This is a genomic window from Affinundibacterium danionis, from assembly GCF_042432465.1.
Taxonomy (GTDB): domain Bacteria; phylum Pseudomonadota; class Gammaproteobacteria; order Burkholderiales; family Burkholderiaceae_D; genus Undibacterium; species Undibacterium danionis.
This window is the reverse complement of sequence record NZ_JBHLXJ010000002.1, coordinates 461374-519044: the sequence shown is the minus strand read 5'-3', so window position 1 is coordinate 519044 and position 57671 is coordinate 461374. Positions and strand designations below refer to the sequence as shown.

The following is a 57671-nucleotide window of genomic DNA, read 5'->3' as shown; positions in this document are numbered from 1 at the left end:
GACTAAACTGGAGGACATGTTTTTTAAAGCAGTCATCAATTGGGCAACTTCATCTTCACCCTTGATCACTATCGTTTGCGTCAAATCACCTGCAGCAACGCGTTCGGCGATATCAACCGCCGAAGTGAGCGAAGTGGCAATATTACGTGCCAAGCGGATTCCCATAAAGGCAACGGATACAAAAGCTATAGCACCTATAGTTAGGGACAACCAAATCGAGGCGGATTGGGTCTCTTTTGCCTCCTCTGCGCTCCTTTTTCCGATTTGTACGTTGTATTCAAGATGGTCATCAATTAGCTTTGCGACTTTGCTAGTTTCCGCTTGTTTGGAGAATAAATAGTCTCTCGCCTCATCTAAGCCAGATGCGCTATCGATCTCAATGGCCTTATTTCGAATTTGACGATAGGCTTCGAATGCTTTCCTATCTTCTTGCAGTAGAGAACGATCTTTGTCATCCGTAATGTCCTCTTTTTCGTATTTTTCAAAGGCTTTGATAACTGTCGCTTCTACTTCATCAATTTTCTTTTTTAGTTCGGCCTTTTTGTTTGGGTCGTTCGCTGCAAGAAACTGCCAACTGAGAAGGCGGATTTGAGCAGTACCGGACTTAATCACACCCAGATCAAGCATGCTGGGAACGGTATTCTCGTTTGTATAATTCGTAATTTCAAAGACTTTATGAATTTGAGAGATGCTGACACCAATCAACGACATGATAGCGATCAGCACTACAGCCAGCAAAAGATAGAGACGCTTGACGATGGTCATACTCACTCCCATTAGTTATTTTCATTGACTTGCAATACACGCAAGATGTAAGACATATTTATTTGTTCTTTGACATAGTATTGAGCCAGTTAAGATCTCTTGGCATGCGCATCTAAATTTAGCAAAAAATTACTTCAGGGAAAAGAAAAAAGGGAGACATTTAACCTTATTTAATTATGTGTAACATTTTTATCCACACATTGACATATCTTGACCGACCGCAAGTGATCCGGTAATTTCACCACATTGAAACAGATATAGCTATGAAAGAAAACTCGTAAATGAAAGACTACTTTTTGTATGGCAGCTTGATTTTGAATGTAATCTTGGCTTACATCGTTTGGGTAGATCGTTTTAAATTTCGTGGTGTGATTGCTGAATACGATAAGCGGCTACTTGAGGAAGAAAACGACTCGCGAGATCGGATAAATAAGGCTGCCTATAATCCACGCGAGTTTCGCGAATAAATAAAAATTCGACTTAGTGGCAACAAGATCACAAGTGAAATAGGCATGATCAAAAAATGATTCAATATTTCATATTACAAAAATCGCCCTTGGCTCACTTAGACGGTTCTAAATTTCCCGTTTCATTCAAATCATTCACTTCAAATGCATCTTGGCCCATTCGATAATTTGCTGCACTGGCATCGCACCACTTTGTCGAGCGACTTCACGTCCAGTAATTAACTTGAGGCCCACTCAAGATCTTCTAATACGCGATTTCTTGCTGCGCCTTCAAGATGACGATCGATCTTGGCACGCATTGAAGGGCATTGCTCGAAAATGTAGGATGCGTCAGCTATCGTTAAACCGGCAATCACTTGCAACAATGCCTCAACCGCTGCATCTTGCGTATTAGAAACCCTCGCCCCCGCAGCCACCGGTGCGATTTCTATGTTGTGAGAAACTTCTAGTCCTCTACGAACATCTTTATTACCTACTGCGTCTAATGCTCGATAAAACGCATCAACATGTCGAGAGTTAAATTTATTAAATCCTTCTGTGTCTGGCTCATAATAGTCAGCAATTGCACGCCGAAAACTACGACCATCAGCCATAGCATCTCGCCCTAAATGCTGATCCATGTCGTGCTGCACTTCATGGCGCAATAGACTCCACCCTTTATCCCGTGTCTGAGTCGCACCGTTTACGATAGCAACTGCACCCGCCTCATTCCAACCATTAACCACAGCACCATTTTTGTATAAATGCACGTTAGCCTGATTCATGTAATCATTTTGTGGGTAGAGGGCGGCAGCGTCACCTATGTAGCCCGGAGATCCTCTACGTCCACGCGGAAAGAATGCTTTGTCTGCATTGATATCCATGCCGAGTAGAATCACCCGTTGGTGTCGCAGCATAGATTCTCGTCACGCCACCATTTAATATCCAGTCGGCCGAATTCTTTAATCTACGGTCAACATTTTGCGCCTCTGCCGCTTGGATATGTCCCAAAATCGATTGTGTGTTGGCGGTATGCTGCGCCTGGGCTTGCGCAAATCCTTGTCCTTGAACGAATGGTACTTCAATTAATATTGCATTCACCAAGTCGTTCAACACCAAGCGACGCTCGTCTGTACTGCTTAGTCCTTTGGCTGGAACAGGCGCTGTAAATTCGCCATATTTGCCCTTCCACACTTCGAGATACTTTTGCATTTCTCGAATTCTATAAAGCTGTAATGAGTAATCAGTCGTTGGCGCTATGTAGTACTGCTCTACAGCCGACACAATAGTTTCGTAAGTGGCAGTATCACTAATGAATCGAGATGAACGTTTTCTGGTCAATAGCTACCCTCTGCCCCCTTCTTTAGTTTCATTATTTGAGTAAAATGATTATTTGCAACCAAAGACAATCACGCCTAAATTTCGACAGGAAATTAAGCACCTATCCTCAATCAATTGGAGTTCACCATGACATCTTCTTTAAACCAACGCAGCGATTGGATTTCGTTTGAACATGCCGCGCCAGGTGTGGTCGCTGCATTGGCTATGCTGGGTAAAGCGATAGACGATTCAGGCTTAGACAAACAGCTGACAGAGCTGTTGAAGTTGCGCGCTTCTCAGATCAATGGGTGTGCATTTTGTCTGCAGTACCATTTAAATCTCGCGCGTAAGCTAGGAATGGAACAGGCCAAAATTGATCTCGTTGCGACTTGGCGAGATGCAGGAATTTTTTCTCGACGAGAGCGCGCAGCATTGGCGTGGACTGAGGCGCTTACTTTGATGGCGGCTCAACATATTTCTGATGCTCAATATGCAGAACTGGAAGCTGAGTTCAGTAAATCGGAAATCGTTTTTTTAACCGCTACCGTCGGTGCTATCAATGCGTGGAATCGCATCGCGGGTGCTTTGCAATTCCCGCCACCGATTCCATCGAAATAATTCTATTTATTTCCTCATCTGATGAATCACATAAAACACATTGAGCCATTGTATTTTTAAATCGCACTTACTTTCCTGCGTCTGTAACTCGTTGATGGTTATAACGTAAGGAGTCGGGGCGCGCACGCGAGCCCCCCGATTTTTAGTGTTATCTATTCCGGCATTGACCTCAGCTAAAGCTTGGTTAAGCGAACTAGATTTCTATCATTTATCCAATCGTTCGATACCTAGCATTTTCAGCATATATTTTTCGTAGATAGGTTCGGAATTTCCTGTTTTCATTTTACGAATAAAGTATTTTTCAAATGCGATCTTTGCATAGTGAACCCATTTGCCTTTTTTAAACCAATTGACATTGCGTGGTGGAATTTGCGGTAATGCGACAAATGCGGCACCAGTGTCACCCATGTCGGCCAGGCAAATGGCGTTCCAACTGCCCTTTGCGGTTGCTGGCCGCCCTGCTAAATCCGCTTCAATATTGTGCACAATCGCGGTCACCATGGTTTCTATCATGTATCCTGTTTTTGGTGCGCCCGTTGCGACTGGCGTCACTTCTACAGGTGGAATCGCGATACACACGCCAGCAGAATAAATGTTCGCAAATTTTTTACTCCTTTGGTATTCGTCAACCATCACGAATCCGCGGGGATTGCATAGACCTTCAACGGCAGCGATGGGGTCAACACCTCGGAACGAAGGCAACATCATGCTGTATTTGAAGGGAAGCTCATGTTCTTTTTTTACATTGCCGAATTCATCCATTTCGCTGACATACATTTTGCCGTCTTCAACGCGTGTGGTCTTGGCGTTGCAAATCCATTTGATATCGTTATTACGAAACTCACTTTCCAGCATTGATTTAGAGTCACCCACACCACCCAACCCCAAATGGCCGATATAGGGTTCACTAGTCACATAAGTCATAGGAACTTTGTTGCGAATCTTGCGACGCTTCAGATCGGTATTAAGAATAAAAGCAAATTCATAAGCGGGACCAAAACAAGAAGCTGCTGGCATGGCGCCGACTATCGCTGGACCAGGATCATCGAGAAATTTTTGATAAGCGGCATAAGCATTTTCGGCGTGATCAATCGAACAAATCGATTGCGTAAATCCAGCGGGACCTGCGCCAGGTATTTCATCAAACGCCAACTTTGGTCCGGTTGTAATGACTAAGAAATCATAGTGTTGAACACTACCGTCGGCCAAGGTCAATGCGTTTTCTTCAGGCTGAAGTTGAGTCACGGCTTGGGCGATGAATTGTATGCCCTTTTTTTCTAAGTACGGTCGAATCTCAAACGTGATCGCTTCGCGCTGACGCCATCCAACGGCAACCCAAGGATTCGACGGCACAAATTGAAAATAATCGACTGCATTGATCACCGTGATTTGATGTGAACGATCTAGTTTCTCACGTAGTTCATAAGCGGCTGGCATTCCACCAGTTCCTGCACCCAAAATAATAATATGTGCCATGTCTCCTCCTATTATTGAAAATCAAAATACTTCACAGCCGCCACAACCACAGTCGAATTAAAGGATTAAATTCCTAATGGATCAAAGTGTGATTAATCACCTGCCTTAAATCCCAACTTGCGCATTATCGTTTCCATCAAACACCATTTAGTCAATCCGCTTTGCAAAATATTGACGCCGACAAAAGCGGTAAAAGCTAAGAACCACTGGTTAATAAATATAGGACTACCCGGCGCGCCCAATGCCAAGCTCAATAAAATAAATACACCCGCAATAACGCGTACCATCTGCCATGAAGTCATCATTTTCTCCTTAAAAAAATCAATCAAACATAAAAAAACTGCTCTTACTGCACTTGCATATGTACGCACTCATCTACTGACTCATTTAGTTGTACATCTAAACAATCAAACTTCATCAAGCCTCATATTTCTCTCGATAGGCGATGTAGTACAGCAAGGGAATTACCACTAAGGTCAATAAAGTCGACACAAAAATTCCGAAAATTAAAGAAATCGCGAGACCGTTAAAAATTGGGTCATCTAGAATAAAGAAAGCGCCCATCATCGCCGCTAATCCCGTCAATGCAATCGGTTGTGCGCGAGTAATCGCAGAGCTAACTACAGCGTCTTTGAAAGCCAAGCCGGTAGCGATTTGCACATGAATAAAGTCGACTAATAGAATGGAATTGCGGACGATAATTCCCGCCAATGCAATCATGCCTATCATGCTGGTCGCCGTGTATTGCGCACCTAATAAGGCGTGTCCTGGCATCACGCCGATAATGGTGAGAGGAATCGGCGCCATGATGATCAAAGGCGTCAGATAAGATCCAAACTGCGCAACCACCAGCAAATAAATTAATACCAATCCAACCGCATAGGCCGCGCCCATATCGCGGAAAGTCTCATAAGTGACTTGCCATTCGCCATCCCATTTCAAACTAAATCCTCTATAAGGATCTTGCGGTGCGCTGATAAAATATTCGTTCAATTTACCCGAACCTGGCGTGATGATTTTCGCGATCTCGCTACGCATAGCAAACATGCCATACAGTGGACTATCGACTTTACCTGCCATATCGGCGACTACGTAATTCACCGCTAATCCATCTTTATGATAGAGCGGCTGTTCGCGCAAAGTATCGGTCACCGTGACTAACTCACGAATGGGTACTAACTTTCCTTGTGAGTTTCTGACGCCTAGCGCAAGCAAAGTATCTAGATCGCCTTGTTCATTGACTGGCAAGCGTAAATTTGTCGCAACTGGATATTTACTCTCATCGCGCAAATAGCTAGCCGTATCACCTGACAAACCTGCGCGCAAAGTGGTAACGATGCTGGATTGAGAAATTCCCAATTGTGCGGCTTTACGACGATCAACCAGCAATAATTTGCGCGGCGCAAAGACGATACTGCTGTCATCCACATCAACCACACCTTCCGCTTTTTCAAATACGGCGCGGACTTGTTTGGCGACTTGGCGACGTTCCATATCGCCTGGGCCATAAATTTCCGCAACGATAGGTGCTAACACAGGCGGACCGGGTGGCACCTCCACTATTTTGACATTGGCTTCTGGATCAATTTTTTTCGCCAATGCCTGAAGCTGTGGACGAACTCGCGTAGCAATCGTGTGGCTCTTATCGCTGCGATGATGTTTGTCCACCAAATTGACTTGAATATCACCGACCTCGCCTCCTGCACGTAAATAGTATTGACGTACTAGGCCATTAAAATTAATCGGTGCCGCTGTGCCTGCATAAGCTTGATAGTCGCTGACTTCAGGTATGGTTTGCAGATAGGTGCCTAACTCATGCAAAACTGCCGCCGTTTTTTCTACTGGTGTGCCAGCTGGCATATCGACAATCACTTGAAATTCCGACTTATTATCAAATGGCAGCATCTTCAATTGCACTAAGCCCAACATAGGCAAAGCAACGGACAGAGCGATCAAGGTCGCCACACCCAGACCGAGTTTTTTTCGATTTTTGCCACCGTTTTGAGCATCGAGAAATGGTTTGAAAATACGATTAAAGTGCGGGGCAAGTTTATCTGCCAAGCCATCGCCAGCATGATGCCCCTCTTTCATCCACAACCTCGCCAACCAGGGCGTCACCACGAAAGCAATCGCTAAAGAGAGCAACATGCCCATACTCGCATTAATGGGAATTGGACTCATATACGGCCCCATTAATCCGCTAACAAAAGCCATAGGCAACAGTGCGGCGATGACTGTCAGCGTCGCCAAAATGGTGGGGCCTCCGACTTCATCTACCGCACCGGGAATCAAATCGACCAAACGTTTTTCAGGAAACAGGGCCTGATGGCGATGAATATTTTCCACCACAACAATCGCATCATCCACCAAGATACCAATGGAAAATATCAGAGCAAACAGAGACACACGGTTGAGCGTGAAGCCCCAAGCCCAAGAAGCGAATAGCGTCACCGTCAAGGTTAAAATCACAGCGGTACCAACGATGGCCGCTTCACGTCGTCCAAGTGTGATAAACACCAAGGCCACCACCGACAGCGTTGCAAACAAAAGTTTTTGAATGAGTTTTTTTGCCTTGTCGTCGGCGGTCTGTCCATAGTTGCGCGAGACGCTCACTTCGACATCTTGTGGAATCACGACGTTTTTCAATAAATCGGCTCTTGCGATCACAGCATCCGCGACTTCAACGGCATTCTGTCCAGGTTTTTTAGTGACGGCGATAGTCACCGCTGGAAACTCTGCGGCGGCCTTACCTGCAAGTCCATGCCACACATATTGAGTCGCCTGCAATGGACCGTCTTCAACGGTAGCAACATCATGTAAAAAAATCGGGCGTTTATTTCTCACCGCGACAACCAGTTCACCAACGCTACGCGCATTGTTTAAATACGGCCCTGCCTCGATTGCTAGATTACGATTTCCTCCACTCAGTTCACCAACTGGCATACTTAAATTGGCCGATTGCAAACTGGCTTGCAAATCCATGATCGTCAACTCATTCGCGGCCAACTTGATAGGGTCTAAAGCGATATTGATCGCGCGTCCAGGGCCACCTATCGTGGCGATTTCCCGCACTCCTTTAACACGCTTAAGGTCCGCTTCCACGCTATGCGCAACTGTTTCTAGTGCTGAGGCACCATTGTCTGGATTTTTGCTCCACAGAGTTAAAGAAACAATAGGTACATCATCGATGCCCTTAGGTTTAATCAATGGTTCTAAGGTGCCGAGATTAGGGGGTAACCAATCCTTGTGACTTTGTACCGTATCATGCAAGCGCACCAAGGCCTCAGTGCGCGACACGCCGACTTCAAATTGCACCGTGATGATGGCTAAACCTGGTCGTGCGACCGACATCACATGTTCTACATTCGCCATCAAGCCGAGCACTTGTTCAGCAGGAATTAACACCGATTGTTCGACTTCCTTCACTGAGGCGCCGGGAAATGGAATAAGAACGTTCGCCATCGTCACATTAATTTGTGGCTCTTCCTCACGCGGGGTCACCAGTACGGCGAATAATCCCAACAAAAAAGCGACTAGTGCAATGAGTGGCGTTAATTGCGCGGACTGAAAAAATCCCGCAATCCGCCCAGAGATTCCCATGGTTTGTGATTTTCTAGACATAGCAGCCTCTTCGCCTTGTTATTTCGCGGTGGACAAACTTGCCGCCAGTGGATCGATCGCAACCAATTCTCCTGTCGCCACACCACTCAAAATCTCTTGTTCGGTGTCGCTAACGCGTCCTGGTTTAACTTGACGTAAAACGGCTTTGCCTTGAGCATTCACAACATAAACGGCGTACATTTCTGCGCGGCGAAACAGCGCAGAACGCGGCACGTAGAGACGTTTTTCTGCATTGTTCGTCTTATTGATATTGGTGCCATCCAATGGCAAAGCAATACGGGCAAACATGCCAGGTTGCAAGCCTTTGACCTTGGTCGGCAGCTCTAAACGCAACTGCACAGTGTGCGTATTAGCATCAGACAACGGCAATACGGTGACGCTCTTCGGCGTAATAAAGCGCTGCCCAGCCGGCATGGAAGGGATCTCGATGGAAAGATCATTGCTTAATTTTAGATTCGCGACTTTGGTTTGAGGAACCGTAAAAATCGCGCGCAATGAACTTGGATCGTACATAGTCATGATAGAACGACCAGGCATCGCCATCTCCCCCACTGCCGATGGCATCTCTGCCACCACGCCATTATAGGGAGCCGAAATCGTATAAAAACCCGATTGCGTTTGGATCGCATTCGCTTGGGCGATCTGGGAATTGGCTTGTGCTGCTGCCGATTTAAATTGTGCTTGTGCACGATCTAAAGTCGCTTGGCTGATGTAGTTTTTTTCGAATAGTAATTTTTGACGTTCGTAATCTTTTTCCGCTACCGCCAAGTTAGCGCGTGCGGCATCAACTTGTGCTTTGCTGGCCGTGAATTCTTGCTGCGCTGCGCGCGCGTCGAGGCGCACCAGAAGCTGTCCCTGTTTAACAATATCACCCGCCTGAACTGGCAACTGTGTAATCTCTCCCGCCACCTGAGGCGCAATTGCAGTGCTTCGAATCGCTTCGATCACGCCATCCGCACTGATCGTTACATCGCCCTCGGACGCTCGCACTTTCACCGTAGCTAGCGGCGTTGAGCTCTGCGCAGAAGAAGAAAAGGATGCACCTAAGAGGCCATAGGCGGCTAATACAATCATTTGCTTGAGAAAATATTTCGAGTTCATGAAGTATCCAATACGCTAAAAATTGATGATGACGATTAATTTGCATTTGCTTGAATTGAATAATATACTTATTTGCGTAAATGCGCAAATAAGTATTTAAAATTTTTTGAGGGAGCAAATTAGTGAAGATAAAAAAACAAGCTCATCTCCTTGGAGGAGTTTTACCCGAGCAAGCCTTAGTCCAAGTAGCACAGTATTTTGCTGTGTTAGCCGAGCCTAGACGTTTAATGATTTTGAATAAATTAAGTAAAGTCGCGCAAATAAACCAAATAACAAACCAAATAACAAACCAAATAACAAACCAAATAACAAACCAAATAACAAACCTAAGAACTAGCCAAGAACTGGAGAAGCCAGTAGAAGAAAAAAGTGTAGGCGAACTTGCTGCCTATTGTGGGTGTTCACAAGCCAATATCTCACGCCATCTCAGCGCATTAGCGAAACATGGGATAGTCATTCGCGAAAGCAGAGGCACGACTGCTTACTATCGAATCGCAGACGCCTCAATCTATAGTCTATGCAATATAGTTTGCGAGAAAATTTCTAAGCGTCTGCAAAATCAAGCAGATGTTATGGCGTGGCGTGAGGAAACGCCCCAAAAAAACGCCCCATCAAGAGACGGGACTGGAACTTAAAATCTATAACACTTACAGCTAAATTTGCGTTAGCTGCATTAGCGCATAGGAGTATGCTTAGCTCTCAATCACATCAAGCGCGCTGAGATTATGTTGAGACTATTTACTAAGCGCTTTGCTTCGCACTAAGTGCAATTTTTTGTAGCTATCGATCAAACGTTGGTGTCTATCTAAACCTTCGAGTTTCATACTGGTCGGTGTTAAACCGTAGAATCGCACACTGCCATCGACCGAACCGATTGCCGCATCTAAACGCTCATTTCCAAACATGCGTCGGAAATTACGCTCATAGTCGCCGAGTTCTAACTCATCATCCAGCGTTACTTCCAATACCACATTGAGTGCCTGATAAAACAAGCCGCGCTCTACACTATTGTCATTGTATTGCAAGAAGGCTTGCGTCAAGTCTTGTGCATCTTCGATCTGCTCTAAGGCGAGATGAATTAATAGTTTTAATTCCAGTACGGTGAGCTGGCCCCAAACAGTGTTTTCATCAAATTCAATACCAATTAAAGTGGCTATGTCGCTATAGTCATCTAGCTCATTATTTTCTAAACGATCAAGCAATGCTTCTAAAGCGGCATCATCAAGTTGATGTAAATTCAAAATATCGCTACGGAACAATAATGCTTTGTTGGTGTTATCCCAAATCAAATCCTCGACTGGGTACACTTCAGAATAGCCGGGTACGAGAATACGGCAAGCGGTCGCGCCAAGTTGATCGTACACGGCTTGATAGCTTTCTTTCCCCATCTCGGCCAGTATGCCGAACAGCCGTGCCGCTTCTTGCGCATTCGCGTCTTTACCATCGCTAGTAAAATCCCATTCCACAAATTCATAGTCAGCTTTGGCACTGAAAAAGCGCCAAGACACTACACCACTAGAATCAATAAAATGCTCGACAAAATTATTCGGTTCGGTCACTGCATTACTGACAAAGGTCGGTTGCGGCAAATCATTCAAACCTTCAAAACTGCGTCCCTGTAACAACTCCGTTAAGCTACGCTCCAGCGCCACTTCAAAGCTAGGATGCGCACCGAAAGAGGCAAACACACCGCCAGTGCGCGGATTCATCAAGGTCACACACATCACGGGATATTGACCACCGAGCGACGCATCTTTCACTAATACGGGAAAACCTTGCTCTTCTAAACCTTGTATGCCTGCCACGATACTGGGGTATTTGGCTAATACCGCTTGCGGCACTTCAGGCAAACAAATTTCGCCTTCTAAAATTTCGCGTTTAACAGCGCGCTCGAAAATCTCAGATAGGCATTGCACTTGCGCTTCTGCTAGCGTATTGCCCGCGCTCATACCATTGCTGGCAAATAAGTTTTCGACTAGGTTGGATGGAAAGTAAACAGTTTCTCCGTCCGACTGGCGTACAAAAGGCAGTGCGCAGATACCACGTTCGGTGTTGCCGGAATTGGTATCGATAAGATGAGAGGCTCGCAATTCTTTATCTGGATTGTAAATTTCCAAGCTGTATTTATCTAAAATCTCTTTCGGTAGTGCGTCTTTTTTACCCGGCTTGAACCAACGCTCATTCGGATAATGGACAAACTCGGCTTGGGCTATATCTTCGCCCCAAAACGAACCCGCATAAAAATGATTGCAACTAAGCCTTTCTATGTATTCACCTAAGGCAGATGCCAAAGCACTTTCTTTCGTCGCCCCTTTACCATTGGTAAAACACATAGGCGAATGCGCATCACGAATGTGCAAAGACCAAACATTGGGGATGATATTACGCCATGAGGCAATCTCAATTTTGATACCAAGACTTGCCAATAAACCCGACATATTGGCGATAGTTTTTTCTAAAGGTAAGTCTTTACCTAGGATATACGTCGCGGCGTTCTCATCTGGAGTCAAAGTTAGCAGAGCTTGCGCATCGGCGTCTAGGCTCTCCACTTCTTCGATCACGAACTCAGGGCCCTCTTGCACAACTTTTTTAACGGTACAACGCTCAATCGAGCGCAAAATACCTTCGCGGTCTTTGGCGGAAATATCCGCAGGTAATTCAACTTGAATTTTAAAAATCTGTGCGTAACGATTTTCAGGATCAACGATATTATTTTGTGAGAGACGAATATTCTCGGTCGGAATATTGCGGGTATTGCAGTACAACTTCACAAAATAAGCGGCGCACAGTGCCGACGAAGCTAAAAAATAATCAAAAGGTCCCGGTGCTGAACCATCACCTTTGTAACGAATAGGCTGATCCGCGATCACCGTAAAATCATCAAACTTGGCTTCGAGGCGAAGTTTATCGAGAAAATTGACCTTAATTTCCATGAAAGAATTCCAAATAGCGTTAAAAATAAATTGGACGCTATTATCCGTTCTTTTTGACTACACCGCTTAGGATGTTGAGCCGCAGTTGCCTCTTAGTTGATTTTTACAAAAAAGCGTCGCGGATATTTTCGCGCTAGCCATCTAGAATATTTCTGAAAATTTGATGCTTATTTAGGGATTATTGTGACCATCGTCACAGAATTTAAGTGCATTGCAACTTAACATTCATTCACCGAGTTTTTTACTCAATCTATTTAATAATGCTTCAAAAAGGAAATTCACATGTTGGCCGCAATCAAAGATTACAAAGAATGGCGTAGTTATAAAGTTCCAGTTAGACAAGCTATTCGCCTGACTCTACAAAGTAAATTAGCGATACGCGCGAAATGAGCTTAGTTCGTGACAACTAATGACTGAAGAACAAACTCAGTCATTAGTCGGAGTTAGTTGAGCTTAGTTGGATTCAGTTGGAGTTAATTGAACTCAATAAGATTTACGAAAAAAAATCTCATCAATTTCAATTATTTTAATTCGAAATACCCAATAATTTTTGCAATGCTGCGGTATCAACTGCACTTGCCGCAAAATCGTCAAACGCACGATCAGCTGTTGGAATAATATGGCGTTTGATAAACTCGGCACCTTCGCGAGCGCCAGTCTCACTATCTTTTAGACAGCACTCCCACTCCAGCACTGCCCAGCCACTGTAATCGTATTGCGCGAATTTACTAAAAATCGCCGTGAAATCAACCTGTCCATCGCCCACACTACGAAAACGCCCTGCTCTTTCTAACCATGGCGCATAACCGCCATAAACGCCACATCTCCCAGTAGGATTAAACTCAGCATCCTTGACATGGAACATACCAATACGCTCGTGATAGATGTCGATAAAGTCGAGATAATTCAGCTGTTGTAAAACAAAATGACTAGGGTCATACAATATGTGGCAACGCTCATGCTGACCGACCGAATCTAAAAACCTCTCAAAACTCAATCCATCATGTAAATCTTCGCCAGGATGAATTTCGTAACATAAATCGACTCCATTTTCTTGATAGACATCGAGTATAGGTTTCCACCGTTTCGCCAACTCAGCAAAAGCTTGTTCAACTAAGCCATTCGGACGCTGTGGCCATGGATACATGTATGGCCACGCCAATGCACCAGAAAATGTAACACTCGCATTCAAGTTTAAGCGACGTGAGGCTTGCGCAGCGAGCTTGAGCTGTTCAGTTGCCCATAGCGTTCTCGCCGCTGGATTACCATGGAGATATTCAGGTGCAAAGCCGTCGAACAGGCTATCGTAAGCAGGATGCACCGCCAAGCATTGACCTTGCAAATGGGTTGAGAGCTCACTAATAACGAGTCCATGTTCAGCCAATTTGCCGCTCACCTCGTCACAATAGGTTTGACTAAAGGCAGCTTTTTCCAAATCAAAAATATGGCTGACATTACTAGGCATTTGTACGCCAACAAAACCTTTGTCGGCGGCCCATTGCGCTAAGCCTTCTAGTGTATTAAATGGCGCTTCTCCTCGAATAAACTGCGCGAGGAACACCGCAGGACCTTTGATGGTTTTCATAGATATAATCCCATTTGTATGTGTTTTTAGTTTTAGTTTTAGTTTTTAGTCGTCTTTGATGCGGCATTGATGCAGCATTAATTAAGCTCAAAGGTTTAAGGCAGATTAGCTTTTAATTCTGTCCACACCGTATCTTTTGTAGACGATGCAATGCACGCCTCAATAAAACAAAGATCTGAATAAGCAGGCATAGCGCTATGCGCAGTCGCACTATTACCCTCAGCATACGCGCCGAATGGCATTGCAAGGATGTGCGCGAACTCTTTATACAATACGGAAAATGCCTCTAAATACCCTTCAGGATGTCCGGCCGGAATCAAACTCACATCGCGACTAGCTTGACTAATTTGATGACGTGCTCTGCTCAATATTTGAGTCGCCCCATCTAACGTAGAAAAACTCAACTGATTGGGATGCTCCTGACACCAGTCCAATGCCCCCTTATCGCCGAAAATTTGTAGACGCAAATGATTCTCTTTGCCGACCGCTACTTGGCTACTTAATAAAGTACCGCGCGCGCCATTGGCATAGCGCATCAGCACCTGTGCATGATCATCCAACACTCGCCCTGGCACAAAGGAGTGTAAGTCTGCTGCAATTTTGGTGGGCGTCATACCAGAAACAAAATGCGCTAAATTGAAGGCATGCACACCAATATCGCCGAGGCAGCCTGCCGCTCCTGCTTGCTTAGGATCGGTACGCCAACTTGCTTGCTTTTGCCCTGATTGTTCCAATGCGGTCGCCAGCCAATCCTGACTGTACTCCACTTGAATGATACGGATCTCACCGAGATCGCCACGTCGCACACGCTCACGCGCTTCCCGTATCATCGGATAACCAGTGTAGTTATAAGTGACGAACAAATGCTTGTCCATGCGCTGACTAAGTGCAATCAACTCAGCTGTTTCAGCGCCGGTCATGGTCAATGGTTTATCGCAAATAACGTGGATGCCATACTCCAAAAAACATTTTGCGATTGGGAAGTGCAAATGATTTGGCGTCACAATGACTACCGCCCTTATGCCATCCTGACGCGCCGCTTCGATTCTCGCCATGGTCTGATAATCAGGATAGCCGCGCTCAGCAGGAACCCCAAGCTCTTGCGCGCTAGCGGCGGCGCGCTGGGGATCGGAAGAGAAACAAGCAGCTTCCAGCGAATAGCGGTCACTAATCCGCATCGCAATTCTGTGTACATTGCCTATAAAAGCACCTTGTCCACCACCGACCATACCGATACGAATTCTTTGTTTGGTGTTGTTCATACTATTCGCCGAAGATCGCCCTGAATTTACACATCAATCTATACATCAATCTATAAATCAATTTATACATCGCACAATAAAATAGCGCGCTTCAAAGAGCTTGCTTTTTCTTCCGGCGTGGTGCCTGAAGGCGAAAATTCCTGTGCGACATAACCTTGAAAACCGGTGGCATGAATCGCCTTCATAATGGCGCGATAATTGAGCTCTTGTCCTTCGGTAATTTCACCTCGACCTGGCACTCCACCTGTGTGGTAATGGCCGATGTAAGGTGCACATTTACGCAAGCGACGGATAATGTCTCCCTCATTAATTTGCACATGATAGATATCAAATAACATCTTCATATTCGGCGAATCAATCTGTTTGCATAACTCAAATGCCCAGTCACTACTGTCTGCCATATAGTCGATGTGATCGACACGGCTATTGAGTATTTCCATATGCAAAGTGACGCCGTACTTTTCTGCATGAGACATGATTTTTTTGAGTCCATCAACACAGTTTTTCAGACCCACTTCGTTATCCATGCCGCGTCGATTGCCAGTGAAACAAATCAGATTTTTATAACCTGCTTTAGAGACTAGCTCTATATGTTCGAGGTAGTTTTTGATCAGCGTCGGATGATATTGCGTATCATTCCAGCCATTCTTCAAATTAATCTCTGCACCATTGCACATGGACGAATCAATGCCGTGCGCTTTTAAGATGGGCCATTCTTTCGGGCCAATTAAGTCCACCGCAGAAAAACCTATCGTCTTAGCTAAACCACAAACCTCGGGTAAGCTCAAATGCGAAAACGTCCAACGACAAACCGAATGATGGATATTGCCTTTTAAAGGGCCAGATGCTTGCGCCATCGCCAGATTAAAGGCGCTTGGTGTCAACATCGCGATAGCGCCTAATGACAATTGTTTTAACATGCTGCGGCGATCTAATTGCGTCATGGTTTTCCTTTTTTTATTTAAAGCAAATATGGCATTGTCGTATCGCCTTCCCCTTCAAGGAGAAGGTCGAAATGGGGATGGGCTAATTATGCAATCAACCCCAAGCACGTTGTCCTTTGATATAAGGCACATTGCCATCGTAACGACCTGGCACTGCCACATATCTTAAAGTCTTTGTCGTTCCCGTTTCTGAGGTAAAGAACCCAAGCAAAGTTAACTGCTTCACCATAGTGTAAAAATGCTTAGGTAGATTCTCGAATTCTTTTTGCAAAGCAAAGTTATTGTCTTTGTTCTCGGTTTCTAAAGCGTGGCGTCGCTCCTTATCGCGTTCAGATTGGCCTGCATTAAAAGTCTTCGCTTCTTTTTCCATACCAACTAACATTTCATGCCTTTGCTTGGCATTCATGCTAAAGAAACTTTTTTGATACTGCACCAAACATAAGCTGGGAAATTTATTCAATCCATCAATAAATGCCTCTTGTTGCGCCACGGTGTAACAATCACGCACCATGATTTCCATAAAGCGACCCACTTTGGCGGCCTTAGCACCAGGTGTGTCGGTCTTAGGGATAATGGTTTCGGCTATTTCATCTAGCAAATTGATATCTCGTGCAGTAAAACGGATATTGCTGCGATTTGCGGTTGTTGAGGTAGATAGGCTCGCTTCAGCGTTTAGGGCGAATGCTTCGCCACCCATTACGGCCACACCTGTCATGGCCGCAACCATTTGTAAGAGTTCTCTTCGATTCATTTTTTTTATCCTCTTAGATGTCTTATAGATTGCCGCGTTTTAATTCATTCACAGCAAAGTCAGCGGCGCGCGCTGTCAATGCCATATAGGTCAGAGAAGGATTGACGCAAGAACTTGAAGTCATGCAGGCGCCGTCGGTGACAAACACATTTGGCGCATCCCACACTTGATTATTGCCATTTAAAACTGAGGACTTAGGATCGCGCCCCATCCGTGCTGTACCCATTTCATGTATACCTGATCCAACGGCATAGCCATTGTCGTAGGTGTACACATTCTTCAAACCGGCTGCAGTTAGCATTTCTTTGGCATCGTTCACCATATCAATGCGCATGCGTTTTTCATTTTCTTTCAACTCAACATCCATCGCCAAAACGGGTAAGCCCCACTTATCTTTCTTGGTGCGGTCTAGACTGATTTTATTAGAATGATCTGGCAGCATTTCGCCGAAAGCAGTCATGTTGAAGCCCCAGTTTTCAGACGGTACGCTCATCGCTTCTTTGAGCTCTTTGCCTATCGTAAATTCGGCAATTTCAACACCACGCCCGCGCCCTGCCCCGCCCTGATAACCAAAGCCACGCAGATAATCACGTTTGTCGTCATACACATTGCGGAAACGCGGGACATAAATGCCCGTCGGACGTCGTCCAAAATCATACTTATCACTAAATCCTTCGACCGTACCGCCCGCCCCCAATTTGAAATGGTGATCCATCACATTGTGACCAAGCTCACCACTGCTGCTGCCTAAACCACCTTCCCACACATCAGTCGCCGAATTCATCAACACCCACGTAGAGTTAAATGAAGAGGCGCAAACAAAGACAATTTTTGATTTAAATTCATAGGTCTGATTAGTCTCTGCATCTAAGACTTCAACCCCGCGCGCTCGCTTGGTGTTTTTATCGTAAAGAATCTGGGTGACGATAGAAAATGGACGCAGTGTCAAGCGCTTGGTCGCCATTGCAGCAGGTAAAGTCGACGATTGCGTACTGAAATAACCGCCAAATGGACAACCGCGCCAACACTTATTGCGATACTGACAGTTGACCCTGTCTTGTAACGGTTCAGTAAGATTAGCGGAACGACCGATGATCAAATGACGTTGGCCTTTATAGATTTCTTCCAAACGTTTCTTGACATGTTTTTCAGCGCAATTTAATTCCATCGCGGGCATGAAATGGCCATCAGGCAAAACATCCAAACCATCTTTGCTACCTTGTATGCCTGCGAATTTTTCGACATAGCTATACCAAGGGGCGATGTCGTCATAACGTATCGGCCAATCTACAGCGATGCCTTCTTTAGCATTCGCTTCAAAATCCCAGCGATTAAATCTATAACTTTGACGGCCCCACATCAGCGAACGACCACCTACATGATAACCACGGAACCAGTCGAATCGTTTCACCTCGGTATACGGACTTTCACTATCTTTTGCCCACAAATCAAGTACAGTTTCGTTGAGCGGATAGTCACGTTTCAAAACAGGATAGTCTTCTATCATTTGCTGTGTGCGACCACCGCGATGAGGGAATTCCCAATTCTCTTTCATGGCGTTGACATAGCCTTTGACGTGCTCAATGTTGCGCCCTCGCTCTAACAACAGCACCTTCAAACCTTTTTCGGTCAATTCTTTGGCTGCCCAACCACCGCTTATGCCTGAGCCAATTACGATCGCATCATAAAAATTGTCGTCCATATTTTTCTTCTTAAGAGTTGTTTTTAAGTTTTTTGGTAGTGCCGTACATTCAGCACATCTCGCATATCAATTCAATGACAGCGAACGAATTTTGATGTTTCTAAAACTGACCGCATCACCGTGGTCTTGTAATCCGATTCGACCTTTTTTCGTTTCGCCAAAACCCGGCATGCTGCCGAATTTACTTTGCTTAACCAAGGCCTTCCAATCATCCGTCCATAAACGGGTATTCACGATATGCCGACCATTCAGATAAAAATTCAATTCGCCGTGATCGCTCACAATATCGACCAAGTTCCATTGCCCAGGTGCCAGTGCGGCGGCCTGAGTAGCTGCAATCAAATCATACAAATCGCCAGCGCGATGTTTGAAAATTTTTCCATCGGCGTGTCCATCGTTATCTAAAACTTGCATTTCCAAGCCGGTGTTCCATGCATAAGGATATTGTTTCGCATCTTCATTGACGTATAAGAAAATGCCGCTATTGCCGTTCTTTTGTAGTTTCCATTCCAATTGCAAATGGAAATTATCAAATTGCTCGTCAGTGACTATGTCGCCCCCACCCGAAGTTTGCCAGCCGTCTTTTTTACTGACGTCTAATTGCAATTCACCCTGATAAATTTTCCATGCGCTGCCGATGCTGGACTTGCCATAGGCGTGCCAACCTTGAGTGCTTTTACCGTCAAACAAAAGCTTCCAACCATTCGCTTGTTCGCTAGGTGTTAAGGCATTGAGCGGCCGGCTCGTGCCCGCTTTTCTCACTGCAATGACCGCCTGCAGTCCACGCAAAGATTGCTCTACACTTTGCATAGGACTGAGCCCATTCGGATATTCTTCCTGCTCGACCACGATCCATTCGGTGCCGCCCACTTGTACATTCGCCTGATACAAAGCATCCCAATCAATATTGTCTTGGCCTATGATGGTCGTATAAGATTTGCCGCTTTCTTGGCTCAGTGGTTTTAAGGGTAATTTACTCTTGTAATGCGTGGTTAGCGTTCGACCTGGATAGCGCTTCACGAACAACACGGGATCTTTGCCCGCATAGCTAGTCCAGCCCACGTCTTGCTGCAAGATGACATCATGCGGCGTATTTTGCGCGATCGCATCCCAATAAGTTTTTCCCTCATAGGCATTCATTTCTACACTGTGATTATGAAATCCAATTTGCATACCAAATGGTTTTAACTGCTTAGACAGCGCACTTAAATCTTGTGCCAACAATTTGACGCCAACGGGATCGCCAGCACGCGAGTCACTTGGCACGATCAACTTATTACATCCAATATCTTGATAAAACTTGACGACTTTAGCGAAGTTATCTGGATTCAACTGCGCAATCGCAACATGCGCACCCGATACTTTCAACCCCGTTTTATCTAAGAATCGTTTTAGCCCCGGCGCATCGTCTTTGTAAAGGCCAAAATTACCAGCGAACTCTACACCTTGAAATCCCATCGCTGCAATTTTTTTCAAGGTGCCTTCAAAGTCTTTACTAACATCATCTTTGACCGACCATAATTGCACGCTCAATTGGGGGACCTGATTTGACTGAATTCCAGATTGAGTTGCGGATTGACTGACTTGCTTGGCTTGAGCAAGACTTGGGCCTAATAGGCTAAAACTCAACAACATACCAGCTCCCAAGTAGCTAATTTTACGAAACGTTTTTTTCAATTTTTGTCTCCGACTGATGGTCTATTTTCGGGTTTATTTTTGTGTCTATTTTTTTGGTTTAGATGCTTAATGCTCTGTTAATGGCCTGCATTAACCCGCTTTGGCTTGTTCGGCCACTAAAGAGAATTGCCGTGGCGTCATCCCAATTACCGAGCGAAACTCTTTAGTAAAATAACTCTGATCGCAAAAGCCCGTTTCAGAAAATGCCTTCTTAATGCCATAGCCTGTCGCTAACAACTTGCAGGCTTGATGTATGCGTAAATGCTTGAGGTATTGCATTGGGGTTTGCGAAAAATGTTTTTTGAATTTACGTTCAAAGGTGCTTAAAGACATGCAAGCCAGTTCTGCCAAGTCGGCGATATTGACGTCATTCATATACTCGCGTTGCATGTATTCGATACTCGATTTAAACACTTGAAATGGTTCAATGATATTTTGTGAACGCTCGGCATCCCGACTAAACCCCTCGACACCAACGATGGCACCTTTACGATTTCTGATCGGCGTTTTGGTGGTAAATAGCCAAAATAGTTTTCCATTGACACCCACTACCACTTCAAACTTATCTTTCACCACCAGCTCTCCAGCCATCACCGCCAAGTCATCGTCACGAATACGACTCGCAACATCGTGACTCAGAAAATCAAAGTCGGTCTTGCCAATGACATCTTCTGCGCTTTCTAAATTAAATTTTTCTTGCAAGAGTTTATTGGCGCAAACGAATTGCCCATCGCAATTTTTTGCAAAATAAAAAGTATCAGAAAGTAGATCGAAGATCGCATACGGTGACGATATGCCGTGCTTCGTATAAAAATTCTTTACATCAATTGCGGTCATTGGATATCAGGTTCCGAGGTGAATCAGCGGTTAACTGCTTAGTGCGGATTGAGCAGCCATTTTTTTATTTTGACTACGATCATGTAACCAAATCGCCGCGAAGATCGGTAATAAAATCAGTGGCACCAATGCGATAGCTTGAAAAGATTCCCGAGAAGCGATTTGTATTACTTGCGTAGATTGCTCTGCTGACAAAGTCGCCAATTTATCAGCGCCACCTGCCGCAAGATTTTTAGCATCATCAAAAATTTTGCCAAGCGCTGGCAATAAAAACTGTATCGCCATGCCACCTGTAAAACCCATTAAGCCCATCGCTAGCGCACCACCACGTACGAACCGTTCCGAGACTACCGCCAACATAGTTGGCCACATAAAGCACACACCAGCACCCCAAATCGTCGCTGCGAGAACTGCCGTAACCGGACTATTAGCACGACTAAGCGCAAACAAACCTATCGCCGCCAATAAACTACTCACCCACAACAAACCTATGCTCGACAAGCGATGGGCAATCGGCCCTGCAAAATGACGCATGACAAACATGAGTGTGCTGACATAAATCAGAATAAAGATACCGCTCATTCCGACTGTGTGACTTAGCGTCAGATCGACCCACTGACCTGGAGCCAGCTCGCTAGAGGTAGTTAGCCACATGCAGCACAAGAAGATAAGGAATTGTGGTCGACGATATAGTTCGCGACACATATCGGCATAGGAGACGCCTTGCGCGACCCGTTCTGTGACGGGAAAAACCTGACCACGCACCAACATAATGATGGCAAAGGCTGGCAAGCACAGAACGACTAAATTAGTTTGCCATGGCAAACCAAAAGTCTTAACAGCGATACTGAATAAGCCACCGAACACGATACCTGCTGGCCACCATGCGTGCAAAATATTTAGCCTTTTGATTTTATTCTCGGGATCGATACTGACCACTAGCGGATTGACGGCACCTTCGACACCGCCCCACCCCAATCCTGTCAACATTAAACCAATTAAGACTATGGTGTAGCTACTCGCATCAACCGGACGGATAGACGCCCACAATACCAATAAACTCCCGAGCAAATTACTTAATGCAGAGAAGATTAAGATACGTTTTGATCCTAAGATATCAACCAAGGAACTACCGATAAGTAGTGTGAAAGCAAAACCGAGAAAGGTCATGCCTAATGCCTGCCCTACCATGGTTGCTGATTGTGCGGCATCAATCACATTAAAAATCTTCACGCGCAAATCATCGGCAATGGCAGCGCGCACCGCGAAGCCTAAACCTATCGTGAAAATCGCTAGGTTCGAAGTGAACAATAAGCGCGCACTAAAACTATTCTTTGTCTCCATCTGCTTTCCTTTTTTAATTTACTGGAAATGCTTTATCGATTTTTTATCTTTCGTACCGAGCTAGTTAGAATTAAAGAGTCTCAACAAATTTATGGAATGAGACTACATAAATCAGCGTCAGTTCCTTTGTCGCCGATTTTGCAACAGCTTACTTTTAGCACGATGTCGCAAACATAGTAGCAAGCAAAATAAGGAATCACTATGGATAAATCCGCAAAAAATATAACAAATTCGGCAAAGAGGTATTTTTCATCAAACCAACCAACTGGCAACTAGTAATATTTACTCCAAGCTTACCTCAAGCTTTTTCAGCGACTGCAGCCTCACTATTCGTTGCCACACTAAACAATGAATACGATAACTAAACACGCGTATTTATTGTGCGATGCGATATTTTTATTTGAAAACTCTCAGTACCAGCCCAAATAAATAGGGTGCATCGCGCACCCTATCGTCCACTATTACACCCTAGCCATGAGATTAAATTAGCTTATTAGCGTGCTGATTTTTTAATCACATTTTCACTTCCATCACTCGACCATTTTTACGGCTACTCTCTGCCATAAATCCCATGATGTGACTTTCAATAGATTCATCGATAGTTGAGGTTAAGAGCGCTGAATTTTGTTGAGCAACTGCTTGTACAAAGTCCTTAACTAACAACCAATCTCCACCGCCGTGACCACTATTTTTGTAGCCAGCGACATCCTCAGCATCAGGCACAAATTTAGTCTCTTTCTTAGTTCTAAAATCATGCACCACTAGCTCATTCATATCACCAACCATATCTCCCATCGAGCCCATGACTCGAGTACGTCTGCCGTGATAAGCGGTAAATGCCTCCATAGAAAAACTGGCTGTGACGTTATCGCTGAATTGTATGCTCGACACATAGTGATCAGGTTGGTCGTTATCCATGCGGTAGACACAACGACCATAATCGCTAGTTTTGAGCTTCTCACGTGCCGCGAGCTTCCGATCTAGCACGTTATCGGGAATATCTAAAACGTGGGATCTACCGACGACATCCACATATTCTTTAATGGCCGAATATGGACATGTGCGCTCTACCGGACAGCCATCCGTACAACGTGCGGTACTCCCTTGCGGTGCATTTTCGCGGCGGAACCATTTCAAGTTCCCCATGGCGACAATTTTTTCCGCTTTCTTATTAATAACCCACTTCATGATGTCAAGATCATGACAGGACTTCGCAAGAATAATGGGCGTGGTCTGTTTGGAGTTGTGCCAATTCCCGCGCACGTAGGAATGTGCCATGTGAGTATGTTCGATGGGTTCAAGATGTTGCATGCTAATCACTTCACCGATAGCACCTTTGGCAATTAGCTCTTTCATTTTGACAAAATACGGCGCGTATCTCAGCACATGACAGACTGCGACTATGCGTCCCGTTTTCTTTGCCAAAGCAAGAATGTTTCTGCACTCTCTCTCGGTCGGTGCAATCGGCTTTTCCAATAACACGTCATATCCGAGACGTAAGGCTTGCATACAAGGTTCGTAGTGAAGATTGTCCGGCATAGAGATGATTACCGCATCTGCCATCTTCGGCTTCTTGAATACATCTTCCCAAGTATTGAAGCGATTTTCTGCCTGAATATTGTGCTTCTTGGCATATCTTTCATTGCGAAATGGCACGGGCTCCGCCACTCCGATCACCTTCAGTTGTTCCGGAAATTGTGATGCGTAATCACCATACACATTACCCCGACTGCCAGCACCGCAGGTAATCACCGTCACCGGTTTTGATAAAGCTTGGTGAGTGGAATTTTCTCCGATCCGATAACTATAGGCGTTTTCTCCCACGCGCGCTAACACATCCGTTGTGACGATGCCTGCACCTAAACTTAAGCTGAGGGTTTTAAGTAAATTTCTGCGATCCATAAGGTTCACCTTTTATTTTGAAATCGTTATTAATTCATTTCTTATGTCGGTTTTATTAGTCAGCACAACTACAAATGTCAGCGACTCAAATGACTAGTCGCTGACTGACGTTAAGCTAATTTAATCTAAAATATATTACGAAAATATTTACTTTAACAAGTGCATAGTAACACTTAGTTTTTTCCTGTTTTTGGTTGAAAATCCGCAAAATTTAAAAGATTTTCGGCGATTAATTGCCAAGGCTGGATAACAGGCATTCCCATCGACGTAGTAATACCGCTATCGTGACAAATGAACTGAAATATAAGCTGTCATTGTCACAGTGCGTCGTGACTCTTCTGTTTTGGAATAGCGCAAATTATTGCTGTATATAAACTACAAAAATTACTATTATTTTGCTATTGAGCACCATTTTTATTACTAAATTACACATTCCTCTGGCGAAACTTTTATAAAGCACTACACTTCATAAACAGTTTCTAAATATGAAAGCTATCGTTTGAGTTCACAATTGTTCACTTGCGATCCATATTTAACTGGTCAGACAATAAGAGTTGAATATATTTCTCAAATATATCTATAAAATATCCTGTAAAATTCATTTACACTAAGAAAATCATGATGAAAATTAAAGATCTCCCTATAGGCCTGCGCCTCGGTTTTGGATTTGGTATCGTCCTGCTCTTAGCTACTCTCTCATCTGCGGTTGGCTTGTGGCGCTTAAACGAAGTGGCAAGCGCTACGCATACAATGATGGAAGAACCGCTCAAAAAAGAACGTATGACTGAAGAGTGGTATCGCATAACGGTGGCGGGCTTAAAACGCACCTTAGCAATTGTTAAAAGTAGTGATGAATCTCTGGCTGATTTTTTTGCGCAAGATGCGAAAGAATCCACTGAGCGTAATAATGAAATCCAAAAATATATGGAAGAACATTACGATACAGCTGAAGAAAAAAAATTGTTGGACAATATCATCTCAGTTCGCAAAGACTATATCGCGACGAGAAACCTAATTAATCAGGCAAAAAAAGAGGGAAATGCCGAGGCTGTTAGTAAAAATTTTGAGAAATTTATGCAGCTATCGGCCGCCTATCAAAAAAGCGAATTGGATTTTCTCGCTTTTCAACAGAAAGAAGTAAATGACTTGAGTCAAGATGTCGATACCATTGCAGCAAATAGCCGTAATTTAATCATCGCGCTGATTACCGGATTTTTGATATTTGGCACTCTGTGTGCGTGGATTATGACGGTCAGTATTACTAAGCCCTTAGGTTTAGCTGTTGACTTCGCTAAACAAGTGGCGTCTGGCGACCTCACTAGCGATATCCAAGTCGATTCTAAGGACGAAACCGGCCAATTGATGGCAGCACTGCAAGAGATGAATCACGAGTTGCAAGTTATCGTAAATAGTGTGCGCGAGAGCACCAATCTGATAGTCACAGCATCGACTGAAATTGCGGCTGGCAATCTCGACTTATCCGCTCGTACCGAAACACAAGCGGGCTCGCTGGAAGAAACCGCCTCGTCCATGGAAGAGCTAACCAGCACGATGCAACACAATACACAGAATGCACGCCAAGCCAATGATATGGTGCATGCGGCGTCGGCCGCTGCGATCAAGGGTGGTAAGGTCGTTTCAGAAGTGGTCGACACCATGGGTTCTATCAGCGCCTCATCCACAAAAATTGTCGATATTATTGCGGTCATCGATGGGATCGCGTTCCAAACCAATATTTTGGCCTTGAATGCCGCAGTTGAAGCGGCCAGAGCGGGTGAACAAGGTCGTGGCTTTGCCGTAGTCGCTTCTGAAGTTCGTAGCTTGGCACAACGCTCAGCCAGTGCGGCTAAGGAAATTAAGTCTTTGATTGATGACTCTGTTAGCAAAGTAAAACAAGGAACCGCACTCGTTGATCAGGCGGGCTTGACCATGACCGAGATTGTCGACCGCGTGAAACACGTAACAGAAATCATGAGTGAAATTAACGATGCCAGCAATGAACAATCGGCAGGCATTGCGCAAATTAATCAAGCGGTAATACAGATGGATAATGTCACGCAACAAAACGCTGCATTGGTTGAAGAAGCGGCCGCCAGTGCACAAAGTTTAAATGATCAAGCTGAAAATTTGTCCAAGCTAGTCAGCGTATTCAAATTAAATTCGCACATCTCATCAAACTACTCAAGCGTTGGCCAACAAAAGCTAAATCAAGGCACTTTGCGGCTAACCAGTTACTAATATTACTCATACTACCAAGCTATTTCTGAGAGAAAAATGAACGAATTGAGTCGCCCCAAATCTTTACCAATGATTTCAGAATCAATACGTCGATCATATTTTTGCTTCGATTCAAGTCGAATAGAAATTTCATGCGCGTAGTATTTTATTTGTTTTGCCTCACGATGATCCTCGGCTATGCCTCGCCTAGTGATGCGGTCATCGTGTTGAGAACTGCTGCGCAAGAATCATCTGAACCCAAGTACATCACCCAATCGAAAACCAGCGAAAATTCAATTGGAGGTATTTGCGTCGATATCTTTAAAAGGATAGAAAAACTCGACCCAGAATTACAAATCATAGGACATCAAAATTGGATGCCACGAGCGCGCATCGATGCGCAGGCGAAAGCAGGCAATATTGATCTTATCTGCGGTCTGCAAAAAATTCCACGCAACACCGCCTTGTATGAACTACTCAACCCGACGCTGTTTTCCGTTGAGTATTTGTTAGCGGTACGTGCCGATGATAATGTCACTGTCGATAATTGGGATGATATTCGGCGACTGGGTGATGATGGCATTATTCTGGCAATCCGAGGTTTTGGTATTGTTGACATAGTACGCGATGTCGGTGGTTTAACAGTGGATGCAGGAGCTACCTCTTCCATCTCAAATTTAAAAAAATTATTAATGGGGAGAGGCCGTTTTTATTGTCATCGCTCACCTGGAATCAAACACGCAATTCGTCAGGCCGGATTACAAGACCAAATTCGATTAATAAACAAACCAATCCACACAGAAAAATTTTTTATGGGTATCAGAAAAGATTTACCCGCGGATCAAGTGAAGAGAGTTAATACAGTCTTGAGTCAAATGGAACAAAATGGTGATTTAAAACGAATTTTTGAAAAATACAAAGAATAAAGTAAGTGCCTGACTAAGTCCCCCTCCCACTCACCACGCCCTGCTCTAATCATTATTCCTGTCTCAACGTATGAACACGGTCGATGCCAATTCCGCTTAGAATAGTTGTTTATATTATTGATGCACAGGAATTACTCCATGACCGTCAGTTCCACATTCTCCTACGCCGATATCGTCCTCGCTCACCAGAGGATTTTGCCCTATATTCAAGCAACACCGGTGTTGACCTCAAACACTGCGAATCAATTGAGTCAGGCAGAATTATTTTTTAAATGCGAAAGCTTCCAAACCAGTGGCGCCTTCAAATTTCGTGGTGCCTGTAATGCATTACTTCAATTTACGCTGGAACAAAAAGCCCGAGGTGTCGTGACTTTTTCATCCGGCAATCACGCCCAAGCAATCGCCAAAGCAGCACAGCAATTTGGAATGCGCGCCGTGATAGTGATGCCGAAAGATGCACCTGCGATTAAAGTTGCTGCAACCCGCGGCTATGGCGGCGAAATCATTTTTTATGATCGTTATACAGAAGACCGTGAAGCGATCGGTCGTCAGTTAGCGCAAGAGCAAGGTTTAACGTTGATTCCACCGTATGACCATCCTCATGTCATGGCGGGACAAGGCACCAGCGCTAAAGAGCTAATAGAGAGCGTTAGCAGCAGCGCTGCGGCGCTCGATTATTTATTGGTACCTTTGGGTGGCGGTGGTTTACTTTCCGGTTGCGCAACTGCCGCCAAAGCATTAAATCCACTTTGCAAAGTCATCGGAGTCGAGCCTGAAGCGGGTAATGATGGTCAACGCAGTTTACGCAGTGGCTCTATCGTGCATATCGACACTCCCAACACCATCGCCGACGGCGCGCAAACACAACATTTGGGAACGCATACCTTTCCCGTCATTCAACAGCATGTTGACGATATCGCGACAGTCAGTGACGCGCAGTTAATCGATACCATGAAATTCTTTGCGAGTCGCATGAAACTCATGGTCGAGCCAACCGGATGTTTAGCGGCGGCATTAGCATTGAGTGGCGCGCTGGATATTAAAGGAAAACGAGTCGGTGTCATCATTTCTGGTGGCAATATTGATTTGAGTCGATTCGCAAAATTAATTCAAGATACAGAAATAAATTAAAGTAATCTATTTAATGCAAGGCAAAAGTAATGAAAATTTCCGTGATTTTTTAATTTGTTTTACTATGCTTAGTGAATTCGAGATGCGTTCAAGATGCGTTCAAGATGCATTCAAGACTCTAGTAGTTGAAATAGCCCCCGTTCACCTCATTCAATAAGGACATCGCCATGTTGAAACTCAATGTAAACACCAAAGAAAGCACGCTCGATCTAGCGCCGGATACGCCAGTGCTATGGGCCTTACGCGATGGTTTAGGTTTAAGCGGCACCAAGTATGGCTGTGGCGTCGCACAGTGTGGTGCATGTACGGTGCATGTCGACGGTCAGGCAATCCGCTCTTGTATCACGCCGGCATCCACGGTCGTTGGTCGTAAAATCACCACCATAGAAGCCATCGCTAACGATAAAGTGGGTAAGGCTGTCCAAGCAGCATGGATCGCCCACGATGTAGCGCAATGCGGTTACTGTCAAAGTGGTCAGATTATGAGTGCAACCGCCTTATTAAAAACGAATAAAAAACCCAGCGATGCCGATATTGATGCCGCGATGTCCGGCAATATCTGCCGGTGTGGTACCTACCAACGGATACGTGGTGCGATCAAAGCGGCAGCCGCCGCCTTGGCATAATCAATAAGTCGTTCAGCCCTCTACTCTATCGATAAGGATACTGCCATGCATTTCTATTCAAAAAATAATATGTCGAGCGATCTGAGCGAGCTCCCAAAAGGGATCGCTGCCATGATACAAAAGAATCATAGCCACACTGAGGCTACTTCGTTCTCACGTCGTAATTTCTTAAAAATGAGTGCCGCCAGCGGCTTTGCTTTGGGTATGTTTCCAGCGGTCGCGCAAACCGACAAGCCAGCCGCAGGATTGAAAGCATTTCAACAACCAGCCGCCTTCGTACAAATTAGCAAAGATGGCAAAGTTATCGTAACCATTAACCGCTTAGAATTTGGTCAAGGGGTACACACTGCCCTGCCTATGATCTTGGCGGAAGAATTAGACGCCGACTGGAGCAAAGTTGCTGCGGTTCATGGCAACGCCGATCCCGCTTATGCCGATCCCGCCTTTGGCATGCATATCACAGGCGGTTCAGGTTCTATCAAACATTCATACACACAATATCGTGAGTTAGGTGCGCGTGCGCGTGCGATGTTAATAGCCGCTGCAGCAGCACAATGGAATGTGGCACCTGACACCTTACGCACTGATCGCAACATGGTCATTCGCGCTGACGGCAAAACACTCAGTTATGGCGAGTTGGCGGAAGCTGCAATGAAATTGGCCGTTCCAGATAATGTTCGTTTGAAAGATCCCAAGTCTTTCAAAATTATTGGCAAACAAGTTGGGCGTCTGGATGCCTCCGATAAATCCAGTGGTAAACAAAACTTTGGTATTGACGTGCGACTGCCAGGCATGTTGACCGCCGTGATTGCGCATCCACCTGTATTTGGTGCCAAGCTAAAGTCTTTCGACGATAGCGCGACGAAACAAATCAAAGGTGTGCGTGCTGTACTTAAAATCGCAGTAGATCGTGGCGGTGAAGGTGTTGCCGTCATTGGCGATGGTTTCTGGCAAGCGAAGCAAGGACGCGACGCGCTGAAACTCGATTGGGACGCCAGCGGTGTTGAGAAAGTAGATAGCGCTGCGCAATTAAAGCAATATCAAGAGCTGGCTAAAACGCCGGGTAAGTTTCATTTTAAAGCCGACGTCAGCAAACTCAGTTCTGCACCAAAGAAAATTTCCGCAGAATTCACTTTCCCTTACTTAGCGCACGCCGCGATGGAGCCATTAAATTGCACAGTGCAGTTGAGTGCAGATGGCAGTAAAGCTGAACTCTGGGTAGGAACTCAAATGCCTGGCGTAGAAAGTATGGCGGCAGCCCAAGCCTTGGGCGTGCCACCAAAAAATCTCAATCTGCACGTACAAATGGCTGGTGGTGGTTTTGGTCGTCGTGCCGTGCCGAATTGTGATTACGTCGTGGAATCTTGTAATGTCGCCAAAGCGGCACGTAGCGCAGGCATACAAGCGCCGATACGCACTATCTGGAGCCGCGAAGATGACATCAAAGGCGGTTACTATCGCCCTATGCATGTACACCGCGCAGACATTGGCTACGATGAACAAGGACAGGTACAAGCTTGGGACCATGTGATCGTCGGTCAATCCATCGTCGCAGGCACGCCGTTCGAGGGCTTCTTGATAAAAGATGGAATCGACGGTACCGCAGTCGAAGGCATGCGTGATCCTTACCAAATACCGATGCGCTTGTCGGTCCACCACCCCAAAGTCAATGTGCCAGTTCTATGGTGGCGCAGCGTTGGTTCCACACACACCGCTTATGTGATGGAAACCTTGATCGACGAAATCGCCCGTAACGCAAAACAAGACCCAGTTGCCTATCGTCTCAAACAATTTGGCGACAAACATCCACGTCATACGGCTGCTTTAAAACTAGCTGTAGAAAAATCAGGATACAACAAACGTCGTTTGCCTAAAGGTCATGCATGGGGTGTGGCCGTGCATGAGTCGTTTGAAACCGTGGTAGCTTATGTTGTGACGGCTTCTGTAGCGGATGGTCAAGCTAAATTACATACTGCTACCGCGGGTGTGCATTGTAATTTAGCCGTCAATCCTAAAACCATAGAAGCCCAAGTACAAGGCGGTGCTTTGATGGGATTGGGTATGTGTTTACAAAATGCTGCCATTACTTTTAAAGATGGATACGTTGAACAAAGTAATTTTGGCGACTACGCCGTTGCTCGCATCATCGATATGCCACAAATGACCGTGCATATCGTTCCAAGCGCCGATCCTCCAACCGGTATGGGCGAGCCAGGCTTACCACCTTTGGCACCCGCATTTGCCAATGCAATTGCCCAATTGACCGGAAGCGCACCGCGTAGTTTGCCGTTCAATATCAAGGGATAAATAGACAGTTTTCCGTTTATTTTAATGTGTGCTAAGCCTTCCCCCTTCAAGGGGAAGCTTAAGATGGAGATGGGTTTCTGTCATTTGCTTACTAGAATTTTTCGCGAAACCCATCTCTACTCTTTACTTTCTACTCTTTACTTTCTACGCCCCACTCTTACAAGCCTGATTGGCAATAAACCGCTATACGAGTTTATTCACATTCTCGCCGCGTTCTTGGGTAATATTACCCAAATACCGCTGCGCGTCTTCCCAGCTCACTTCATTCATTTTGGTTCTGTCTCGCTGTGCGGCTTGCGCCATTTTCGCTTGCTGTATTCGCACACTTTCTTGCTCTTGCAAACGCCGCTGCTTTTCCACTAAAGCGCGCAATGCGAGCGAGGCTTGTTTCCGTCTTTGTTGCTCAAATTCTTTACGTTGTTGTCTTTGCTCAGCGCGTTGTTGTGCAGCAGGGTCTAGCGTTGGTGGTGCTAATGTTTTAGCTATTGCCTTAGTCTGTTTAGTTGGTTCCATGGACTCAGTTGCGCTGACCGTTTCAGCCATCGCTTGTAGCAAAGCCAAAGCGCTAATCGGTCTTTGTTCTGCAGAAAGCGCAAAACCACTTTGTAAGACCTGCCATTGCGCGGCACTCAATGCACTCGGTTGTTTCACCGTGTGCTGATGATGTCGATAATCTCCGAATGGCAAAGTACCTTCCAGTAATTGATAGATCATGACAGACATTGCGTACACGTCTAAAGCAGGCGTGTACTGCGCTTGTTGACGACCAGCTTCTGGCGCACGATAACCTGCGGTACCAGCATGTGGCGACCGTGTACTGGCAAATCCTGTGGTGCTAAGTCCTGCATTAGTGTGACTGCGCAGGCGAGCTGAAATACCAAAATCGAGTAGTTTGACTTCGCCATGTTGAGTCAATAGTAGATTGCTCGGCTTCAGATCGCGATGCACGAGTTTGTATTTATCCCAAGCGTATTGCAAAGCACGCGCGACGGGTAATAGGATTTTTAAAACCTGCGTCCACTCGCAGCGCTGATGTTTGCTGAGATAACTGTCGAGATCTTGACCGTCCAGATATTCCATCATAATGAAATAACTATTGGTCGCGGGATCGCGTCCCCAGTCATAGACTCTGACAATATTTTCATGCGCCAGTCTTCGCACTAAGGACGCTTCTTCGATTAATAGACGAGTGTGTAATGGACTCTGGGTGAATTGCGATGGCAAGATTTTTAAAGCAAGTTTTTCACTATGACCTAATGCGGCTTGTGTCGCCAGATCCGTGACTTGCCAAACTTGTCCCATCCCGCCCTCACCTAGCAAGCGCTCTAACTTAAAACGTTTTGCTTGTGCACCAATCTCCTGACCTGCGATAAAACCCAGATCGGTCCCTTCCGCAGATTCGTGATGTCCGTTGTATATGCTGAGTTTACCGTCTGGTCCAAACGCACTATCGAGGATGGCATTTTTTCTTTGAGTGAACTCCTGGTCAGTCAACAATCCCTCATTGAGCAGATCACGCAATTCTCTGATTCTTTGCAAGGGCTTTTGCATGACCTCATTCCACTTTTTTATATCAAACAAACTTATCTGAAGACAGATTTTAAAATCTTATTTACGACCATTAGCAGGTGTATGGATTCGATGTTGCGCAAAATTTTGCGCCATGCTCAAATCTATTTCATGTCGTCGTTTTAGATCAGCGTTCCTTTCCTCGCGCTCCTCACGTAAACGTTCTTGTAGCATTTTCATGGCTTGTTCCAAACTCATTCCCTGCTGAATCTGCGACATAGCACTCATCGCCTGCGCCGCATGCGCAGATTGTCCCGCTTGCGTTGCCAGAATTTGTTCTGGACTCATGCTAGCTTGGGTTTGTAATTTCATGAGGTCGGCCAGCGCTGTCGCGTTCGGCGCCTCGGCGGTGGCAATCTTGCCAGTTTCGCTGAAATTGGCGATGGCATTCAAGCGCTCTATCTCTATCTTAGCCATCATTGCTCGTTGTTGCGCTTCTGCTTCCTTACTTTGCTGTTCTCGCTGCCAACGATTATTTTCTTCTTCCTGACTAATCTGCATGCGGCTCTTTTCTAACTCGACTACATGCATTGTTTTTTGATGCTCACGTTGCTGTTCTTCTTGCAGCTCTTGTTGGATTAGTTGTTGATGTACTTTTAGTGTGCGCAATAATTTTTCTTGCTGCGCGGCGGATCGAGCCAACTCGGCATCTTGTTGTAGACTGTTTATACTTGTTTGCACCTGTTCGACCTGCAGCGCATTTTCCACGTCTTTGATGCGCTGTTCTCTTTGCAAATCACGCTGACGCTGTTGATGTAATTCTTCTTCCCACGCCTGCATACGCTTAAATTCGCGGGCACGAACTTCGGTCTCTATACTAATATCAATCAGACGTTTTTTCTGACGCTCATCTTCTAGCTCTTGCTCGTGTTGCGCTAATTGCGCTTGTTTTTCTTGTAGCAATTGCGTCTGATGAATTTTTTGATCTCGCTCATTGATTAAATGACTTTGCGCAATCTCATGTTCGAGCTGGGTTCTTTTAATCTGGTGTTCGATTTGTTGCTGCAATACTTGCGCAGCTTGTTTGGAGTGGAGCTGACTCAGTTCAGACTCTGAACGCATCTTAATACGCGCTAATGTGCGTATATGCAACCATTGATCTGCTTCACTTTGACGTGTCTCTGATTTTTCTTTCAGTTTGTGTTCTAGCTCGCGTATGGTGTCGGCTGTCTCTTGATTGAAAGCTTGCTTACGCGTGTGAGCTGCGGCGATTTGTCCATAGAGTTCGACTTCGCGCAAACGTATCGTCTGCAAGCGCTCCGCTTCATCTTGTCTTAACTTAGCACGTGATAATCGCTTATTGGCCTTATCATGCTCACCTTTGAGATACAACCAGCCCAAATCTTTGCCAAATTGTTGGCGCATTTCTTCGTGGCGATAACGCAAACGCACTTGCTCTTCTTGCTTCGCAATTTTTTGCCATTCGCGTTCGCTGTACAGATTATCAACATCTTTCGCGCGATCTGAGTGTCGGCGTTGCGCCTCGATTTGCAAATCAGCGCTAAATGCCTGCTCGCTATATTTCTCTCTATCCTCGGCTAATTTATGATGGCGCAATTCTTGTACCACAGCCTGCGTCGCCACAAATCCGTACGCTTGCAGTTGTTGATTAATTTCATGTCGTAAGTGGGCATCTAACTGGGCAGTCAACTCCGTTTGGTCTTGTAGTTTTCTCAAAGATTGTGTACTGAGCCAACTTTGCAAAATCTGTTTAACTGACGCTTCGAATATTTTCTGTAACTGCGACGTGTTAATACTGCCCGGTGAGGTCATGAAATGCTGCGCAAAAATCGCCACTTCGTCGATCTTGACACGTATCAAACAACTCGCGTTGATCGGTAGAAATTCTACGGTATGTAGGTTTTCAAAATCAAAATGTAAGGCGAATGGTAGAGAGCGAGTGATTAGTATTTCTAATGCTTGGTCAGCCATGAAATGTTTAGTTTTTGCCTTCAAACTAGCACAAGAATAGTCGCCTGCAAACAGCTCAACGATGCGCTGATTTTGCAGAATAAAAGCCCGAGCACGAGCAGGAATTTGTAGATTGTCTTTGGCAATTTTATCGACAGATTGCACCGCAAAAAAAATCGCGACCTCGTCATCAGCCGGCAGCCAACGTTGCTGGCGCAATACGGACTCATGAGCGGGGCTACTCAACATCAAACCACATTGGGCGCAATAGTCGGAGTCTTGCCGATTTTCATGCTCGCAACGAACACACCGTATCTTAGGATAAGAAAAAAGCTTACGCATACCAAACTCCAACCCAAGCACTGCCTTGGCGAGAAACTAAAAACGCAATATCAATAAAACTAAGGACACGGTGTACACCTACACCGTTGCCATAATTTAAAATTGCACCGAGCGAAATTGCAATGAGATTGCACTGAGGAAAAGAATAGCACCCAGTTTTTTATTGAGTAGGATGAAAAGAAGGGAAAAAGTAGCTCAAATCCAGCTTATAAAATCCTGCTTGTCTTGTGCTTATCTCCAGCTGATCAATTGCGGACTTATGATCCCAAATCGGGGTAAGACTGGTGGCTATAGCGATAGGCTCGCAGACTCTCATGACAAGAGGATAAGTCAATATCTAAATCGAGCTGGCGATCTTGCTGAGTTTGGCTATCACGATGCCAGAATTGTCCACGATGATGAAAGAAAACCAGCGCATTCAGATCGACATGGTGGTTCGTATCCGGCAGTATTTCTGGAGAAATTAAATAAAGTAATTCAACAACTTTTGCGCCGTCTATGTATTCCAACATGACGGCATGGGGAAGAATCTGTGCCACGCGCAATTGCACTATGCCTTTGATACTGGCACATAATTCTATGTGCATACCAACCAGCAATCGCTGAGCCTGATGCTTGCCCACTATTTGGCCATCCACCACTACGCCATACCGCGAAGTATCGATGAGTTCTAGCGCACCCGTCTCAGTACGCCGCAAACAGGCATGGCGCGCGCTAATCCGCTTGGTCAGTGCAACATCTTGATGTTGTAGAAGAATATTCGCCACCGAGGCCTGTGCATCCCTACGTCCCAATACCCACTGTTCCAAAGCGAACAAGCGAATCGTGGGCGAGTTATTGGCAGACAAGCTCGCCACATGATGTTTGACCTGTCGCGGCAGTGCCGACGCCAAGCTTTGTCCCGTCAGACTCTGATAACTTGGCACCGCCACTTCTAACAATTCTTCATCCCAAGCAATACTACTCAGGCCTATATTAAATTTGCCATTCTCACGCGGGCTGGTAGCAACCGTATCTAGCATATTGTGCATATCGAGCTGCGCTATAGCGGCATCTTTTGCATAAATGGCGATATCCAAATTCGCATGTGCTGCATCGTGTGGCTGTTGTAAGCCGTTCAATTTGGCAATCGCGCCATCTTCAGCTACTACCCGTACATTTTTTTGTGTCGCTAAAAAAACCTGATGAATCTCGCTCAAACTCGCATTGGCTCGAGGCAGCAATAACGTCGTTGTACAAATCCACCGATGCAACTCACCCGTCGCCTCCTTGTATTGAAGTTCAATTTCTAAAGGATACTGACCATGTTCCTTATGCTTACTAGAAAAACTCAATAACAGCGGTGGCCACAAACCTGCAGGCGTGCGTAATAAAGTCCGCTCAGGTTCTAATGCGCTCAATAAATCAGAGCGAAACCGAAAACTAAGTTCTTTGATGCTTGGAGCAAGTTCGCCGCATAATTCGAGCTTAAGCGTCTGACGCCCTCCCGCTGAGCGCGGGTCATAGCCACTAAATCGTAAGTACAGTGATGACACCGTTGCGTGAGCACCCAACGCCTTCGTGAAAAGCGTAGGTGCCAGATCGAGGGCTGGGGTCTTATCCATGGTGACGTAAATTAAGCAGCATAGTGCTACTGTAATGCTAGGTCACAAAATTAAATCCTGAGAATAGAGGGTGGTTTGTTCTCTATTTCTTACCTGAGAGAATGAGCTGATTATTTAAAGGGCTTTAGCTCACTAACGCTAAGCTCACAGAGCAAATTTGTGATTACGGCTTTTGGGGGGCACAAAAGAAAGCACAGCGAAAATTTGTCAGGTGTAGCCGTTTATTATTTACTCATCGGGTTGATCGGGTGTTTTGGCGATTGTCCACTGACCACCGACTTTGTTTCGCCATGCATGGTAGCCTGGTTCGATCTTGGCGACCTCGAATACAGTAGAGTCAATTTTAGTAATTTCTTCTAGACCAACCAGTTTAGCATCTTCCATTGTGTATTCAGTATTACTTAAAAACTGCCAGCCATCATCTTCCAAGTCGTGATATACAACTTGAATAGGACATTCACCTTCGATAATTTGTCGTATAGTAAAAACAGCGCAATTCTTGGGCTGGTCGAATGGCCATTCAACTGCCTTTTTCTTGAGTACTCCGAACATTTTTCGATCCTATTTTAGGAACTAACGTTAAATTGACCTAGGTACTTCTGCGTCAGCCTTGCATGTTGAGTTGGACCGACCGGGTATATCAGCAGAGATCATATTAATTCCAGCGTAGAAAACTCGGATGATTCAAGTCGATAAGCCAAGCGCGAATAGCATCAATTGCTAGCTGCCTTGGCAAGATCATTACACCAGATTGGGTGAACAACGAGCCGTCTTCATCTTTAAACGTAATTACTTTTCCATTGGCGAAAGTGCTTTCGGTGTAGCTTGCATCATGATCGCGATGCTCATTTATTCGCGCGCGGGCGTATTCTCCAGAACACCACAAAAGAAAATCGCCGAAGCAATACTTATCCTGCATCACTGAAGCTTCGATGAAACATTCAAACTCGTTAGGATCTCCAAGCCACGTAACAGCATTCTGTCCTGAGCTAAACGTACGAGCCGTCGGCGTCGGGTCGGGTGTAAATCGCACAATTGTAATCTCGTAAATTCGGTTCAGATCGGCCATGCAAGGTTAACCTTAATTTAATTTAACAAAAATGCATATTAACTTGGCGAATCAAAAAAGACAATTTGTTTCAAGTCTCTTAAGAACCGCATGGCGCATAGTTGTAAATGCTTATATTGTATGAATCTGAGATATAAGCAAACCGACAAAAAGTGCAGACTACTGAATTTGAAGATCTACGGTTTCAGCATCACCTTGCCAACAAAAAAGGGCGACCCAAAGTCGCCCCCGTATCATTTAAATTCAAATCAAAAATTAAAAACGCACATTTCCAATTAGACTAGCTATTATCGATTGAGTAGCACAATCATTCATGCGATCTTCCACGCATTAGTCTAGCGATCCAAACTCAGCTTACGATGATGCGCTTTGAAAAAGCGGAAAAAAATCAAAGAAAACAAAGCGCCCATCGCGACTAGCATCGTCATTAAGAAATACACCACCGGTTTTTCTAATGGCCATTCGCCTGGTTCACGTTTTTTCACCACGGTGCCGCCTGGCAAAACGACATTCTCTGAGCTCACCAATTGAGGTGCTATCACGACGGCGTTGATGGCCTGACCAGACTTTACTGGAAAATCCACACTCGCTGGCTTCATACCTCGTTTCTCGCAGGACTCACTGGAGAATATTTTTTTGCCTTGTTGATTAGTACAAACAAATGCATCGGCAAAAACCAAGGAAGACGCAGTACTTAATACCAGCCACAGACAGAAGGAGACAAGAATTCGCATAAAGATAAACGCATCAAAGACAAATAGAAGATAAGCGGCGATGGTATCAGAGGGATGCTTGCTTGTGGCGAAAAGTGATGAGGTAAAGCCTAGGCTCGCCATAACAAAGTAAAAAATATTCTTTTTGCAGTATCTTTTATGATATTTCTTATGTCTAGTCACTCAGTTTTAACAGGCGTTGGATAAGCATTGCGGATATTTAATATTGATAATGCTTAAGCAATTTAAATAGGCACGAAACAAACTACTTCAATAATAAAAAACATTCCCTCAGGCAAATTCCTTAATTCGCGCTAAAATATCTCAATTGAAAAAAGGCAGACGCTTTATGCAAATCATTATTTACGACAAAACCGACAAAGGCAGGGAAGAAATCGCTACTCGCAAGTGGCATCTTCCTTCACGTATGCGATCCTTGTTGGTACTCATTGATGGCAAACAAAGCGATGCGCAATTAGTCAAAAAAATCGGTGGATTAGGCTTAAGCGAGCAAAGCTTATTGGAACTACAAGAGAATGGCTTCATTCAACGAGTCTCAATAGAAAGCGCAGAATCCGAACTTTTGGATGGTCGTGACAGTTTGGATTTAACCACGCCGACCACTTTAGGCAAATTGGCTGACAGCACATTAGGCTCGATAGAAGAATCGCAAACGATTTTTGAGGCATCCGAAGAAGAAACGGCTGCATGGCGTGCCGATCTAAATGCGCTATTGAGCGCCAATAACGATGACGGTCCCAGAGAAAGCCGGGTCGAAATGATGAAGCGCTATCTGGCTGAACTGATCAAAGAAAATTTAGGTATAAAAGGGTTTTTCTTACAGAGAAAATTGCTAAAGGCCAGCACCCTCTATGATATCCATGCCTTTCGCCATCCATATATTTCGGCGATTTTGCATGCCAAAGGCAAAGACAAAGCGGTTGCCTTACGTGATGAATTTGACGAACGCATGTATGTCAGTTTTTCTTTAGATGATCCTGAATTTTTAGAAGATTAGGCATTGGCTGTAAAACATCTAAGGCAAAAAAAGACCAGAATAATTTTTCTGGTCTTTTTTGTTTTGGATATCAAAACTATTCGATGCCCTGGCTAGTCAAATACTCTTCGTAGGTGCCACGGAAGTCGATGATTTTTCCATCTTTAACTTCCAACACGCGCGTCGCTAAGGAAGAGACGAATTCACGGTCATGTGACACGAAGATTAATGTGCCCGCATATTTTTCTAAGGCGATGTTCAAGGACTCAATCGATTCCATGTCCATATGATTGGTCGGTTCATCCATCAACAAAACATTGTGGCGTCCGAGCATTAACTTACCGTAAGTCATGCGGCCTTTTTCACCACCAGATAAGACTTTGACGGATTTTTTTACATCGTCACCGCTAAATAATAAACGACCGAGGATAGAACGAACAGCTTGATCATCGTCGCCCTCTTGCGTGTACATACCCATCCAGTCGGTTAGGTTTTTGTCAGACGCAAAATTTTCAGCAGGATCTTGCGGCATGTAGCCAACGCTCGCATTTTCCGCCCATTTGACTTCGCCACGATCGGCAGTCAAACCACAGATTTCCGCACCACCGATACAACGCAACAAGGTCGTTTTACCAGCACCATTGGCACCAATAATCGCGATCTTTTCACCCGCTTCTACCATGATGTCAAAGCTGTCGAATAATTTTTGATCATAGGCCTTAGACAAGTGTTTCACTTCCACCGCTAAACGATGCAATTTTTTCTCGCCATCGAAACGGATAAAAGGATTTTGGCGGCTTGAAGGTTTAACGTCTTCAATCTTAATTTTTTCAATTTGCTTAGCACGTGAAGTTGCTTGACGTGCTTTAGATTTGTTGGCAGAGAAACGGCGCACGAAGTCTTGCAACTCTAAAACTTTGTCTTTAGCCTTCGCATTGTTAGCTAACTGCTGAGCACGTGCCTGAGACGATGCCAACATGTATTCATCATAGTTACCTGGATAAATCTTCAAGGTACCGTAATCCATATCCGCCATGTGGGTACAGACTTGATTCAAAAAGTGACGATCATGAGAAATGATAATCATCGTGGAATTACGTTGATTGAGGATATCTTCTAACCAGCGAATGGTATTGATGTCCAAGTTATTGGTTGGTTCATCAAGCAGGAGAATGTCAGGATTGGAGAACAAAGCCTGTGCCAACAATACGCGCAGTTTCCAACCTGGCGCGACCGAGCTCATCAAACCTTGGTGCTGGTCAGTAGGAATGCCAACACCTAACAACAACTCACCCGCACGCGCCTCAGCAGTGTAGCCATCGTACTCAGCAAATTTAGCTTCTAAGTCGGCGGCCTTCATGTAATCATCGTCGGTCGCTTCTGGATTAGCGTAAATCGCATCGCGCTCAGCCATTGCAGCCCACATCTCGGTGTGCCCCATCATCACCACATCAAGTACCCGCATATCTTCGAATGCGAATTGATCTTGACGCAGTTTACCTAAACGTTCGTTTTGATCAAGCATGACCGTGCCAGAGGACTGATCCAGATCGCCGCCCAAGATTTTCATGAAAGTGGATTTGCCGCAGCCATTCGCGCCGATCAAACCGTAGCGATTACCTTCGCCGAACTTAACTGAGATGTTTTCAAACAGTGGCTTAGGGCCAAACTGCATGGTGATATTTGCTGTTGCTAACACGTTGAGACCTTTTGCGTGGAATTAAATTAACCGCGAATTATATCATCGTGCATAGCTGCCACTGCGATTTTTCGCCTCAGAGGCACAGAGCACGGAGCGCGGCGCACAGACAGAGTAAGCGCAGGATTATTTGAAAAATCTCGGCATACTCTGTCCACTAAGACAAGCTTTACAAGGTTTTTTAGAGCGTCCAAGTTCCGCCCTGATGCCCTTGTTGAAATTGTAGCAAGAGGCTATCCACCTTATCCCAGCCTAAATGATCGGCATAAAACATAGGCCCGCCGCGATGCAAAGGAAAACCGTAACCTTTTAAATAAACGATATCAATATCCGACGCACGCGCCGCGATACCGTCTCGCAGAATTTTTCTCCCCTCATTCGCCAAAGCTAAGACCAGTCGTTGGACAATTTCTTCATCACTGATTGGTCTTTGCGCTATCCCTTGCGTTTGAGCGTATTGCTTAATGAGTTGATTGACTAAGTCAGAGGAATGGGCGGTTCTGTCGTTCGCTTGATAGTCATACCAACCGGCTTGCGTTTTTTGTCCAAAACGTCCTTGCTCGCACAACAAGTCGCCGAGCTTAGAATAAACGGCGTGAGGGTTTGCCATGAGGCGACGTTTGCGAATTGCCCAACTAATGTCATTACCTGCCAAATCGCTCATGCGGAATGGCCCCATCGCAAATCCAAAGGCTTCGATGGCGTGATCGACTTGCTGTGGCGTACAACCCTCTTCCAACAAAAACGCCGCCTGTTTGGTGTATTGCTCCAACATACGATTGCCGATGAAGCCATCACAAACGCCTGCGACGACCGCGGTCTTTTTAATTTTTTTGGCCAAAGCGGAACAAGTCGCCAATACATCGGCGGCCGTTTGCTCTCCACGCACAATTTCTAATAATTCCATCACATTGGCGGGACTGAAGAAATGAAGGCCAATGACATCTTGCGGACGCTTAGTGAAACGCGCGATCTGATTCAAATCCAAGGTCGAGGTATTCGATGCCAAGATCGCTCCCGTTTTCATCACCTGATCGAGTTGTTCGAACACGCTTTGCTTGACTTGCATGTCTTCAAACACGGCCTCAATCACCAGATCAGCCTGCGCTATCGCGGCATAATGATCGACGCCAACAATTAGCGCACAACGCTGTTCACATTGCGCTGGCGTGAGCTTGCCTTTACTGACACTACTTTGATAATTATTGCGAATTCTTTCCAGACCTTTTTCCAACGAAGCTGCTTGCAGGTCCAGAATTTGTACTGGAATACCCACATTGGCGAAATTCATGGCGATGCCAGCTCCCATGGTGCCAGCGCCTATCACCGCTACCGATTTAATATTCCGTAAGGGAGTATTGGCATCTACGCCAGCAATTTTTCCGGCGGCGCGTTCGGCCATAAAGATATGGCGCAATGCAGATGATTCAAGGCTTTGCAATAAACGCTGAAAGATAGCGCGCTCGGTTTTTATACCCTCATCAAAGGTCTGCGTGAGACTCGCCTCTAAAGCATCGAGACACGCAAATGGCGCCGGAAAATGCTTAGATTTTTTCATCAAATCACTACGTGCTGTTGAGAAAAGATCAGACTTTATTGGCGCATTCGCAGCTAGATCGCGCACACGTGGAATCGGACGTACAGCGGCGATATCGCGAGCAAAATCCTGAGCACGAGCAAATAAATTTTGTGGATCTGGCTCATAGACATCAAACAAGGTGCTTTGTGTCGAACTCTGTGCCGTGCTTAGTGCCAACTGATCCGACAAAACAATTTGCCCACTACTAATCATGCTCACACAGGTCTCCATCGCCAGTAATCGCGGCAATCTTTGAGTGCCGCCCGCGCCGGGCAATAGACCTAATTTCACTTCTGGCAAAGCAATCTGCACACCGCTAGTGGCGCCCCGATAATGACAAGCCAAAGCCAACTCCAAACCTCCGCCCATACACACACCATTAATCACTGCAACAATCGGCTTAGTATAGGCATCCATCTGTTCTATCAAGGCAGGCAAGGAAGGCTGGGCGAAGGTTTTTTCTGTCCCAAATTCTTTAATATCCGCGCCACCCGAAAAAGCCTTTGCGCTACCCGTTAGCAGAACGGCGAAGACTTCTGGATTGGCTTCGGCGCCTTTTAGGCATTCTGCGATGGCTGCGCGGGTTGCATGCCCCAGTCCGTTCACAGGTGGATTATCAATGGTAATAATAGCGAGGCTACTATTGATCTGCATAGTTACTGTCATGGTTTGTCTCTTTATTCTTATGTTTGTGTTTGTGTTTGTGTTTGTGTTTGTGTTTGTGATGATTTTCAAATCTATCAAGCAAAAAGTCTACAGATTTTCTATTTCATTCAACTTCATCCAACCTCCAACCATTCCTGACGAATGATGTCGTTCGCGAGCAATGCTTGTTGCTCACCTTCAAATACCGCCTGGCCATGTCCCATAATCAAAAAACGATCTGCCACTTGTAATGCCAAATTCAATTTCTGTTCCACCAATAAGATAGCAATGCCACGCTGTTTAATTTTAATAAAAAAATCGCGTAAAACATCAATGACCTTAGGTGCCAAACCCTCGGTTGGCTCATCAATCAATAGCAAATCAGGATTACCTAAAAGACTGCGCGATAGGCTTAACATTTGCTGTTCGCCACCCGACAAGACACCAGCTTTGGTATGACGACGTTCGAGCAAGATAGGAAACAACGCATACATCTCCTCTAACTGCCACGGGGTTTGCTTGCTTATCCCGAGTTTTTGTCCTAAACGCAGATTTTGTTCCACGCTAAGCTCCGCAAAAATTTCGCGATTTTCCGGTACGTAAGCGATACCGGCTTGTGCGATTTTAAAGCTCGGCAATCCTAATAGTTGTTTGCCCCGATAACGAATACTACCTTCAGCGCGTACCATACCCATAATTGCTTTTAGAGTGGTAGAACGCCCTGCGCCGTTTCGACCTAACAGAGCTAAAACTTCACCTGCCTGTATCTCAAAATTCAGTCCATGCAAAATATGGCTTTGATCGTAATAGGCATGCAGATGTTCCACTTGCAGCAATGCGCTCATATCGTGGCCTCCCAATGACCCAAGTAAGCCTCTTGCACTTGAGCATTCAGACGTATTTTTTCTGGCGTATCACAAGCAATAATTTCTCCATGAACCATCACGGCAATCCTATCCGCCAATTCGAAAACAACTTGCATATCATGCTCGACCATTAGCAGGCTTTTTCCCTTGCTTACAGTGCGAATTAATGCGATCGTTTTTTCCGTTTCGGCACGACTCATACCTGCCGTCGGCTCGTCCAATAAGAGACAATGTGCACCACAGGCAAACGTCATACCTATTTCTAAAATCCGTTGTTCCGCATAGCTCAGTTCTCCGGCAATGTGATCTTTCTGCGCACTAAGTCCTAGCAGTTCCAATAAATCGGCTGCTTGTGCATGGATCTGTTTTTGTCGAGAAAATCTATGCCAAAAACTATAGCGAAAACCCAAGTGCCACATAAGTGCACAAGATAAATTGTCGATCACACTTAGGTGAGTGAAGACATTGCTGACTTGAAAACTGCGCGCCAAACCTTGTCGGGCGATTTGATATGGAGCTAAGTCAGAGATACTTTTCTCGTTCAACAATATCTGACCACAGGTCTTTCCTGCACTGGGATTTCGACCAGAAATTAAATTGAACAAACTAGATTTTCCCGCGCCATTGGGGCCAATGAGTGCCAACCGCTCCTCGCGTTGCAATTCCAAATCGACACCGCGTAATATGCTATTACTACCGATAGTCAGACTCACCTGCTTCAAACTAAGCACGCTCATACGCGCCCTCTTCGCTAGGTTTTACAACATACCAAAGACCAATACCTAGGCCTATCATCAGCACAGCGAGGCTCCAAGAAAATACATGCTGTGGATTAAATTCCCAATTAAACAAACTCAACAATTGCTCATCGCCTGATTTGAAACGCAAGCGATACAACATTTCTATCGCCAAGATCGTTCCGCTAGCAATGCAGCTAAACGAGGTAACAAAAACAGCACAGCGCGCAATAAACTTTTGCCACGAGGCTTGTGCTCGCGCACGCTGACTCGCATTAAGAAAATCAAGCACCAATCCGCTCACGCCTTGCGGTGCTTTTACCACCACCAGAATAAACAAGATGCCAGTATATAGCTGCCACGCGGGCGTCAATTCAGATAAAAATATAGACATCAATACACCAAGCACGGCACCAACAACGGGGCCTAAGAAAAAACTAATCCCACCGATATAGGTGAATAAAAGTACCGTGCCAGAGCGTACTGCACTCACATTTTCAGCGCTCACAATTTCAAAATGAATCGCCGACAAAGCACCCGCAATACCTGCAAAAAAACTCGATAAAACTAACATCAAAAAACGAACCCAACGCGGATCGAAACCGATGAAAGAAACTCGTTCGGCATTATCTCGCACCGCTTCTGCTAATTTGCCTAAAGGCGTTTTTTGAATAAAATACATAGCCAATGTAGCGGCTATGGTCCAAGCAATAATCAAATAACAGACTTCGATCTGTGGGCCAAAACTAATGCCGAGGAAGGGTTCGCCTGACACTCGATTTGCACTAACTCCGCCTTCTCCACCAAAAAAGCCGGGAAACATTAAAGCACTGGCAAACACTAATTCACCTATGCCTAAACTAATCATGGAAAAAGTGATGCCCGATTTTTTGGTAGAAATCCATCCAAAAATTCCGCCAAATGATGCACCCGCTAAACCACCAACAACAGGAATTAAGCTGAGTGGAAAATTCAAACCGCCATCGCTGATTTTATTCATCGCATGAATCGCGACAAATCCGCCCAACCCAGAATAGACTGCGTGTCCAAAAGAGAGCATACCCGTTTGTCCAAGCAGCATATTAAAAGACAAGGCAAAAATAGACGCAATACAAGCTTGAGACAAAAAGTATAAGGCCTTACCGGACGAAAAACAGATTGGAAATAATAAGAGAGCGACACTCAGCAATGCTATACAAGCGCTGGCCCAATTCAGTCGATATTGAGATCGATAGTGCAATAAAAAGCGTCTAAACATGACGCCGCCCCATCAAGCCTTGGGGTCGCCACAGCAGCATCAAAACCAACATCAAAAACGGCAATATGGGCGCGATTTGCGAGATGCTTAAAGACAGTAACGCAAAAGCGAAGTGATCGTTTGAAATATCTCCGACCAAGCGATGTATCAGATTGAGCAAAGAAAAGTCCAACGTCACCGCAAAAGTCTGTACGCATGCGATCAACAAGGATGCCCAAAAGGCCCCGACCAAAGATCCCATACCGCCCAACACGACCACTACAAAAATGATGCTACCGACGCTAGCGGCCATCCCCGGCTCGGTCACAAATGCACTGCCGCCCACCGCGCCAGCCAAACCCGCCAAGGCACAACCAGTGCCAAATACCCACATAAAAATACGTGGCACGTTATGACCCAAAGCCGCCACCATGCTAGGCTGAGTTAGTGCCGCTTGTATTACTAAACCGATGCGGGTTCGTGTCATCATCAGATAAACCAGCCCCAACATGGCGAGCGCAACAAGGGCCATAAACCCACGATACAAAGAAAATGGGCTGGAATAAACCGAGAATAATGCGCCTTGCAAGGACACGGGAATCGCATAAGGCACCGTCAAACGTCCCCAAATTAGCTGGACTAATTCGACGATGAGATAAGAAAGACCGAAAGTAAACAACAGCTCAGCAAGTTGTCCTTGCCCATGCAAGCGTCTGAGCGCACATCGTTCGACCACGACGCCAAGTAAGCCAGTAATCATCGGTGCCAAGCATAAGCCCCACCAAAACCCCCACAAACCACTCAAGCTATATCCTAGGTAGGCACCTAACATATAAAAACTCGCATGTGCAAAATTGAGAACGCCCATCATGCTAAAAATCAGCGTCAATCCAGCCGAGAGCATAAAGAGTAGCAGGCCATAACTTAGGCCATTGAGCAGATTAATAAGGAAGAATTCCAAAGCGTCGAACTTTCAGGCTAATCAACAAATCTACATCTTCATGCCGGATTTGTTCTTTCATACAAGAGGGATACGCTATAAAGACAAGCCCCTCTTGCAAGGAAAAACATTAAGGCCGTTTCATCTGACATGAAGTTGGCTGTGCCGCCACGAAGGCATCAATTTTTTTCAAAGTCTGCCATCCCATGCCAGTATTTTCCTGATCAAACTGTACGTCTTTACCATTTAACTTTACCCAGTTAGACAAATACAAAGTTTGCTGAATCTGGTGATCACTTTTACGCATGTTAGCTGGATTACCGAAGAAATCTATTTGTGTGTCTTCGAGTGCTAAAGCAACTTTAACAGGATCAATCGTGCCCGCCTTTTTCACCGCTTTGCTTAAACTGGCAATCAAGGAATAAGTGGATACAGAAGACAAATCGTCTTTGTATTTATCTTTGAAGCCCTTAGTTAATTGCGCGCCTAGTACAGACACATTATTCGGATGCCAGTAACCTATCAATTTTACTTTATCAATACCCGCGGCCCCCATGGCGGTAGGCACGCCAGTTGAGCTGGCGTAATAGGTATAAAAATTGGCGTTCAAACCAGCTTCTTTGGCCGCTTTAATCAATAAAGCCAGATCAGTCCCCCAGTTACCCGTGATGACAGAATCAGCGCCTGAGGCCTTAATTTTGCTGATGTAAGGCGCGAAATCTTTCACTGTCGCGAGTGGATGTAAATCTTCCCCAACTATTTGTATGTCAGGTCGTTTACGTGCCAAATAAGATTTCGCCGCACGCGCGACCTGTTGTCCATGCGAATAGTTTTGACCGATCAAATATACTTTTTTGATGTTTTTATCGGACGCCATGAAAGTGCTGAGGGCTTCCATTTTCATATCCGAATTCGCATCAAAACGAAAATGCCAAAAGCTACATTTACTATTGGTCATATCCGGATCAATCGATCCGTGATTCAGATAAATAATTTCTTTACCCGGATTACGTTGATTATGTTTATTGATGGCGTCAATCAAGGCCAATCCAACCGCAGAACCTGTGCCTTGAGCAACATAACGATACCCCTTATCGATTACGGTCTGCAGCAAGCTTAAGCTCTCTTGTACCCCTGCTTTGTTATCAAAGGCATCGAAGACCAATTTATGCTCGCCCGCCCATTTTTCAGCATTGGCGCGTTCGGCAAGATAAGTAAAAGAATTAAAAGTATTTTGCCCCACTGGCGCAAATGGTCCCGACATTGGATCAATGACCGCAATTTTGATCGTATCAGCATGGGCAAAATGGCTGCTTGCTGCTAGGCTCAACACGAATGCGAAAAGGATTTTTTGCATAAGGCTCTCCTTGAGAAATACAAACGAGTTTGGCGCACGCTTAGAATAAATTCAGAGCCTGCACCGATTTTATTTCGAACGATTTTATTTCGAGCGATTTTATTTTAAATTAACGTGAACGTGTTTTGGATAGATTCGCAGGACGCGCGATGCGCTTGCCCTGCCCTGCATCACGGCTTACTTTTGCACCTGGCGCTGTGCTTGAGCCATTGCCTCTGCCAGCACTAAGGCCTGCTTTTGTACGCAAATTACCTACTTGTAGACGAACACCGCCTGCTGCTACCGAACGTCCCGGAGCTTGCGAACTACGATCTACTGGGGCTCTCACAGGACCTTTCATCCGAACTGTTTCCGTTTCACCGGATTCAATTTCAAATTTAGCACTAACATCTTTACCCAAAACGCGTACCAAATAAGGCATCACTTCACGCAAAGTTGCCTCTAAAGTCCAAGGAGGATTAATGATAAACATACCGCTGCTATGCAATCCAAAACCATCAGGTGTCGGGCCACTAATACTTAAGGTCACATTCAACCAACCATTCGCTGGAATACGTTTTAAACGATCTGGCAATTGTTTAGATTCTATGCGAGATAAAACCGGATACCACACGGCATATGTACCAGTTGGAAAACGGACTAAAGCATCCTCCAGACAAACCTTAACGCGACGGTAATCATCCTTAACTTCATACGGTGGGTCGATCAACACCAAACCACGACGTGAAGGTGGTGGCAAGATCGCCTTCAGACCTTCAAAACCATCGCCAGCATTAATCATGATACGTTTGCCACGCACCGTTTGACGTTCTCCCTGCTCAGCTTTATGTGCTTCTAACTTACGGAAATTTTCGCTAAGAATTTTGATTTCACTAGGATGCAATTCAAACAGACGCAAGCGATCTTGCGGACGCATCACTTCATTTGCACAATAAGGCGAACCGGGGTAATAGCGCAGCTTGCCGCTAGGATTTAAGGCCTTCACTAAATCCAAATAAGCTTGCAAAGCAGCAGGCACATCATCTCTATCCCACAGCGGCGCGATACCCGTTTCGAACTCTGCGTTCTTAGTCGCATAGCCAGTATCTAAAGAATACAAACCTGCACCAGAATGCGTATCCACATAGGTATAAGCCGTGTCTTTTTGCCCCAGATAATTGAGCAATTCGATTAAGACAAAGTGTTTGAGAACGTCAGCATGATTGCCAGCGTGAAAACCATGGCGATAGCTCAGCATAGTGGAGATTCCTGATTGATTGATGTAGGCTAAGTAGAAGTGAGCCCACAATGAAGAAGTGAATTAGCCTCGATTTTACTCCGTTTAAGCTGTAAACGTTTGATTTCGCGGCAATTTAATCTTAATGCAGTTGATGGTAGATAATCTATCGCTACCTAAAAAAGACGATACGAACAGGTAGTCTCTGCTAGTTTCTAATAGTCTCAAATAGTCTCAATATATCGACGATACCAATTTAAGTGTTGATTAGACCATTCCAATAAGCAGTCTAAAATCAGGCAAACTTAGGCTATTTCGTTGAGCTGTCAACTCGTTTGCCAAAAATGATCAAATCCCGCTCTACTCCATCCAAGGTCGCGACGCGCGGCATATTTGCCCAGATTTCGAAATTAAATGAGGCAAACAGATTCATGCTCGGTACGTTGTGACCGAAGATAAATCCCAATAAGGTATGTACTTTGATTTGAGGCGCAAAAGCGATGGCCTGTTCCAAGAAATAGCGACCTAAACCTTGTCGGCGCATGCTTTCGTGTAAGTAAATCGATAATTCTGCGGTGCCTGAATACGCTGGGCGGCCATAAAAATTGGAAAATGAAAGCCAGCCTACGATTTCCGCCTGTTCATTTTCAACAACCCACAATGGTCGCTTCTCTGGCGTATGCTCATGAAACCAGTTCAAGCGTGACTCTACCGAAATCTCCTCTGTATCGGCAGTCACCATACGAGAAGCAATAGTAGAGTTATAGATAGCAACGATGGCCGCCAAATCATCTAGTTGCGCGATCCTGTGAGAAAATACTTTCGAGTTTGGTAAATCAGAAGACGATACAGCGGACAATTGAGTAGACGACATAGAAAATTAGGGAAACGGTTACAGTGAGTATTAGGCGTTACAGCGTATGGGTAGCACGTGAAGAACGAATACTGCTACCTAATACTTCCTCTACTCGCAACTTCACACGCACACCACTTTCATCGTTCGGAAAATGCACACCTATCCCTTGCGATTTATTATTACCCGCACCTGCTGGCGTTACCCATGCGACTTTGCCCGCGATAGGATATTTACTAGGGTCATCTAACAAAGTCAGAATCACATAGATTTCTTCGCCTAATTTATAGGATTTATTGGTAGGAACAAAAATTCCACCATTCTTCAGAAACGGCATGTATGCCGAAAACAAGGCAGACTTTTCTTTGATAGCCAGTGATAACACTGATGGTCGCGAAGGCGATGGCATGTTGAGCGGCACGCTAGGATCTTGTGGTAAGTCAGCCATAACAAATTCCAGTAATTAATTTTATAAAATCACTTTATAAAATCGTTATTTAAAATCATTGAAGAGAATCACTAAACAGAATAACTAAGCAGAATCATTGAGTAGAGTTATTAAATCAAATCACTTGAGCTACGGATTTTCGATAGACCATCGTCTGCAGTTACCAAGCAAAATCTAAATAAAACTCGAAGAATATTCTAACAGCATATCTTCTAAAAACAACTTCCCGGACAAGGGATGACTAGCGATAGTCTGCCTATCTTGGCTGCTTTTGATCAATTTCATCAACATATCGTTGTTACTACGCGTCGCCAAACGACTGATATCTTGTTGATACTTTGGATAATACCGGATTTTGCCGCTTTGCTTATAAGAAAAAATATCATACAGCCAGCGTTGCAACCAAGATACCGTGCGTGGCATATCCATTTTCTGCATTTTATCGGCGAGTTTTAAGCTCGTTTCTAAATCTGGCTTACTCAAACCGCGCAAGAATTCTTCCAATTCCTTCGTATCTTCAGATTGCGCCATTTCCAAGGCCAATAAAGGCGCGCCGCCTTGCAAAGCTAACCAAGATTCAGGCTCTTTCACACCTTGTTCTGTCAACCAAGTTATTGCTTGAACTTTGCTAGGCATAGTCAATGGCAATTTATGGCAACGCGACAAAATAGTCGGTAACAATCGATCTATTTTATGCGAGACCAAAATAAAAACCGTGTTCGGATTGGGCTCTTCCAAAGACTTCAGCAAGGCATTTGCGGCCGGTGTATTTAATGCTTCTGCTGGATACATCACCACCACTCGCGTACCTTGGCGGTGAGTCGAGATATTCATGAAGTTGGACAAAGCACGTACCTGATCAATCACGATTTCTTTCGATGGTGCTTTACTGGCTTTGGCTGTTTTTTTCTCAGGCTCTTCTGCGGCCTCGCCCGCACCAGCGTCGGCGGCATCTTCTTCATCCAATAAACCAGGTCGCACCCGTCGATAATCAGGATGGCTATACTGATCAAACCAATTGCAGGACAAACACTTACCGCAAGCATGTCCATCAGGATCGGCAGATTCACACAACAAAGATTTCGCCAAATGTTCGGCAAATTGCGCCTTACCGATTCCTTCTGCGCCAAACAATAAAAAAGCATGCGGCATACGACCGCGCATGGACATAATCTTAGTCCAAGTATCTTGCTGCCATTCGAATATAGTGTGACTCATATGCAGATATCCAAATAATTCAATGACTGTCGTTTAGATCAGAGCGCGCCGCTTGCTTACAGAGGGCATCAATGATTTCGGATATCTCTTGCTGTATGGCGGCGATACTACGAGTTGAATCTATCACTCTAAAACGTTGAGGAAACTCCGCCGCGCGACGTAAATATTCGTTGCGCGTATTCGTGAAGAAATCACTCTGCTCCTGCTCAAATTTATCCAATATCCGTGTCGCATCTAGACGCGTCCTAGCAACGTCGATTGGAACATCAAAAAGTAAAGTTAAATCTGGCTGCAAATGCGGATGCACCCACTGTTCAAGCACATTCAACTTACTTAAGTCTAATTTTCGTCCTCCGCCTTGGTAGGCGAAACTAGCATCAGTAAATCGATCTGAGATGACCCAAGTGCCTGCATCCAGCGCGGGTTGTATGACTTGCGCAATATGTTCACGACGAGCGGCAAACATGAGCAAAGCTTCAGTTTCTAAATGCATTTTTTCGTTCAAGAGCAAACCACGTAAGGTTTCACCTAAAGCTGTCCCACCAGGCTCTCTGGTCGTAACAACGTTCACACCTCGCCGTCTTAAAGCGTCTGCGACAAAACTGATATGCGTCGACTTTCCTGCGCCATCAATACCTTCGAAAGTGATGAATAAACCCGCCTGATTGTCTAACTTATTGCCCAACTGATCGCCCATCTTAGTAATATTGCTCATGTACTGATCTCGTAATTTTTATTGTAATGATATAGATAAAGAATGCCTAACGTTGATACTTGTTCACCGCTTTATTATGATCATTCAAATTCTCTGAAAAATGACTGGTCCCATTGCCTCGAGCCACAAAATAATACGCATTGCTAGGCTCTGGATTTAAGGCCGCCTTAATCGCGTCTATGCCAGGCAAAGCAATCGGCGTTGGAGGTAGGCCAGCTCTGGTATAAGTATTGTAGGGCGTGTCTGTCGTCAAATCACGTTTGCGGATATTGCCTTGAAATTTGTCACCCATACCGTAAATAACCGTGGGATCAGTCTGCAATAACATCCCCGAGCGGAGGCGATTGACGAACACCGAAGCAATCATGCCGCGCTCCGACGCTTGTCCCGTTTCTTTCTCAATAATGGATGCCATAATTAAAGCTTGATAAGCGTCTTTATAGGGCAAATTAGTCGCGCGCTTATTCCAAGCTTCATCCAACTTGTTCAGCATCGCCTGATGCGCTTGTTGGTATACCTGTATATCACTACTATTTTTCGCAAACAAATAAGTATCGGGAAAAAATAATCCCTCAGGATGTGAGTATTGGCTACCGATTTTCTTTAGTAAATCTTGATCGGACAAACCTGTTGTGTCATGGCGAATGGCAGTATGAGCATCTATTGCATTTCGCATCTGTCTGAAACTCCAGCCTTCAATGATGCTCAAATTACTCAAACTAAACTTACCTTCTACGATTTTTCTTAATAGCTGCTGTGGTGTCTCTTGAGGCATCAACTCAAAAGAACCGGCTTTTAAGCTAGCCGCCCTACCTGTCACCCGCGCCAATATCTCAAAAAAATACGGCTGTATCGGCACACCCGCATCAACCAACTGGCGCGCCGCACTTCGCACATTGCTACCGCTCTTGATGGTAAATTCCACGCTCTTTTCATTCTCCAAAGGCGTGTCCATCCAACGCACAAAGGCCCAAGTACCAAGCGCGGCAGTTAGTAAAATCAACAAAGTACAAAAAACAAAGAATTTTTTCAAAGAAGCCATGTGAACACTAATTCCAATTTGCTGCGATAATCACGAAAAATGAGTGCCATTGTAAATGGGAACATTCGGCATTGGCAGAAAAACTGGAAAAAAATCAGCGCTGCGCATATTGATAAGCCCACCATAAATTCAATGCAAAGCGTATTCAACATAAGCTCAACCAACAAACGATATGAACGCACCCAATAGCACACAACATTTTTTTGAATTAGCTTCGTCGATCAACACTAGTAATTCCACGCTAGCGCAATTGCAAGATGGCTATATCTGCCACTTACAAGACCAAAGCTTACTCCAAGCGAGTGGCGACGACGCCGCCAGCTTTCTACACAATCAACTCAGTAATGACGTTGAGCATCTGAACTATACCCAAGCACGCTATGCGGCTTATTGCACCCCAAAGGGGCGTATGCTGGCTAGTTTCTTGTATTGGAAATCAGATGGCAACATCATTTTGCAATGTTCAAGTAGCTTACAACCCGCCTTACAAAAGCGCTTACAAATGTTTGTGATGCGTTCTAAAGTTAAATTAGAAGATGTTAGCGAACAATTTGCAACCATCGGCTTGGGTGGCAAAACAGCCTCGGCATTCTTATTGACACAATTTACTCAACTACCTGAAGTCATCAATGACAAAATCAGCGGTGAAGCAGGCACGATCATTCGCGTGCACGATGCCTTCGACACACCACGCTATCTATGGATACTGACCCATACCAAGCTGATAGACATTTCAGCGCAGATCGACGCAAGCTTAAAGAAAGTCGATGCGAGCATCTGGCGTCTAGGAAATATCCACGCGGGCGTCCCTCAAGTGCTAGAGCAAAGCAAAGAAAAATTCGTACCACAGATGATTAATTTCGAATTAATCGGTGGAGTAAATTTCAGAAAAGGTTGCTACCCCGGTCAAGAAATCGTGGCGCGCAGTCAATATCTAGGCAAGCTCAAACGCCGCATGGCAATTGCACGCGTCTCCGCTGACTCAGTAGATATTGCGACCGAAGTATTTTCAGACAATGACCCCACACAACCTTGCGGCATGATCGTTAGCGCGGAACGCGATTTCGACCAAAACTTCGCTTGTCTAGTAGAGATGAAATTAGCCGATCAGGAACAAGGTAAAGTCCATTTAGGCAGTCATATGGGACCCATTTTAAACTTCCTCCCGCTACCCTACGCCTATCTTGATGTGACCGAATAGGTACACTGGATGGACTGCTATATCTACTACAAAAGCAAACAGGAACACGCAATCGACATAAGGCATTGCGTGCAACTATTGCGCGCAGATTTGAGCAATAAAATGCTGCATCAAGTTCAGTTACAAAGACGTCCAGCCAGCAACAATGGACTCATTACCTGGATGGAAATCTATCGTGACGTACCAGAGGATTTTGAGTCTATTCTAGCTGTGGCGGTGAGCCAATGCGGCATACAAACATTCATTCAAGGAGAGCGTAGATTAGAATATTTTATCGATGCACAAGATTGAATTCTGAAGCTGCCATTCTTCCCCGTACTTTTAATGAACATGAGAAATCAATCATCCTCATTTGGATCTAACTCAGGAAACAAAACCTCAGTAAACCCGAACTTGGTGAAATCTTTAATCCGCATAGGATATAACACGCCATTCAGATGATCCGTCTCATGCTGCACCACGCGTGCGTGAAAACCATCGACGTCGCGGCTAATCTTTTGACCAAACTGATCAAAACCCTCATATCGCAAACGACTCCAACGCGGCACCAAACCGCGCATACCTGGAACTGATAAACAACCTTCCCATGCGTCGTCGGTTTGATCGGAGAGCGGTGTTAATACAGGATTGATCAACACAGTTTCCGGTACATTCGGGGCGTCAGGATAACGTGGATTTTGTTTGAAACCAAAAATCACTAATTGCAAGTTGATACCAATTTGTGGCGCGGCTAAGCCTGCGCCATTTGCGTGCTGCATCGTTTCAAACATATCCGCGATGAGCTGATGTAACGCGGGCGTGTCAAATTCTTTGATCAATTCTGATACTTTGAGCAAACGTGGGTCGCCCATTTTTAAAATTGGATAGATCATCGTTTTCTAGCTCCGCTTAGCATCAAGCTTAATTATTGAGAACCCATTAATTCATGCAAATATTTAGCGAACTCCACGCCCACGTCAGGATGCTTTAAACCTAGCGCAACACTGGCTTTGAGATAGCCTAATTTGGAACCACAATCATAACGTTTTGCATCACAACGATAAGCAAATACGGGCTCGTCTTTGAGCATCGCGGCGATGCCATCGGTCAATTGAATTTCACCACCCGAACCTTTTCCTAAATTTTCCAAATAGTGAAAGATTTTCCCAGATAACACGTAACGCCCTGCGACCGCTAAAGTCGATGGCGCATCTTCTGGTTTTGGTTTTTCCACGATGCCATGCATACGTTCCAGATTTTGCTTATAGAGGGAACCACTGACGATGCCATATTGATTGGTAAACTCGCGCAACACATCTTGTACAGCGACAATGCTGCCACCTTCTTGTGCATACAGATCAGCCATTTGCGCCGTTACGCCTTTTTGGCCTGGACGCACATCCATCAGATCATCCGCCAACAACACGGCAAATGGCTCATCACCAACCACAGGACGAGCGCACAATACCGCATGCCCCAAGCCCAGCGCTGCGGGCTGGCGAATATAAATACAATTGACATTATTAGGAATGACACTGCGAACGATATCCAACAAAGCGTTTTTACCGGCAGCTTCTAATTCATGTTCCAGTTCATAGGCGGTATCGAAGTGATCTTCGATTGCGCGTTTATTTCGCCCTGTAATAAACACCATTTCGGTAATGCCTGCTTCGACTGCTTCTTCTACCGCATATTGAATCAACGGCTTGTCGACAACCGAGAGCATTTCTTTAGGCTGTGCTTTGGTCGCTGGTAAAAACCGACTACCGAATCCGGCTACGGGGAAAACAGCTTTTTTTATTTTTTGCATAAATCTCTTTCACCAATTTTTTAGTTTTTATATTGTTTTTAAGTTGCTGTGTTGCTGTCTTACTTTATTGCTTTGTCGCTTTGCTGGGCTTCAATTTGTTCAGCGCCAACCTACCGCACATCCGATATTAGCTATTGCAAAGGACTAGGAATTCCTCTTCGGACAAAACCGCTATCCCCAGCTCACGGGCTTTTAATAATTTGCTGCCTGCATCTTCGCCGGCTACCACATAGCTAGTTTTCTTGGAGACCGAACCTGCTACCTTGCCGCCATTTTTTTCGACCAAGGCACTTGCTTGTTCGCGACTCAAAGTGGGTAGAGTGCCTGTCAAAACTAGGGTTTTTCCTGCAAACACGGCGTTACTGAGATCGCGCTTTTCTATTGCAGGCCAATGAATGCCGGAAGCGATTAATTGTCTCACCAATTCCACATT

49 protein-coding genes and 1 pseudogene (2 of these 50 only partly in view) are annotated in these 57671 nt (G+C 45.1%); 11 read left to right on the top strand and 39 right to left on the bottom strand.

Annotated features, from left to right (window positions below):
* Nucleotides 1-765 carry the beginning of a methyl-accepting chemotaxis protein gene (locus ACFFJH_RS02335; protein ID WP_390209757.1) on the bottom strand. 825 nt of this gene lie to the left of the window's left edge, so the window shows 765 of its 1590 coding nt (coding positions 1-765); the start codon lies at nucleotides 763-765; the stop codon falls past the left edge of the window.
* Between the two features lie 281 nt (nucleotides 766-1046).
* Between ACFFJH_RS02335 and ACFFJH_RS02330 the strand changes: the two genes are divergently transcribed.
* Nucleotides 1047-1232, top strand: coding sequence for a hypothetical protein (locus ACFFJH_RS02330; protein WP_390209756.1), 186 nt, complete (start codon nucleotides 1047-1049; stop codon nucleotides 1230-1232).
* Between the two features lie 218 nt (nucleotides 1233-1450).
* On the opposite strand, the gene ACFFJH_RS02325 is transcribed toward ACFFJH_RS02330, so the two are convergent.
* On the bottom strand, nucleotides 1451-2128 hold the full coding sequence (locus tag ACFFJH_RS02325) for a hypothetical protein (RefSeq protein ID WP_390209755.1): 678 nt from the start codon (nucleotides 2126-2128) through the stop codon (nucleotides 1451-1453).
* Nucleotides 2052-2423, bottom strand: a complete 372-nt coding sequence (locus ACFFJH_RS02320; RefSeq protein WP_390209753.1) for a hypothetical protein — start codon at nucleotides 2421-2423, stop codon at nucleotides 2052-2054. The genes ACFFJH_RS02325 and ACFFJH_RS02320 overlap by 77 nt, the downstream gene beginning before the upstream one ends.
* 255 nt (nucleotides 2424-2678) lie before the next feature.
* Here ACFFJH_RS02320 and ACFFJH_RS02315 point away from each other — a divergent pair, with 255 nt between their 5' ends.
* Nucleotides 2679-3149: a carboxymuconolactone decarboxylase family protein gene (locus tag ACFFJH_RS02315; RefSeq protein WP_390209752.1), complete on the top strand. Its 471-nt coding sequence runs from the start codon at nucleotides 2679-2681 to the stop codon at nucleotides 3147-3149.
* 204 nt (nucleotides 3150-3353) lie between these two features.
* Here the strand turns inward: ACFFJH_RS02315 and ACFFJH_RS02310 are convergent, their stop codons facing one another.
* From ACFFJH_RS02310 to ACFFJH_RS02295, 4 genes are all read right to left on the bottom strand, one after another.
* Nucleotides 3354-4625 (bottom strand): NAD(P)/FAD-dependent oxidoreductase, encoded by a 1272-nt coding sequence (locus tag ACFFJH_RS02310; RefSeq protein ID WP_390209751.1) that lies wholly within the window; start codon nucleotides 4623-4625, stop codon nucleotides 3354-3356.
* Between the two features lie 92 nt (nucleotides 4626-4717).
* Nucleotides 4718-4927 carry a YgaP family membrane protein gene (locus ACFFJH_RS02305; protein WP_390209892.1) on the bottom strand — a complete coding sequence of 70 codons (210 nt, stop codon included), beginning with the start codon at nucleotides 4925-4927 and terminating at the stop codon, nucleotides 4718-4720.
* A 115-nt stretch (nucleotides 4928-5042) separates the two neighbouring features.
* Nucleotides 5043-8246 carry an efflux RND transporter permease subunit gene (locus ACFFJH_RS02300; protein WP_390209750.1) on the bottom strand — a complete coding sequence of 1068 codons (3204 nt, stop codon included), beginning with the start codon at nucleotides 8244-8246 and terminating at the stop codon, nucleotides 5043-5045.
* Between the two features lie 18 nt (nucleotides 8247-8264).
* Nucleotides 8265-9347: an efflux RND transporter periplasmic adaptor subunit gene (locus tag ACFFJH_RS02295; protein WP_390209749.1), complete on the bottom strand. Its 1083-nt coding sequence runs from the start codon at nucleotides 9345-9347 to the stop codon at nucleotides 8265-8267.
* 122 nt (nucleotides 9348-9469) lie between these two features.
* On the opposite strand from ACFFJH_RS02295, the gene ACFFJH_RS02290 reads away from it, so the two are divergent.
* Nucleotides 9470-9982, top strand: coding sequence for an ArsR/SmtB family transcription factor (locus ACFFJH_RS02290; protein ID WP_390209748.1), 513 nt, complete (start codon nucleotides 9470-9472; stop codon nucleotides 9980-9982).
* Nucleotides 9983-10081: 99 nt separating this feature from the next.
* Here the strand turns inward: ACFFJH_RS02290 and ACFFJH_RS02285 are convergent, their stop codons facing one another.
* From ACFFJH_RS02285 to ACFFJH_RS02240, 10 genes are all read right to left on the bottom strand, one after another.
* Complete coding sequence (locus tag ACFFJH_RS02285) at nucleotides 10082-12280, bottom strand: OsmC domain/YcaO domain-containing protein (RefSeq protein ID WP_390209746.1); 2199 nt, start codon at nucleotides 12278-12280, stop codon at nucleotides 10082-10084.
* Nucleotides 12281-12806: 526 nt separating this feature from the next.
* Nucleotides 12807-13865, bottom strand: a complete 1059-nt coding sequence (locus tag ACFFJH_RS02280; protein WP_390209745.1) for a sugar phosphate isomerase/epimerase family protein — start codon at nucleotides 13863-13865, stop codon at nucleotides 12807-12809.
* Nucleotides 13866-13960: 95 nt separating this feature from the next.
* On the bottom strand, nucleotides 13961-15127 hold the full coding sequence (locus tag ACFFJH_RS02275) for a Gfo/Idh/MocA family protein (protein ID WP_390209743.1): 1167 nt from the start codon (nucleotides 15125-15127) through the stop codon (nucleotides 13961-13963).
* 62 nt (nucleotides 15128-15189) lie between these two features.
* Nucleotides 15190-16071: a hydroxypyruvate isomerase family protein gene (locus tag ACFFJH_RS02270; RefSeq protein ID WP_390209741.1), complete on the bottom strand. Its 882-nt coding sequence runs from the start codon at nucleotides 16069-16071 to the stop codon at nucleotides 15190-15192.
* Nucleotides 16072-16165: 94 nt separating this feature from the next.
* Nucleotides 16166-16822, bottom strand: coding sequence for a gluconate 2-dehydrogenase subunit 3 family protein (locus ACFFJH_RS02265; protein WP_390209739.1), 657 nt, complete (start codon nucleotides 16820-16822; stop codon nucleotides 16166-16168).
* 22 nt (nucleotides 16823-16844) lie between these two features.
* On the bottom strand, nucleotides 16845-18524 hold the full coding sequence (locus tag ACFFJH_RS02260; protein WP_390209737.1) for a GMC oxidoreductase: 1680 nt from the start codon (nucleotides 18522-18524) through the stop codon (nucleotides 16845-16847).
* 66 nt (nucleotides 18525-18590) lie between these two features.
* The gene (locus tag ACFFJH_RS02255) at nucleotides 18591-20201 is read right to left on the bottom strand and encodes a 3-keto-alpha-glucoside-1,2-lyase-like domain-containing protein (protein WP_390209735.1); all 1611 of its coding nucleotides are present in this window, start codon (nucleotides 20199-20201) and stop codon (nucleotides 18591-18593) included.
* Between the two features lie 90 nt (nucleotides 20202-20291).
* Complete coding sequence (locus ACFFJH_RS02250) at nucleotides 20292-21038, bottom strand: AraC family transcriptional regulator (RefSeq protein ID WP_390209733.1); 747 nt, start codon at nucleotides 21036-21038, stop codon at nucleotides 20292-20294.
* Nucleotides 21039-21068: 30 nt separating this feature from the next.
* Nucleotides 21069-22382, bottom strand: coding sequence for an MFS transporter (locus ACFFJH_RS02245; protein ID WP_390209732.1), 1314 nt, complete (start codon nucleotides 22380-22382; stop codon nucleotides 21069-21071).
* A gap of 513 nt (nucleotides 22383-22895) precedes the next feature.
* Nucleotides 22896-24284, bottom strand: a complete 1389-nt coding sequence (locus ACFFJH_RS02240) for a Gfo/Idh/MocA family protein (protein ID WP_390209730.1) — start codon at nucleotides 24282-24284, stop codon at nucleotides 22896-22898.
* Between the two features lie 618 nt (nucleotides 24285-24902).
* Between ACFFJH_RS02240 and ACFFJH_RS02235 the strand changes: the two genes are divergently transcribed.
* From ACFFJH_RS02235 to ACFFJH_RS02215, 5 genes are all read left to right on the top strand, one after another.
* The gene (locus ACFFJH_RS02235; protein WP_390209729.1) at nucleotides 24903-26522 is read left to right on the top strand and encodes a methyl-accepting chemotaxis protein; all 1620 of its coding nucleotides are present in this window, start codon (nucleotides 24903-24905) and stop codon (nucleotides 26520-26522) included.
* A gap of 131 nt (nucleotides 26523-26653) precedes the next feature.
* Entirely contained in the window at nucleotides 26654-27427 is a 774-nt protein-coding gene (locus ACFFJH_RS02230) for a substrate-binding periplasmic protein (RefSeq protein ID WP_390209728.1), read from the top strand.
* A 138-nt stretch (nucleotides 27428-27565) separates the two neighbouring features.
* Nucleotides 27566-28558 carry a threo-3-hydroxy-L-aspartate ammonia-lyase gene (locus tag ACFFJH_RS02225; RefSeq protein WP_390209726.1) on the top strand — a complete coding sequence of 331 codons (993 nt, stop codon included), beginning with the start codon at nucleotides 27566-27568 and terminating at the stop codon, nucleotides 28556-28558.
* A gap of 167 nt (nucleotides 28559-28725) precedes the next feature.
* Nucleotides 28726-29184 (top strand): (2Fe-2S)-binding protein, encoded by a 459-nt coding sequence (locus ACFFJH_RS02220; protein WP_390209724.1) that lies wholly within the window; start codon nucleotides 28726-28728, stop codon nucleotides 29182-29184.
* Nucleotides 29185-29229: 45 nt separating this feature from the next.
* Nucleotides 29230-31491 (top strand): xanthine dehydrogenase family protein molybdopterin-binding subunit, encoded by a 2262-nt coding sequence (locus ACFFJH_RS02215; RefSeq protein WP_390209723.1) that lies wholly within the window; start codon nucleotides 29230-29232, stop codon nucleotides 31489-31491.
* 183 nt (nucleotides 31492-31674) lie between these two features.
* Here the strand turns inward: ACFFJH_RS02215 and ACFFJH_RS02210 are convergent, their stop codons facing one another.
* The 6 genes from ACFFJH_RS02210 to ACFFJH_RS02185 form a co-directional block, all read right to left on the bottom strand.
* The gene (locus ACFFJH_RS02210; protein WP_390209722.1) at nucleotides 31675-33042 is read right to left on the bottom strand and encodes a serine/threonine-protein kinase; all 1368 of its coding nucleotides are present in this window, start codon (nucleotides 33040-33042) and stop codon (nucleotides 31675-31677) included.
* A gap of 57 nt (nucleotides 33043-33099) precedes the next feature.
* Complete coding sequence (locus ACFFJH_RS02205; RefSeq protein WP_390209720.1) at nucleotides 33100-35313, bottom strand: coiled-coil domain-containing protein; 2214 nt, start codon at nucleotides 35311-35313, stop codon at nucleotides 33100-33102.
* A gap of 257 nt (nucleotides 35314-35570) precedes the next feature.
* Nucleotides 35571-36917 (bottom strand): FHA domain-containing protein, encoded by a 1347-nt coding sequence (locus tag ACFFJH_RS02200; protein WP_390209719.1) that lies wholly within the window; start codon nucleotides 36915-36917, stop codon nucleotides 35571-35573.
* A gap of 228 nt (nucleotides 36918-37145) precedes the next feature.
* Complete coding sequence (locus tag ACFFJH_RS02195) at nucleotides 37146-37469, bottom strand: hypothetical protein (protein WP_390209717.1); 324 nt, start codon at nucleotides 37467-37469, stop codon at nucleotides 37146-37148.
* 103 nt (nucleotides 37470-37572) lie between these two features.
* A complete protein-coding gene (locus ACFFJH_RS02190) occupies nucleotides 37573-37986 on the bottom strand; it encodes a hypothetical protein (protein ID WP_390209716.1) in 414 nt (137 codons plus the stop codon).
* A 335-nt stretch (nucleotides 37987-38321) separates the two neighbouring features.
* Entirely contained in the window at nucleotides 38322-38720 is a 399-nt protein-coding gene (locus ACFFJH_RS02185) for a hypothetical protein (protein ID WP_390209714.1), read from the bottom strand.
* A gap of 328 nt (nucleotides 38721-39048) precedes the next feature.
* Between ACFFJH_RS02185 and ACFFJH_RS02180 the strand changes: the two genes are divergently transcribed.
* Nucleotides 39049-39717 (top strand): hypothetical protein, encoded by a 669-nt coding sequence (locus ACFFJH_RS02180; RefSeq protein ID WP_390209713.1) that lies wholly within the window; start codon nucleotides 39049-39051, stop codon nucleotides 39715-39717.
* 76 nt (nucleotides 39718-39793) lie between these two features.
* On the opposite strand, the gene ACFFJH_RS02175 is transcribed toward ACFFJH_RS02180, so the two are convergent.
* The 13 genes and pseudogenes from ACFFJH_RS02175 to mltG form a co-directional block, all read right to left on the bottom strand.
* Entirely contained in the window at nucleotides 39794-41395 is a 1602-nt protein-coding gene (locus tag ACFFJH_RS02175) for an ABC-F family ATPase (RefSeq protein ID WP_390209711.1), read from the bottom strand.
* A 181-nt stretch (nucleotides 41396-41576) separates the two neighbouring features.
* Complete coding sequence (locus tag ACFFJH_RS02170) at nucleotides 41577-43640, bottom strand: 3-hydroxyacyl-CoA dehydrogenase NAD-binding domain-containing protein (protein ID WP_390209709.1); 2064 nt, start codon at nucleotides 43638-43640, stop codon at nucleotides 41577-41579.
* A gap of 113 nt (nucleotides 43641-43753) precedes the next feature.
* Nucleotides 43754-44455, bottom strand: coding sequence for an ABC transporter ATP-binding protein (locus tag ACFFJH_RS02165; RefSeq protein ID WP_390209890.1), 702 nt, complete (start codon nucleotides 44453-44455; stop codon nucleotides 43754-43756).
* A gap of 5 nt (nucleotides 44456-44460) precedes the next feature.
* Nucleotides 44461-45222, bottom strand: coding sequence for an ABC transporter ATP-binding protein (locus tag ACFFJH_RS02160; protein WP_390209707.1), 762 nt, complete (start codon nucleotides 45220-45222; stop codon nucleotides 44461-44463).
* Nucleotides 45209-46480: a branched-chain amino acid ABC transporter permease gene (locus ACFFJH_RS02155; protein ID WP_390209706.1), complete on the bottom strand. Its 1272-nt coding sequence runs from the start codon at nucleotides 46478-46480 to the stop codon at nucleotides 45209-45211. The genes ACFFJH_RS02160 and ACFFJH_RS02155 overlap by 14 nt, the downstream gene beginning before the upstream one ends.
* A complete protein-coding gene (locus ACFFJH_RS02150; protein ID WP_390209888.1) occupies nucleotides 46473-47363 on the bottom strand; it encodes a branched-chain amino acid ABC transporter permease in 891 nt (296 codons plus the stop codon). Before ACFFJH_RS02150 ends, ACFFJH_RS02155 begins: the two co-directional genes overlap by 8 nt.
* 166 nt (nucleotides 47364-47529) lie before the next feature.
* Entirely contained in the window at nucleotides 47530-48756 is a 1227-nt protein-coding gene (locus tag ACFFJH_RS02145) for a branched-chain amino acid ABC transporter substrate-binding protein (RefSeq protein ID WP_390209705.1), read from the bottom strand.
* Nucleotides 48757-49111: 355 nt separating this feature from the next.
* Nucleotides 49112-49993 (bottom strand): annotated as a pseudogene (locus ACFFJH_RS02140) (23S rRNA (adenine(2030)-N(6))-methyltransferase RlmJ); the annotation flags it as partial.
* Nucleotides 49994-50282: 289 nt separating this feature from the next.
* Nucleotides 50283-50846 (bottom strand): GNAT family N-acetyltransferase, encoded by a 564-nt coding sequence (locus ACFFJH_RS02135; protein WP_390209704.1) that lies wholly within the window; start codon nucleotides 50844-50846, stop codon nucleotides 50283-50285.
* Between the two features lie 37 nt (nucleotides 50847-50883).
* A complete protein-coding gene (locus ACFFJH_RS02130) occupies nucleotides 50884-51273 on the bottom strand; it encodes a PilZ domain-containing protein (RefSeq protein ID WP_390209702.1) in 390 nt (129 codons plus the stop codon).
* Between the two features lie 174 nt (nucleotides 51274-51447).
* Nucleotides 51448-52491, bottom strand: coding sequence for a DNA polymerase III subunit delta' (gene holB, locus ACFFJH_RS02125; protein ID WP_390209700.1), 1044 nt, complete (start codon nucleotides 52489-52491; stop codon nucleotides 51448-51450).
* Nucleotides 52492-52510: 19 nt separating this feature from the next.
* On the bottom strand, nucleotides 52511-53188 hold the full coding sequence (gene tmk, locus ACFFJH_RS02120; RefSeq protein ID WP_390209887.1) for a dTMP kinase: 678 nt from the start codon (nucleotides 53186-53188) through the stop codon (nucleotides 52511-52513).
* A 64-nt stretch (nucleotides 53189-53252) separates the two neighbouring features.
* The gene (mltG, locus tag ACFFJH_RS02115; RefSeq protein WP_390209885.1) at nucleotides 53253-54239 is read right to left on the bottom strand and encodes an endolytic transglycosylase MltG; all 987 of its coding nucleotides are present in this window, start codon (nucleotides 54237-54239) and stop codon (nucleotides 53253-53255) included.
* A 181-nt stretch (nucleotides 54240-54420) separates the two neighbouring features.
* On the opposite strand from mltG, the gene ygfZ reads away from it, so the two are divergent.
* Complete coding sequence (ygfZ, locus tag ACFFJH_RS02110) at nucleotides 54421-55449, top strand: CAF17-like 4Fe-4S cluster assembly/insertion protein YgfZ (RefSeq protein ID WP_390209699.1); 1029 nt, start codon at nucleotides 54421-54423, stop codon at nucleotides 55447-55449.
* 9 nt (nucleotides 55450-55458) lie between these two features.
* Complete coding sequence (locus ACFFJH_RS02105; protein ID WP_390209697.1) at nucleotides 55459-55740, top strand: DUF4936 family protein; 282 nt, start codon at nucleotides 55459-55461, stop codon at nucleotides 55738-55740.
* Between the two features lie 47 nt (nucleotides 55741-55787).
* Here ACFFJH_RS02105 and def read toward each other — a convergent pair whose 3' ends face one another.
* The 3 genes from def to ligA form a co-directional block, all read right to left on the bottom strand.
* On the bottom strand, nucleotides 55788-56321 hold the full coding sequence (gene def / locus ACFFJH_RS02100; protein WP_390209694.1) for a peptide deformylase: 534 nt from the start codon (nucleotides 56319-56321) through the stop codon (nucleotides 55788-55790).
* Between the two features lie 32 nt (nucleotides 56322-56353).
* Nucleotides 56354-57238, bottom strand: coding sequence for a UTP--glucose-1-phosphate uridylyltransferase GalU (galU, locus tag ACFFJH_RS02095; RefSeq protein WP_390209693.1), 885 nt, complete (start codon nucleotides 57236-57238; stop codon nucleotides 56354-56356).
* Between the two features lie 127 nt (nucleotides 57239-57365).
* Nucleotides 57366-57671 carry the end of an NAD-dependent DNA ligase LigA gene (gene ligA / locus ACFFJH_RS02090; RefSeq protein WP_390209692.1) on the bottom strand. It continues 1761 nt past the right edge of the window, so only the last 306 of its 2067 coding nucleotides appear in the window; its start codon lies beyond the right edge, outside the window — the gene reads right to left on this strand; it ends in the stop codon at nucleotides 57366-57368.

Coding starts and splice junctions, on each gene's coding strand:
- ACFFJH_RS02245 (WP_390209732.1), bottom strand. CDS start 22,382: ATGGAGACAAAGAATAGTTTTAGTGCGCGCTTATTGTTCACTTCGAAC.
- galU (WP_390209693.1), bottom strand. CDS start 57,238: ATGCAAAAAATAAAAAAAGCTGTTTTCCCCGTAGCCGGATTCGGTAGT.
- tmk (WP_390209887.1), bottom strand. CDS start 53,188: ATGGGCGATCAGTTGGGCAATAAGTTAGACAATCAGGCGGGTTTATTC.
- ACFFJH_RS02200 (WP_390209719.1), bottom strand. CDS start 36,917: ATGGATAAGACCCCAGCCCTCGATCTGGCACCTACGCTTTTCACGAAG.
- ACFFJH_RS02225 (WP_390209726.1), top strand. CDS start 27,566: ATGACCGTCAGTTCCACATTCTCCTACGCCGATATCGTCCTCGCTCAC.
- ACFFJH_RS02235 (WP_390209729.1), top strand. CDS start 24,903: ATGATGAAAATTAAAGATCTCCCTATAGGCCTGCGCCTCGGTTTTGGA.
- ACFFJH_RS02105 (WP_390209697.1), top strand. CDS start 55,459: ATGGACTGCTATATCTACTACAAAAGCAAACAGGAACACGCAATCGAC.
- ACFFJH_RS02150 (WP_390209888.1), bottom strand. CDS start 47,363: ATGCTCTCGGCTGGATTGACGCTGATTTTTAGCATGATGGGCGTTCTC.
- ACFFJH_RS02170 (WP_390209709.1), bottom strand. CDS start 43,640: ATGACAGTAACTATGCAGATCAATAGTAGCCTCGCTATTATTACCATT.
- ACFFJH_RS02250 (WP_390209733.1), bottom strand. CDS start 21,038: ATGACCGCAATTGATGTAAAGAATTTTTATACGAAGCACGGCATATCG.
- ACFFJH_RS02310 (WP_390209751.1), bottom strand. CDS start 4,625: ATGGCACATATTATTATTTTGGGTGCAGGAACTGGTGGAATGCCAGCC.
- ACFFJH_RS02305 (WP_390209892.1), bottom strand. CDS start 4,927: ATGACTTCATGGCAGATGGTACGCGTTATTGCGGGTGTATTTATTTTA.
- ACFFJH_RS02155 (WP_390209706.1), bottom strand. CDS start 46,480: ATGTTTAGACGCTTTTTATTGCACTATCGATCTCAATATCGACTGAAT.
- ACFFJH_RS02280 (WP_390209745.1), bottom strand. CDS start 13,865: ATGAAAACCATCAAAGGTCCTGCGGTGTTCCTCGCGCAGTTTATTCGA.
- ACFFJH_RS02315 (WP_390209752.1), top strand. CDS start 2,679: ATGACATCTTCTTTAAACCAACGCAGCGATTGGATTTCGTTTGAACAT.
- ACFFJH_RS02190 (WP_390209716.1), bottom strand. CDS start 37,986: ATGGCCGATCTGAACCGAATTTACGAGATTACAATTGTGCGATTTACA.
- ACFFJH_RS02300 (WP_390209750.1), bottom strand. CDS start 8,246: ATGTCTAGAAAATCACAAACCATGGGAATCTCTGGGCGGATTGCGGGA.
- ACFFJH_RS02285 (WP_390209746.1), bottom strand. CDS start 12,280: ATGGAAATTAAGGTCAATTTTCTCGATAAACTTCGCCTCGAAGCCAAG.
- ACFFJH_RS02210 (WP_390209722.1), bottom strand. CDS start 33,042: ATGCAAAAGCCCTTGCAAAGAATCAGAGAATTGCGTGATCTGCTCAAT.
- ACFFJH_RS02265 (WP_390209739.1), bottom strand. CDS start 16,822: ATGAATCGAAGAGAACTCTTACAAATGGTTGCGGCCATGACAGGTGTG.
- ACFFJH_RS02195 (WP_390209717.1), bottom strand. CDS start 37,469: ATGTTCGGAGTACTCAAGAAAAAGGCAGTTGAATGGCCATTCGACCAG.
- ACFFJH_RS02135 (WP_390209704.1), bottom strand. CDS start 50,846: ATGTCGTCTACTCAATTGTCCGCTGTATCGTCTTCTGATTTACCAAAC.
- ACFFJH_RS02220 (WP_390209724.1), top strand. CDS start 28,726: ATGTTGAAACTCAATGTAAACACCAAAGAAAGCACGCTCGATCTAGCG.
- holB (WP_390209700.1), bottom strand. CDS start 52,491: ATGAGTCACACTATATTCGAATGGCAGCAAGATACTTGGACTAAGATT.
- ACFFJH_RS02160 (WP_390209707.1), bottom strand. CDS start 45,222: ATGAGCGTGCTTAGTTTGAAGCAGGTGAGTCTGACTATCGGTAGTAAT.
- ACFFJH_RS02330 (WP_390209756.1), top strand. CDS start 1,047: ATGAAAGACTACTTTTTGTATGGCAGCTTGATTTTGAATGTAATCTTG.
- ACFFJH_RS02295 (WP_390209749.1), bottom strand. CDS start 9,347: ATGAACTCGAAATATTTTCTCAAGCAAATGATTGTATTAGCCGCCTAT.
- ACFFJH_RS02240 (WP_390209730.1), bottom strand. CDS start 24,284: ATGGATCGCAGAAATTTACTTAAAACCCTCAGCTTAAGTTTAGGTGCA.
- ACFFJH_RS02260 (WP_390209737.1), bottom strand. CDS start 18,524: ATGGACGACAATTTTTATGATGCGATCGTAATTGGCTCAGGCATAAGC.
- ACFFJH_RS02130 (WP_390209702.1), bottom strand. CDS start 51,273: ATGGCTGACTTACCACAAGATCCTAGCGTGCCGCTCAACATGCCATCG.
- ACFFJH_RS02320 (WP_390209753.1), bottom strand. CDS start 2,423: ATGCAAAAGTATCTCGAAGTGTGGAAGGGCAAATATGGCGAATTTACA.
- ACFFJH_RS02185 (WP_390209714.1), bottom strand. CDS start 38,720: ATGCGAATTCTTGTCTCCTTCTGTCTGTGGCTGGTATTAAGTACTGCG.
- ACFFJH_RS02230 (WP_390209728.1), top strand. CDS start 26,654: ATGCGCGTAGTATTTTATTTGTTTTGCCTCACGATGATCCTCGGCTAT.
- ACFFJH_RS02215 (WP_390209723.1), top strand. CDS start 29,230: ATGCATTTCTATTCAAAAAATAATATGTCGAGCGATCTGAGCGAGCTC.
- ACFFJH_RS02270 (WP_390209741.1), bottom strand. CDS start 16,071: ATGACGCAATTAGATCGCCGCAGCATGTTAAAACAATTGTCATTAGGC.
- ACFFJH_RS02275 (WP_390209743.1), bottom strand. CDS start 15,127: ATGAACAACACCAAACAAAGAATTCGTATCGGTATGGTCGGTGGTGGA.
- ACFFJH_RS02145 (WP_390209705.1), bottom strand. CDS start 48,756: ATGCAAAAAATCCTTTTCGCATTCGTGTTGAGCCTAGCAGCAAGCAGC.
- ACFFJH_RS02180 (WP_390209713.1), top strand. CDS start 39,049: ATGCAAATCATTATTTACGACAAAACCGACAAAGGCAGGGAAGAAATC.
- ACFFJH_RS02325 (WP_390209755.1), bottom strand. CDS start 2,128: ATGCTGCGACACCAACGGGTGATTCTACTCGGCATGGATATCAATGCA.
- def (WP_390209694.1), bottom strand. CDS start 56,321: ATGATCTATCCAATTTTAAAAATGGGCGACCCACGTTTGCTCAAAGTA.
- ygfZ (WP_390209699.1), top strand. CDS start 54,421: ATGAACGCACCCAATAGCACACAACATTTTTTTGAATTAGCTTCGTCG.
- ACFFJH_RS02205 (WP_390209720.1), bottom strand. CDS start 35,313: ATGCGTAAGCTTTTTTCTTATCCTAAGATACGGTGTGTTCGTTGCGAG.